Origin of the sequence: Nocardia sp. NPDC059764 (genome assembly GCF_042732555.1) — a bacterium.
GTDB lineage: Bacteria > Actinomycetota > Actinomycetes > Mycobacteriales > Mycobacteriaceae > Nocardia.
The window spans coordinates 1-49,002 of sequence record NZ_JBHWHH010000043.1; the positions used below are offsets into that span (position 1 = coordinate 1).

Below are 49,002 nucleotides of genomic sequence, written 5' to 3' on the forward strand. Positions count from 1 at the left end.
GTTCGACTCGGCACCGCCCCTTCGATATCGCGCGTACGGCGCGACGATCTACTTTCCAGCGGAGCCGCTGAAGAGCTTCTTGGTCAGCTCCGAGATGAGAGCGTCCAAGAGGAAGTTGGCGACGGAACCCATGTGTTCTTCTCCTTCAGATGTTTCCAGAATGAGCTTTCGCTCACGCCGAGAAACGTTATGTGACAGCGGAAAAGAACTGAAATCAATTGTTTCGGATTATCCACAAGCGGGAGTTGTGGATTCAGGACGACATCGCGGGCACGGCGTGATGGAGCTCCTGGAGGCGGGCGACCAGGTCCGGGTTCTCGTCGCGGACCCGGCGGGCCACCTCGACGAACGAGCGCACCAGCGGGCTCTGCTGGCCCGCGCGCCAGCACACCGCGACCTCGTTCGGGGCGGCGTCGGTCACCGGAACCACGCGCACGCCGGGCCATTTGATCCAGGCGGCGCACGGGACGGTCATGGCGATGCCCATGCCCGTCGCGACCTGATGCAGTTCCTCGAGCAGGGTCTTGACCGGGTGAACGACCGGGGCGGGGCGGCCGTCGCGGTGGGACTCCAAGCGCCAGAAGGCATTCCACACCGGATCGGCGGGGCCGGAGGCCAGGATCGGCTCGTCGAGCAGTTCCGCGGCGCTGACCGCGCTGCGGGTGGCCAGGCGGTGGCGAGCGGGCAGCATGGCCATCAGGGGCTGGTGGAACAGCGGCTCGAAGTGCAGGCCGTCATCCACGAAGGGGCGGCGCACGAACGCGACGTCCACCTCGCCGTTCGCCAGTCCGGCCGACGGGGTCTCGTAGGTGAAATGGCTCAGTTCGATGGTGACCTCGGGGTGCCGCGCCCGGAAGGCGGCCAGGATCGGCTCGGTCAGGGTGAGCGCCGCGCCTTCGAGACAGCCCAGAACCAGCCGGTCGTGTTCGCCGCGGTGCACCGCGCGGGCCTCCTCGAGTCCGGAACTCAAGGCGGTGAACACATTCCGGACATGTTTCAGGAACACGGCTCCGGCGGCCGTCAGATCCACCTGGCGAGTCGTCCGGGAGAACAGGGTGACGGCCATATCGTGTTCGAGCTGCTTGATCTGGGTGCTCAAGCCCTGCTGGGAGACGTGCAGCCGCTGGGCTGCGCGGGTGAAACTCAACTCCTCCGCGACCGCGACGAAATACTGCAACTGCCGGGTGTGGATCTCCATGCGGGCAGTCTAGGCAGGTCAGGTGACTGAAATGGGTCATTTTACCAAAGCTTTTGGGAACCTCGGCAAATTTGCAGCAGCACTGCAGTCCTCATGGACCGCCGAATCGACGGGAAACCAGGGGATGTCCCACTGAACGAGACCGGCCGGACTGTTCTCTGTCTGGTTTCCGCCGGTTCACTCCGCCCGCGTAGATCTGTCGGCGATCAACACGCGATTAGGAGTGAGTCAGTTGTCAGTTTCATGGCGTCGTACCGCCGTCGTTGTCGCGCTCAGCGGTGGGCTGCTGGTCAGCCCGCTGCTCGGAAACCTGGCCGGCGGCGAGCTGTCGGCGCTGCCGGCCGCCGTCGCCAAGCCCAGCCAGGATCAGGTCGCCGACGCCCCCCGCCTCGCCAGCGTCGACAACTTCCGCGACGTCGCCGGCACCGGCGCGGGCTACGACGCGCAGGGCAGCCACCACGTCAACAAGGGCGTCTTCTACCGCTCCAACGCGCTGACCCCCAACGACGCCGACCTGGCGACCCTCACCGGCCTGCACGTCGGCACCGCCTTCGACCTGCGCGCCAGCGGCGAGATCGCGGCCAAGCCGGACCGCCTGCCGACCGGCACCTCGTACGTCAACATCTCCATCCTGAGCGGCGACCTGTCCGGTTCCATGGGCAACCTCACCAGCCCCGAGGCCGCCCGCGAGGCCATGCGCGCCCTCAACCGCCAGTTCGTCACCGGCGCCTACGAACGCGCCCGCTTCGCCGACCTCCTGACTCAACTCGCCGACCAGCAGGGCCCGGCCGTCTTCCACTGCACCGCCGGCAAGGACCGCACCGGCTGGACGTCCTACCTGCTGCTCAGCCTCGCGGGCGTCGACCAGCAGACCATCATGAACGACTACCTGCTCACCAACGAGTACTCCGCGAAGTCCATCGCGGCCACCCTCGCGCAGATCACCGCCGCCAAGGGCGCCGGCGCGGCCGCCGTCTACCAGCCGCTGCTGGGCGTCGAGGCGAGCTTCCTGCAGGCCGGAATCGACCAGCTCACCGCCGATTACGGCTCGGTCGACAAGTATCTGAAGGACGGGCTCGGCCTGAGGGGGCAGACCATCGAGCAGCTGAAGCACAAGCTGATCCAGAAGTAGGGCTCCGGCTCCGGCGGGTCCCCCGAGGCAGCGCTGCGGGGGACCCGCTTCGGTCCTGCGATCATGTACCGATGAGTAACCGGTCACGGGACGTGCGGTTCGGGCACGCCGAGCTTCGCGCCGACGCGGAACGGCCGGGTGGGTGGCTGCTGACCGTCAACGGCATCGCCCAGTCCTACATCGACCTGGACGACCCGACCTATCTCGAACTCGAATACGTCCGCTACTTCGGATACGTGGTCGACTCCCTGGAACCTGCCGACGCGCCCCTGGACGTGGTGCACATCGGCGGAGGCGGCTGCACCTTCCCGCGCTACCTCGCGGCCGTGCGGCCCGGCTCCCGCCACCTGGTCATCGAGGCCGACGAGGCGCTGGCCGAATTCGTCGACGAATGCCTCGGCCTGCGCTCGGTACCCGGCCTCGACCTGCGGCTCGGCGACGGCCTCACCGAAATCACCACCCTGCCAACGGCTTCCGCGGACGTGGTGGTGGCCGATGCCTTCGAAGGCCTGCGGATCGCCCAGGGCATCACCGGCCCCGCCTTCACCGCCGAGGTGGCGCGAGTCCTGCGCCCGGACGGGCTCTATCTCCTGAATCTGGTCGGCACCCGCCACCACCTCGACGACATCCGCGCGGCCTTCCCGTACCGGGCCACGCTCGACGGCGACGTCTTCGCCGGATACACCGGCAACCAGGTCCTGGCGGCCAGTCGCGTCCCGCTGCCGCTCGAATCCCTCTATCGGCAAGCGGAACAAGCCTTTCCGCCGGTGCGCGTCGCGGCCGAAGCTCCCGACCCGATGCCCGGGCGGTGAGCCACCTCACAGGGTTTGCTCCGACCTTGGGGGACACAGCTTTACAGTCGGTCATCGAAACGCCATCACCGCGTCACCGCCCCGGCACCGGCGATCCCGAGACTATTCCTCGCACCCGGTGCCGGTCGTCGAGCCTCCACTTCGCCCGGTGTCCGCTCTCGACGCGACACCTCCGTTCATGCCCTCGCGTCGGCCACGGACCGCGGACACCTTCGGCGCCGGGTGCACCCCCACCGTGCGTCCGGAGGTCCCGATGTTCGAATCGTGTTGTTCCCCTCGTGAATCGGCCCACGTGCTCCGCGCCCGCTACGGCCTACCCGTCGAGCTCTACGCCGACCGGCCCCTGCTCACCCTCGGCGCGGCCGTCGAAGCCCTGACCCTCCCCGAACCACTCGGCCGCCAGGTCCTCGACCGCCTGTCCGAGCTGCCGTCCACGCCCGTGATCGCCGACCCGCGCGACCGCCACTGGACCTTCCTGGTCGCCCCGCCACTCCCGAATCACCGTGTACCCCAGCGGCTTCGCACCTTCCTCCAGGGCTACTCGGTGACGCTCCCCGCGCCCGGCGCCCGAATCATGCTGCCCACCAGTGACCAGCCCGGCGGCTGGCACTGGGCCGACGAGCCGGAACCGGGCGGACTCCGTCTGCCCCACCGCGCCGTGGTGCTGTCCGCGGTCCGCCTGGCGATTCTCGAAGGCCCGCTGTCCCGCCTCACCGGGTAGCGGTCGGCGACTTCCAGTCCGCCGGAAGGTGTCCCAGGCGGACGCGCTGCGGATGGTCGCCGACCGGCACCGAGGTGATCTTCGCGCCGGTGGCGAAGTCGATCGCGGTGACCTGGTCGGCGGCGCTCTCGGAGATGAGGCACGCCTTCCCGTCGCCGCTCACGGTGGCCCAGTACGGCTTGGCGGCGGGGATCAGCGGACCCGCCGACAGATCGGCGAGGGTGACGACGGTGGCGTAGTCGTCCATGGTTCCCGCGACACACAGCTTCTTGCCGTCCGGGTCCATCGAAAGCCCGTGGTGGCGTGAGTCGTTGACCCACGTCGTGCGGTCCGGGCCGGTGGCCGGGTTCTTCGGCAGCTCGGCGACCCGCAGGATCTTGTCGGCCGCCACGTCGTATTCGAGGAAGCCGTTGAAGAACGACACCTGGAAGTAGAGCTTCGACTCGTCGGGCAGGAACGCGACCGGCCGGATGGCATCGGACAGATCCTTGCGACCGAACGCGTCCAGCCGCTCCCGCATATCGATGGTCTTCACCACCCGATAGGTGGTGGCATCGGCCACGGTGATCTTGCGATCCCCCTTCGTCCAGTCCAGCAGCGGATCGTCGAACGGCGTGTTCACATCCCCGATCGCCATGTTCCAAATGGTCCCGTCCTTGGCGAAGACGTTCTCGTGCGGCTTGTCGCCGGTCGGGAACCGGCCGAGCTCGACCCCGGTCTCGATGTCCAGCACATGCACGACATTGCCGGTAGAAGCCGACACCGCGACCCGCCGCCCATCCGGCGACACCGCCATGTGATCAGCACGATTCCCCGACACCGCGAACCGCCACTTCACCTTTCCGGTCGCACTGTCGACGGACACCACATCGGCGAAACTGGGCCGCGACGCCACTACCGCCGACCCGTCCGGCGTCGTATACATGTCATCGACGTACTGGTCGTGCCCCTCGCCAACGGTCACCCGAATCCCGAGAAAGTAAGCCAACTTCACCGGATTCAGATAGATCTCGCGCAGCCGCTCATCCTTGTCGGGAATCAGATCGATCGACCCGATTTTCCCGAAATCCCCACGGGCCCTGATGATGTCGGCCGTCCCCTGCCAATTGCTGCCGACCAACATCACCTCCCGCAATCCAGGATCCGCGCTCGCGGGCGCGATCCCCGCGCCGACTGATGCCGCGACGACTGCCCCGGCCAGGCCGGCCGCCTTGCGCCGCGTGCGGCCGCGTCGTGAGGTGCGGGATGGAACTCGCATGGAACGCCCTTCGGTTGCGAATCTGGGTGCGGGTAAGGCTATTCGGTCCCCGACATTCCAGCCCGGGAAAGTCCGCGACGGAAGGTCTTTTCCGGTCGGGGAGGGGCGGGACCGGACAGGGGCGGACGAAAGCCACGAAGGGTTTGCTGACTGGTTGCAGTGCTGTCCGCGGAGATCGTTGGCTAACCCTGTGATTCGGGCAAAGCGGACGTCCCGGCCGGGGGTGGCCGGGGGTGCGGAATGTGTGCGCGAGGCGGGACTTGAACCCGCACGTCCTAGGACACCAGAACCTAAATCTGGCGCGTATGCCAATTTCGCCACTCGCGCTAACGGTACGACCGTCCAAACTTTACCGGGTCTAACGGGGATCGCGAAGCATCGGGGACGTGTGGCGTACTGGTCGGTAACCTCACCTGCGATTATAACGATTTGATAAATGCCAATGTGAGGGAGGCTCACGTTTCCTACATCGGCGTAACCGAGCTCACCAGCGGCTTCAAACATGAGGGAGGGTCATGTTTCTGATTATTCTGGTACGGGCGTACAGAAATACTCGGCGGTAAACCCCTGGTCGGCGGGCCAAACATGAGGAGATCCTCATGATTTTGTGCGATCCTCGGCATCTACCAGGGCCTGCGGGCCGGAGGGATATCTGCGCACCGTGAGCGCGGTCCAGTCCTGTGGAGACGGGCCGCCAGGAGAAGGAAGTCGAACGTCTTGACGATCAACGAGAGCACCGGGACCGGATCGAAGTCCAGGGCGGCGGGGAAGTCACGGGAGAGCGGGATCAGGTCGTCGCTGCTGGACCGGTTGCTGGAGGGCGCGCCGTACGCGCTCGCCTTCGGCGGCCAGGGCGCGCAGTGGCTCACCGAGCTGGAGGAGATCGGGCGCGACTCCGCGCTCGAGCCCGAACTGACCGCGCTGGTCAATGAGGCCGCCGCCGCGCTGGAACCGATTGCGGCGCAGCTGCTCGTGGTCCGGCCGGTCGGGTTCGACCCCATCGCGTGGATGCTGGAAGAAGAGATCGCCGACCCGGAGCAGGGGGAGGTCTCGGGAGCGCCGTCAGCGCAGGTGTTGCGCTCCGCCGCCGTCTCCATGCCGGGTGTGCTCCTGACCCAGATCGCCGCGCTGCGCGCGCTGCGCCTGCAGGGCCTCGACATCGTCGCGCACGTGCCCACCGCGATCATCGGCCACTCGCAGGGCCGCCTGGCCGCCACCGCAGCCGAGGCCCACGGCCGGCGTGACGCCGAACTGCTGGCCATCGCCCAGCTGGTCGGCGCCTCCGCCAGCCTCGTCGCCCGCCGCCGCGGCCTGGTGCCGCTCGGTGAGAAGTCCCCGATGGTCGCCGTCTCCAATGTCGACCCCGAGGCCCTCAAAGCTGTTGTCGCCGAGGTCATGACCGGTGTCGCGCCGGAGAAGGCCGCCGTGCTGTCCATCCGCAACGGCCGCCGTCGCGTGGTGCTCAGCGGCCCGGTCGCCCAGCTCGACCGCGTCCGTCAGCGCGCCGCCGAGATCAATGCCGAGCAGGCCGCCGAGCGCGACGCCAAGAAGCGTGGCGGCGCGGTCTTCGCCCCCGTCTTCGAGGACATCCCGGTCGAGGTGGCCTTCCACCACCCGGCGCTCGCCGAGACCGTGGACCTGGTCCGCGGCTGGGCCCAGCAGTGCGGCCTGGACGCCGACCTGGCCGCCACCCTCACCCAGGAAGTGCTGGTCGACCCGATCGACTGGGTCGGCATCGTCGACGAGACCGTCACCGCGGGCGCGCAGTGGATCCTCGACCTCGGCCCCGGCGACCTGCTGACCCGCCTCACCGCCGGTTCGCTCAAGGGCACCGGCGTCGGCGTGCTCGCCGCCTCCACCCGCCCGGGCCAGCGCAGCCTGTTCACCCCCGGCGCGGCCCCCGAGGTCGCCTCGGCCTGGAGCGAATTCGCGCCCAAGCCGATCCGCCTGCCCAACGGCCGCGTCGTGGTGGAGACCTCCTTCACCCGCCTCACCGGTCGTTCCCCGATCCTGCTCGCGGGCATGACCCCCACCACGGTCGACGCGAAAATCGTTGCGGCCGCGGCCAACGCCGGCCACTGGGCCGAGCTGGCCGGTGGCGGTCAGGTCACCGAGCAGATCTTCGCCGACCGCGTCGAGGAGCTGAAGAGCCTGCTGCAGCCGGGTCGCGCGGTGCAGTTCAACTCGCTGTTCCTGGACCCGTACCTGTGGAAGCTGCAGCTGGGCGGCAAGCGCATCGTGCAGCGCGCCCGCACCGCCGGTGCGCCGCTGGACGGCGTCATCGTCACCGCCGGCATCCCGGAACTCGAAGAGGCCGTGGGCCTGATCGAGGAACTGTCCGAGGTCGGCATCACCCACGTGGCGTTCAAGCCCGGCACCGTGGCGCAGATCCGCGCCGTGCTGCGCATCGCCGACGCGGTCCCCGGCTACCCGGTGATCATGCACATCGAGGGCGGCAAGGCCGGCGGTCACCACTCCTGGGAAGACCTCGACGACCTGCTCCTCGACACCTACGCCGAGCTGCGCGGCCGCGACAATGTCGTGGTCTGCGTCGGCGGCGGCATCGGCACGCCCGAGCGCGCCACCGAATACCTCACCGGCGCTTGGTCGCAGCAGCACGGCTACCCGGCCATGCCGCTGGACGGCGTCCTGGTCGGCACCGCCGCCATGGCGACCCTCGAGGCCACCACCGCCCCCGAGGTCAAGCAGCTGCTGGTCGACACCCCCGGCACCCCCGACTGGGTCGGCGCGGGCACCGCGGTCGGCGGCATGGCTTCCGGCCGTAGCCAATTGGGCGCGGACATCCACGAGATCGACAATGCCGCCTCCCGCACCGGCCGCCTGCTCGACGAGGTCGCCGGTGACGCCGACGCCGTGGCCGCGCGCCGCGCCGAGATCATCGAGGCGCTCGACGGCACCGCCAAGCCGTACTTCGGCGATGTCGCCACCATGACCTACCTGGAGTGGCTGGAGCGCTACGTCGAGCTGGCCGTGGGCCTGGACCGCCGCAAGGACTTCGACTGCGGCGCCGACTTCGCCGACGCCATCGCCGACGCCACCCGCTCGGTCTGGCTCGACATCACCTGGCGCGACCGGTTCGCGGAGATGGTGCGCCGCACCGAATCCCGCCTCAACCCGGCCGACCGCGGCGAGATCGCGACCCTGTTCGCCGACGACTCCGCCTTCGAGACCCCGGTGCAGGCCATCTGCACCCTGAAGGCCGAATACCCGGCCGCCGCCGACACCGTGCTGCACCCGGCCGACGTGCCGTTCTTCGTGTCGCTGTGCAAGATTCCGGGCAAGCCCGTCAACTTCGTCCCGGTCGTGGACCAGGACGTGCGCCGCTGGTGGCGTTCGGATTCGCTGTGGCAGGCCCACGATGCCCGCTACACCGCCGACCAGGTCTGCATCATCCCCGGCACCGTCGCCGTCGCGGGCATCACCCGCGTGGACGAGCCGGTCGGTGAACTCCTCGACCGCTTCGAGCAGGACACCGCCTTCACGCTGGTGCGCGCGGGCGTGGTCCCGGCCGCCGTGGACGGCCGCCGCCGCACCGAGGTCGCGGGAGGACTGCTCGACATCGTGCTGGCCGCACCCGATGTGCAGTGGGCCGGCCGCACCACCGTCAACCCCATCCACCGCCTCGGCGATCTGCGCGAGTGGGTCATGAACGGCAAGGGCGCCAAGCACCCGCCGACCGGCTCCACCCTCTCGGCCACCGATGGCCCCGAGAGTGATTGCGCCTACCTGGAATTGGCGGTCCCGCTGCTGGGCCAGGACGCCGTCCGCATCCGTATGACCGTCCCGGTCTCCGTGTACAACGGCGGCGCGCCGGTCATCACCGAGGACGACGCCGAGGCCGCCATGTCGGCGCTGCTCGCCGTCGCCGCGGGCCAGTCGCTGCCCGAGGTCAAGTCGGTCGACGGCGCGCAGGTCGCGCACGTCAACCTGGCCTGGAGCCCGGACCTGATCGCCGACCACGCCGGTGTCACCGGCGCCGGCCTGCCGGACAGCCTGTCCACCCTCGGCCGCACCGCCCCCGACGTGCTCGTGGGCGCTTGCTGGCCCGCCGTTTTCGCGGTCCTGGGCGCGACCCGCACCGCGGACTCGCACTCCGTCATCGAGGGCATGCTGGACCTGGTCCACCTCGACCATCAGATCGAGCTGCTGGGCGCGCTGCCCGCCGAGCACGCCGTGCTCGCGGTCCGCGCCGAGTCCGCCGAGGTGCTCGACACCGACCTGGGCCGCGTCGTCGAGGTCAAGGTCACCGTCGGCGTCATGCGCGACCACGGCCTGGAGACCCCGGCCGTCGCGACTCTGGTGGAGCGCTTCGCCATTCGCGGCCGCACCGGCCAGGCCGAGCTGTCCGACCCGCCGCGCGCCGCCGGTTCGCTGTCCGACGACGCCACCGACACCCCGCGTCGCCGCCGCCGCGACGTGGCCCTGGTGGCCCCGCGCGCCATGGGCGCCTTCGCGCACGTGTCGGGTGACTTCAACCCGATCCACACCTCCGAGAACGCCGCTCGCCTGGCCGGTCTGGGCACCCCGATCGTGCACGGCATGTGGCTCTCGGCCGCCGCCCAGCACGCCGTCTCGGCGATCGACCTGGGCGACAAGGTGCCGCCGCGCACCATCACCGCCTGGACCACCCGCTTCCTGGGCATGGTCCGCCTCGGCGCGCAGATCGACGTGCGCGTGGAACGCGTTGCGGTGGACCACGGTTCGGAGATCGTCGAGGTCTCCTGCCGCATCGACGGCAACCTGGTGATGACCGCCACCGGCCGCATCGCGCCGCCGAAGACGGTCTACGCCTTCCCGGGACAGGGCATTCAGGCCAAGGGGATGGGCCTGGACGCACGCACCCGGTCCAAGGCCGCCAAGGAGATCTGGGACCGCGCCGACAAGCACACCCGTGAGGCCCTGGGCTTCTCGATCCTGGCCGTGGTGCGCGACAACCCGACCTACCTCAAGGCGCGGGGCGTGGAATACCGCCACCCGCAGGGCGTGCTGCACCTGACCCAGTTCACCCAGGTGGCCATGGCCACCCTCGGTGTGGCCCAGGTCGCCGAGCTGCGCGAGGCGGGCGCCTTCATCGAGGGCGCGATGCTGGCGGGCCACTCCGTCGGTGAGTACAACGCCCTCGCCGCCGCGGCGGGCGTGCTGCCGCTGAACGCGGTGCTGGAGGTCGTGTTCCAGCGCGGTTCGGCCATGCACGAGCTGGTGCCCCGGGATGCCCAGGGCCGCAGCGATTACCGCATGGCCGCCATCCGCCCCTCGCAGATCGGCATCGCCGACGACGCGGTCATCGGCTGGGTCAAGGGCCTGGGCGAGCAGGCCGGCGAGTTCCTCGAGGTCGTGAACCTGAACCTGCGGGGCGCGCAGTACGCCATCGCGGGCACGGTGAAGGGCATGGAGGCGCTCGAGGACGAGATCGAGCGCCTGCGCGCCGAGACCGGCGGCAAGCGCGCGTTCGTGCTCATCCCGGGAATCGACGTGCCGTTCCACTCGACCGTGCTGCGCGCCGGCGTGCCGGAGTTCCGCACCAAGCTGCTCGACTTGCTGCCCGCGGACCTGCAGCCGGAGCTGCTGATCGGCCGCTACATCCCGAACCTGGTGCCCAAGCCGTTCAACCTGGAGCGTGAATTCGTCCAGGAGATCGCGGATCTGGTGCCGTCGGAGCCGCTGGCCGAGGTGCTGGCGAACTGGGCCGACTGGTCTTCCGAGGCCAAGCGCGTCGAGCTGTGCCGCGTGGTCCTGGTCGAGCTGCTGGCCTGGCAGTTCGCCAGCCCGGTCCGCTGGATCGAGACCCAGGACCTGCTGTTCACCGATGTGGAGCACGGCGGCGTGGGCGTCGAGCGGTTCGTCGAGATCGGTCTGGCCGCAACGCCGACCGTGGCGAACCTGGCCTCGAACACGCTGAAGCTGCCGCAGTTCGGCAACGCTGTCGTCGAGGTGCTCAATATCGAGCGCGAGCGCGGCATCGTCTACTCGACCGACACCGACCCGGCCCCTGTGGAGGAGCCGGAGGAGACCCCGGCCGAGACCGCTTCCGCCGCACCGGCGCCCGCCGCCGCTGCCGCCCCGGCCCCCGTGGCCGTGCCGACCGGTGGCCCGACCCCGGACGACATCGCGTTCTCCGCCGCCGACGCCACCCGCGTGCTGATCGCGCTGTGGACCAAGCTGCGGATGGACCAGATCGGCCCGGTGGACACCATCGAGGGCCTGTGCGACGGCGTGTCCTCGCGCCGCAACCAGCTGCTCGTCGACCTCGGCGCGGAGCTCTCGCTCGGTGCCATCGACGGTGCCGCCGACGCCGACATGGGCGCGCTGTCCAACACCGTCGACCGTCTGGCCCGCACCTACAAGCCGTTCGGTTCGGTGCTGTCCGACTCCATCGGCGACCACCTGCGCAAGGTGTTCGGCCCGTCCGGCAAGCGTCCGGCGGCCATCGCCGACCGGGTCAAGAAGACCTGGGGTCTGGGCGACGGCTGGGCCAGCCACGTCACCGCCGAGGTCTCCCTCGGCACCCGTGAGGGCCAGTCGGTCCGCGGTGGCGACCTGGGTGGCCTGGTGGCGGGCGGACTGTCGGACGCCGCGTCCGTGGACGCCGCGATCGACGCCGCCGTGCAGTCCGTGGCCGCGCGCCGCGGAGTCTCGGTCTCCATGCCCTCCGCCGGTGGCGGTGCGGGCGGCGCGACCGTCGACGCCGCCGCGCTGGGCGAGTTCACCGAGCAGATCACCGGCCGCGACGGCGTGCTGGCGCAGGCCGCCCGGGTGATCCTGGAGTCCCTCGGCCACGCCGAGCAGGCGTCCGCGCCGGAGGCCACCGAGGACACCCTGGTGGATCTGGTGTCGGCCGAACTGGGTTCGGACTGGCCGCGTCTGGTCGCGCCCGCGTTCGACGCCAAGAAGGCCGTCCTGATCGACGACCGGTGGGCCTCGGCCCGTGAGGATCTGGCCCGCCTGTGGTTCGGCAACGACGGCTCGCTGCCCGCCGAACCCGCCGTCGAGGGCTACCTCGGCGCCGGTGAAGCCGTTGCGGCGCAGGCCACCTGGTGGCGCAACCGCGCCATGAAGGCGGCCCGCTCGGTGCTGGCCGGCGTCTACGGCGCCATCGCCGAGGCCGCGCTCAGCTCGGCCGAGCCGGGCATCTGGTCCTCCGACATCGCCGTGATCACCGGCGCCAGCAAGGGTTCCATCGCGGCGGCGGCCACCGGCCGGCTGCTCGCGGGTGGCGCGACCGTCGTGGTCACCACCTCCAAGCTGGACGACGACCGCCTGAGCTTCTACAAGCAGCTCTACCGCGACAACGCCCGCAAGGGCGCGGCGCTGTGGGTGGTTCCGGCGAACATGGCCTCCTACACCGACATCGACGCGCTCATCGACTGGGTCGGCACCGAGCAGGTCGACAATGCCGGCGGCGCCAAGATCCTGGTCAAGGAGGCGATGACCCCCACCCTGCTGCTGCCGTTCGCCGCGCCCCGCGTGGCCGGCGACCTCTCCGACGCCGGCGCCCGCGCCGAGATGGAGATGCGGGTGCTGCTGTGGTCGGTGGAACGCCTGATCGGCGGCCTGTCCGCCATCGGCGCCGACCACGATGTGGACGCGAAACTGCATGTGGTGCTGCCGGGTTCGCCCAACCGCGGCATGTTCGGCGGGGACGGCGCCTACGGCGAGTCCAAGGCCGCCCTGGACGCCATCGTCGCCAAGTGGCGCGCGGAGACCTCCTGGTCCGAGCGGGTCACCCTGGTGCACGCGCTGATCGGCTGGGTGCGCGGCACCGGCCTGATGGGCGGCAACGACCCGCTGGTCGAGGCCGTCGAGAAGGCTGGCGTGCAGACCTGGTCCACCATCCAGATGGCCGACGAGCTGCTCAAGTGGTGCACCTCGCGGGCCCGCGTGGTGACCGCGTCCGGACCGCAGCAGATCGACCTCACCGGTGGTCTGGCCGGTGCCAAGCTGGATCTGCCCGCCCTCGCCAAGGAGGCGCGCGAGCAGGCCGAGGCCGAGGCCGCGGCCGCCGACTCCGAAGGCGTTGACGGCTCGACCATTTCCGCCCTGCCCGCTCCGCCGACCCTGAGCTCCAAGCTGGTCACCCCCGAATGGGGTTCGGTCACCGCCGATCTCGACGACATGGTCGTCATCGTCGGCGCGGGCGAGCTCGGCCCCTACGGTTCGGCGCGCACCCGCTTCGAGATGGAGGTCTCCGACCAGCTCTCCGCCGCGGGCGTGCTGGAGCTGGCCTGGACCACCGGCCTGGTCACCTGGGAGAACGACCCCAAGCCGGGCTGGTACGACACCGAATCCGGTGACTACGTCGAGGAATCCGAGCTGGCCGACCGCTACCACGACACCGTGGTGGAGCGCTGCGGCGTCCGCCGCTACGGCGACGACGGCGCCATGATCGAGAACGCGGCCCCGCTGCTCACCTCGGTGTTCCTGGACAAGGACCTGTCCTTCGTGGTCAACAGCGAGGCCGAGGCGCGCGCCTTCGTCGCCGCCAACCCGGAGCAGACGGTCGTCACCCCGGTCGCGGGCACGGGCGACTGGCAGGTGACGCGCAAGGCGGGCACCGAGATTCGCGTGCCCCGCAAGGCCAAGCTGACCCGCACCGTCGGCGGCCAGATCCCCACCGGCTGGGATCCCACCAAGTGGGGCATCTCCGCAGACATGGTGAGCTCGGTCGACCGGGTGGCGCTGTGGAACATCGTCTGCACCGTGGACGCGTTCCTGAGCTCCGGCTTCAGCCCCGCCGAACTGATGAGGTGGGTGCACCCGGCCATGGTGGCCAACACCCAGGGCACCGGTATGGGCGGCATGTCGTCGATGCGCTCGCTCTACATCGACAACCTGCTCGGTGAGCCGCACGCCAACGACATCCTGCAGGAGGCCCTGCCCAACGTCGCCCTGGCGCACGTGGTGCAGAGCTACGTCGGCTCCTACGGCGGCATGATCCACCCGGTCGCGGCCTGCGCGACCGCGGCGGTCTCCGTCGAGGAGGGTGTGGACAAGATCAAGCTCGGCAAGGCCGACCTGGTCGTGGCCGGCGGTTACGACGACCTCGGCATCGAGGGCATCGTCGGCTTCGGCGACATGTCCGCCACCGCCGACTCGGCCGTCATGTCCGCCAAGGGCATCAGCGACCGTTACTTCTCCCGCGCCAACGACCGTCGCCGCGGCGGCTTCGTGGAATCGCAGGGTGGCGGCACGGTGCTGCTGGCCCGCGGTTCGGTGGCCCTGGAGATGGGTCTGCCGGTGCTGGGCGTGGTCGCGTTCGCGCAGTCCTTCGCCGACGGCGTGCACACCTCGATCCCGGCTCCGGGCCTGGGCGCCCTGGGTGCGGGCCGCGGTGGCCCGGAGTCCAAGCTGGCCAAGGAACTCGGCAAGCTGGGCGTCGGCGCCGACGAGATCGCGGTCATCTCCAAGCACGACACCTCCACCGCCGCAAACGATCCCAACGAGTCCGAGCTGCACGAGCGGCTGGCCTCGGCGATCGGGCGCTCGGAAGGCGCTCCGCTGTTCGTCATCTCGCAGAAGGCCCTCACCGGTCACGCGAAGGGCGGCGCGGCGGCGTTCCAGATGATCGGCCTGTGCCAGGTGCTCGAGCAGGGCGTCATCCCGCCCAACCGCAGCCTCGACTGCGTGGACGAGAAGATGGCCCAGTACCCGCACCTGGTGTGGCTGCGCGAGGCGCTGACCGTGGGAGATCGCTTCCCGCTCAAGGCCGGTCTGGTCACCTCGCTCGGCTTCGGCCACGTCTCCGGCCTGGTCGCCATCGTGCACCCGCAGGCCTTCGTGGAGGCCATCGCCGACGCCGAGGCGCGAGAGGCGTACCAGCGCAAGGCCGAAGAGCGTCAGCTCGCGGGCCGTCAGCGCTTCGCCGAGGCGATGTGCGGTGGCGCTCCGATGTACGAGCGGCCCGCCGACCGCCGCCTGGGCGGCGACGGCACCCCGGCCAAGCAGTCGCGGCAGCTCGAGGCCGACATGCTGCTCTCGCAGCGGGCGCGGCTGGGCTCCGACGCCGTCTACGTGACGGCGCCGCAAGGACCGGCCTGCCGGTAAGTAGCTCACGGCAGGTTCGACACGGCGGGTTCGTGTCCTGTGCTCCGCGCGAGCACCGGACGCGGGCCCGCCGTTCCATGTCGGTGATCCGACGGTAGAGCGCGGAGCCTACGGTGCCGTAGGTCCGCTGGTATGTTCGCAGCCAATTCGACTGCACTACGAGGAATCTAGGAGTCCCGCACTGTGACGATCCTGGGTATCGGCCTGGACTTGGTCACCATCTCCGAGTTCGCCGAGCAAATGGAACGTACCGGAACCACCATGCTCCGGGAGAGTTTCACCGCTGGGGAGCGGCGCTATTGCCAAAGCAAGGGCACCGACCCGGCACGCAGCTATGCCACCCGCTGGGCCGCGAAGGAAGCGGTCATCAAGGCGTGGGCGTCATCCCGCTTCGCCCGCAGCCCGCAGATCGGCGACAACCCGTATCCGCTGATCGAGGTCGTCAACGACGCCTGGGGACGGCCCAGCATCAAATTGCACGGGCTGGCAGCGGAATTCCTGCCGCGGGTCCGAGTTCACCTGTCGCTCACCCACGATGGCGACACCGCCGCCGCCATGGTGGTGCTCGAGGATCCGGGCGAGCTCGCCGATCTGATCCGCGACTGACGCGGTTCGCGGGTGCGCGCTACTCCGGATCGAAGGTGGTGCGCTGCCCGCCGGATCGCGATTCCTTCTCCGCGATCAGCAGATACGCCACCATGAGGCGCTTGAGCTCGGCGACGGCGTCCTCGTGGGCCAGGCCGTCCTGGACCGAGAAGTTCAGCATCGAGTACACGACGTGCACCAGCACCTGCGCCATCATGGAGCGGCGGCCGCGCGGGGTGCGCGGCATCAGCGGGCGCAGCATCTGCGAAACCGCTTCGGCGAACTCCTTTTCGTGGATCGCGCCGGTGGCCCGGGTGGACGGGGTGGACTGCATGGCCAGCCACACCTCGCGCCGGGAGGGGTCGGTCATCCACAGGTCGGCCAGGTGGTCGACGAGCTGGGTCATGTGCCGCAGCCAGTCCATGGACGGGATCTCGCCGTGGAAGTCGGCCAGCTCCTGTGAAACCGCCACCAGGTCTTGGCGATTCAGCTCGCAGACGATGACGTACTTGTTGGCGAAGAACTGGTAGAGCGTGCCGATCGGCACCTCCGCGCGGGCCGCGACCTCTTCGCAGGTGAACGATTCGAAGCCGACCTCGACCAGTAATTCGCGGGAGGCCTGCAACAGGGCGTCGAACTTGCGCTTCGATCGTTCCTGCGTCGGGCGGCGACGGGGCATCAGCTCCTGTGGGTCGTCCTGCAGCTCCAACGCAGGGTCCGGTCGTCGCGCCGACCTGGTTCCCGTGCGTGCTTCCACGCTCAACAGCCTACGGGTTACGACACGCGCATGACACGCTGCGGTAGTTCGTGTGTCACCGAATCCGACCCATCCGAGCCGTCGTCGGCTCCGAAGAATCATCGCAGCTGCCTCTCAGCTGCGGTTCTCCGTTGAAAGGGGCCCGGCCTCTTTCGAACCCGGTTCGTCCTCGGTTCTCCTCTCTCGACCGCGTGATCCTCGCCTGTACGTCGACGTTGGAAGGCTGATTGTGGTTGCTTCTACCCCTGTTCGTACCGCGGTGACGCTCGGCGTCGCCACCGAGCGCGGCACGGTGCGCGCCGTGGCCCTCGCCGATACGGGCGACAAGCTGACCGAGCGCGTGGTGCTCGAGCGCGTCCTGCCGATCGGCGGAGATGCGAAGGCCGACTTGGCGGTCGCGGTGGAGACGGCGCTCGAGGACATCGCCGACAAGATCGGCGCGGATCGGGAGATCATCGGCGCGGCCGTCACCTACCGTGACGCCGCCGAGCGCCGCGCCATCGTCACCAAGCTGGCCGCCGGTCCCTGGCACGACGCCTCGCTGGTGTCCGCCAAGGCCTCGCACCTGGCGGTGGCCCGAGCCATGACCTGGGTGGACGAATTCGAGGATCTCGCCATCTGCGAGGTGGTGCCCGGCTTCCAGGCGTTCTCCCTCATCTCGCCGGACCGCGCCCGGGTGCTCGCCGCAGTGACGCTGACCGGCGGCGCGGCCACCGACGACGCCATGCGTTCCGCGGTCACCGCCGCCTGGGACCAGTTCGACGCTGCCGGGGTGAAGCCGGACGCGGTGGTGCTGATCGGCTCCGCCGCAACCGAATCCGCCGTGGTGGCGGCGCTGGAGTCCGGCTTCGGCGCGCCCGTGATCCCCTGCCAGGTGGCGGCGGCCGCCCCGGCCCTCGGCGCGGCGCTGACCGCCCTGCCCGAGGCCGAGTTCGCGGGGGAGGTGGCCGAGCGCATTCGCCGGGCCCGAGGTTCGGCGGCGCTGTTCGCGGCGGCCAGCGTACTGGCGGGTGGCCTGGTGGTGGGCGGCGTCCTCGCCTCGGGCAGCGAGTCCAAGAAGGTGCCCGAGCCCGTCCTCACCGATTCCCGGGTCACCGCCGACGGGCGCAATGGCGAGCACCGGATGGGTGACGCGGCCGTCCCCGGCCAAGACTCGGGTTCCGTCCTCGGGGCCGACGGCCTGCCGATCGGCCCGGTGGCGGGGGAGGACGACGTGGTCCCGAACGCGGACCCGCAGCCCGCGACCGAATTGCAGCCCGGCGATGTGGTGACCGTCGACCCGGCCACCCTGAACTGGGGTCCCGCGCGTTCCGGCGGCAAGCCGCGGCCGCTGATCAAGGCCGAGCCGGAGCACGCGATGGCCTCGAGCCCGGAGTCGATCATCCCCGCCCCGACCCGCACGGCGGGCTCCCCGGGCGAATCCGGCTTGTTCCCGGGCGAACTCGCGCCGCCGGCCCCGGGCACCGCGGAGTTCGCCTCCTGGTGGGACAACCACTGGCGCATGATGCTGCAGTGGGCCGCCCAGATGATGCCCAAGGTCTAGGACCCGCCCTGATATGACGAGAACCCCGGCTCCGGAATGGGCCGGGGTTCCGCGCTTTCGGTGGCCGGGGTGACAGCTGATTTCGTGCCGATCCGGGTAACTCCCCGGGGACGTCCACGATCGTTTCGGCACTTACCGCCGGTCCGGATGCGAGACGGTCGACGGCTCTCAGTTGTCCGCTGAAGTCTCGGGGAGGCCGAGATGCAGGTCGCGGCGCAGCTTGGCGACGTGGCCGGTGGCCCGCACGTTGTACTGGGCAACCTCGACCTTGCCGTTCTCGTCGATCAGGAAGGTGGACCGGATGACGCCGGTTACCTTCTTGCCGTACATCATCTTCTCGCCGAAGGCGCCGTACGCGGCCAGCGTCTCCTTCTCCGGATCCGACAGCAGCGGGAAGGTGAGCTGTTCGGCGTCGCGGAACTTGGCCAGCTTGGCCGGCTTGTCGGGGGAGACGCCGATGACGTCGATGCCCGCGCCGTCGAGATCGGCCAGGTTGTCGCGGAAATCGCAGGCCTGCTTGGTGCAGCCGGGAGTGCTGGCGGCCGGGTAGAAGTACACGATCACCTTGCGGCCGCGGTAGTCCGACAGCGAGACGTCCTTGCCGTCGGCGTCGGGCAGGGTGAAGGCGGGCGCGGTGTCCCCGGGACTGAGTCGGTGATTCTCGGTCATGCCGCCACGCTAGTCGACGGGCTCGAGCCGGTGTTGGCGATACACTCTCGGCAGGTCGGCTCGCCTGCGCGTGCGTCGCGCGAGAGCGGCCCCGATTCGACGGCGCCGCGGATTCCGCGCGGCTTTCAGACAGGAGTGTGACGTGGCGAGAGATACCGAGGCGATCGAGCGGGAGATCGAGGCCGCACGCAACCGGCTCGCGAGCACCCTCGACGAGCTGGCGGTACGCGCCGACCCCCAGCGGCTGGCGGAGAATGCGAAACAGTCCCTGGTGGCCAAGATCAACGAGCCGAAGATCAAGTACAGCCTGATCGGCGCGGGCGCCCTGATCGCGACCCTGGTCGTGGTGAAGATCTTCCGCCGCTGAGCGGCAGCGGTACCCGGGGGACAGCCCCCCGAACCCGAACATGAATGTGGCCCGGTCCAATTGGACCGGGCCACATTTTTGGGTCTCGCTCAGACCGTCGGGCAAGCCATGCCGGTGCCGTCGGGGTCCAGGTGCGGGCTGTAGCCGGGCTGGCCGCGGAACAGCGGAGCGGCGCCGGCGGCGCGGGCCTGGTCGCAGTTCTGGTACACGGGGCCGCCGGCGGAGCCGGTCTGGCTGAGACCCGCGGAGCCGGTGGCGGCCGAACCGGTGTCGATGGCGGAGGATCCGGTACCGGCGGATCCGGTGATGACATCGGCGGTGGCGGCGGTCTGGGCTGCGATGGTCGTCAGGCCCGCGACGCTGGCGGTGACGAGTAGCCGGCGAACGTTCATGTATTCCTCAATGTCGGCGCGGTTAGGTTTAGCTGGCCCGAGTGTTCTGGCGCAACGTTGCATTGTCAACCGGATGAGCTATGCATAGAGGTGAATTAGGGGATTTACCCCGAATGTCGGAACCTCTTCTGCCACTGTGTGTCTCATTCGTCCTGACCGAAATGCGCTCGGGCATTGACGATTTCCGCCAGAACTACGCAAATCGAACGGTCAGTACTGTACCGAAGGTTGCATGCCGGGGGTGGCGTGGATTCTCCGTGAACTTCCTGAGGATCATGATGGTGTCCATGTCAACTATTTCCCGATATCATGGATGCCATGACGCGCTGGCTGACCGATGAGGAACAGACGACCTGGCAGTCCTTCATCCGCATGCGGCAACGCCTGGACTCGGCGATCGCCGCCGGACTGACCCGGGACGGGCTGTCGTTCTCCGACTACGAGGTGCTGGTCGCGCTGTCCGCGGCCGGTGGCCAGCTGCGCGCCAAGGAACTGGGCGCGGAGATCTGCTGGGACAAGAGCCGCCTGTCCAAGCATCTGTCCCGGATGGCGACCCGCGGCCTGGTGGACCGCTGCCAGGCCGCCGACGACGCCCGCGGCCGCGAGATCCGGCTCACCGACGCGGGTCGCGCCGCCCTCGAGTCCGCCGCGCCGAATCACGTCGAGCTGGTGCGTCGGCTGTTCATCGATGAGATGACCGCCGAGGAGGCGAAGGCCGTGCGCTCGCTGGCCGACCGCGTGGTCGCCGAGGTCGAGCGCACGGATTCGGACGGGATCGACTGAGCCGCGACCGGCGGGGTCGCCGACCCGGCCGGACTACACCTCGGGCTCGGCCGGTTTCGACTCGCCGGCGGGCTTCTCGAATTGCGCGCGCTTCCAATCGCCGAACGGCTCGTCGCGCTCCCGCACGGCCTCGCGGAAACCGGCGGTGGCCGAGCGCAATTGGAAGGCGTAGCCCTCGCGGGTGTGCCGTGAGATCCCGTCGAACACGGTGCTGACCATGCCGGAGTTGGCCACGCCCTGGCTGAGCAGCGCGCTGTTGAGGGCCAGCTTCGCCATGACCAGCTGGTTGATCGGCACCATCGAAATGCGTTCCAGCAGTTCCTCGGTGCGCGCGTCCAGTTCGTCGGCGGGCGGGGCCTCGATGGCGAGGCCCCATTCGAGGGCCTGTGTGCCGCTGAGGCTGTCGCCGGTGAACAGCAGGCGCTTGGCCCGCTGATCGCCGACGCGGTGCGCCCACATGCCCGCGGCGGGGATGCCCCAGGTGCGGGTGGGCGGGTAGCCGAAGCGGGCGTCGTCGGCGCAGATGATCTGGTCGGCGAACAGCGCGATATCGGTGCCGCCCGCGATGGCGAAGCCGTGCACCTTGGCCACGGTCGGCTTGTTGGCGTGCAGCAGGCTGGAGAAGCCGCGGTTGAATCGCGACATCATGGCGTAGTCGACCATGGGATCCCAGGTGGCCCACGGATTGTGATTGCGCGCCTGCACGACCGGATCGAGCACGCTGCCCTCGGCGGGCTGGGCGCCCTCGGCCGGTTCGAGGCCGTTCTCGGCGAAGATCGACAGGTCGTAGCCGCCGCAGAAGCCCTTGCCGCGCCCGCTCACCACGATGACGTGCACCCGCGGATCCAGGTCGGCGCGTTCGACGGCCGCGGCCAGTTCGATCGGGGTGTCGACGGTGATGGCATTGCCGCGCTCGGGCCGGTTGAAGGTGATGCGCGCGATCCGGCCGGTCACCTCGTAGGTCAGGGTGCGCCCGGTGTACTCGTTCACCGGTTCCGGGCGGCCCGCGAACAGCGAGTCCTCGCCACCGGTCAGGTCGTCGCGCCAGGCGGCCGGGCGGGTGCCGGCGTGATTCTCATAGTCGGGGGACACTCAAGCAGTGAACCCTGGTTCATTTCTTGCTGTCAAGAGTTCACGGGCGACGGGTTTCCCGCTACTCCCAGGGCTTGACCGGCGGTTTCACCCACAGGATCTTCTCGTCCGCGTGATCGCGCACGGCCGCCGGATGCCCCGGATTCCGGGCCGCCCAGGAGTCCTTCTCCCCGAGTAGCCGGGCCACCACCTGCCAGGTCTCCTCGGTGCTGGGCGGATTGGTGTCCGCCGCCCGGGCCAGTTTCCGCCGCTGCGCCACCGGCAGCTCCAGCAGTTCGTCCCCGCTGATCCCGCGTGCCCAGACATACGCGGCCAGCCGCCGAGCCTTCTCCTCGCGGCTCCGGCTGGCGTGATCGGAATGTGCGTAGTCGGCCATCTCTTCCTCGAACTTCGCGCAACCTCGCAGGTCGCGGGCCATGACACACCGACCCTACCGGAGTTCCGGCCTCGATCGGCCGCCCGCTCGGGCCCCTACCGCCGCGACCGGCCCGCGCCGCTGTCGCTCTGTGCCGGGCTCCGCGAATCCTGCCGAGTAGCAGCGGTTTTGCGACTACCGTTGGTCGCATGCCGGAGACCGTGCGCATCGATGATCTGGTCGTTTCCCGGGCGACGCCGGGGGAGTGGGCCACCGTGGTGGAGTGGGCCGCCGCCGAGGGCTGGAATCCGGGGCGGCGGGATACCACCGCGTATTTCGCGCAGGATCCCGACGGGTTCTTCCTCGGGCGGGTGAACGGGGAGCCCGCGTCCGCGGTCTCGGTCGTCAACTATGGCGCGGACTACGCCTTCCTGGGTTTCTATCTGGTGCGGCCGGAGCTGCGCGGGCGTGGATTCGGGCTGGCCACCTGGGAAGCCGGGCTGAAGCACGCGGGAAACCGGGTGGTCGGCCTGGACGGGGTGCCCGCGCAGCAGGACAACTATCGGCGCAGTGGATTCGAACTCGCCTACAGCAGTGCGCGATTCATCGGCGTGCCACGACTGCCATTGCCCGACAACGCGGTCACGGCGCTCGCCCCGGCGGATACGGCGGAACTGCTGCCGTACGACTCCGCGTGCTATCCGGCGGATCGCCCCGCATTTCTCACCGCCTGGCTCGACGAGCCGGGACATCGGACGTTCGCGCGCATTGTCGACGGCACGCTCACCGGGTACGCCGTCCTGCGCCCGGCCCGGGACACCCTGCGGGTCGGGCCCTTGTTCGCGGACACTCCCGCCGACGCGCGTCAGCTGCTGGCCGCGCTGGCCGCGCACGCGGCGGGAATGCCGCTGGCGGTGGATGTTCCGCTGGTCAACGAGCCCGCGGTGCGCCTGATGGAGGAGGCCGGCCTGACGCCGAGCTTCGAGACCGCGCGCATGTACACCGGGCCGGTGCGGGATTTCCGGCTGGATCGGGTGTTCGGCACGACCACCCTCGAACTGGGCTGAGTGCCACGCGGATCGGTCACCAGGCCGAGGGGCGCACGCGGCCCGGCGTGACCACGCGCGCGAGGGCGTTGCGCAGCCCCACCGTCGCTTCGAGCCCGAGTGTCGCCGCCCACCGCTCGGTGAATCGGGCCGCGGCGGCGTCGGCGGCGCGGGTGCAGGCCCAGCCGCGTTCGGTGAGCGTGACGAGCTTGGCGCGGGCGTCCGTGGGATGCGGATTGCGCTGCGCGTAGTCCTTTTTGACGAGTTCGTCGACCAGCTGGCTGGCCGCCTGCTTGGTGACGCCCAGGTGTTCGGCGATCTCGCCGACCGTCGCCCCGGACGGCGCCATGCGCACGAAGGCGAAGCCGTGGGTGGGCCGGATGTCGGTGAACCCGGCCGCCACGCAGCCGTCGTTGATGGCGTCGGTCACCTCGGCGGCGGCTGCAAGCAGCAGCAGCGGCAGGTCCTGTGCGGGTCCGGGCATGTCTGAGATCTTGGCACTTGACAAATAAGTCAACAAGCTTGACTATATAGTCAAGCAGCTTGACCAAAGGAGAGTGTCCATGCCCGTCGTCCACGCCGTCGATATCCAGTCTCACGAGATGCACGGTTCCCGCTTCACCCCTTTGATTCGCCCCAGCGTCGGCAGCAGTGAGCTGTGCGTGTGGCGCCTCGAGATCGCGCCCGGCACCCAGGGTGTCGCGCACCGCATCCACCGCGAAGAGGGCTTCGTGGTGCTGGCGGGCTCGATCACGCTGACCATTCAGGGGGAGTCGGCACGACTCGCCGCCGGTGACGCGGGCGTGGCGCCCGCGGATTCGGTCATCCGCCTCGACAATCCCTCCGACCGGCCCGCCGAGGTGCTGGTCACCGCCCCGGTCGGCTTCACCGGCGAGCTGCTCGACGGCACCGTGGTGAACCCGCCCTGGGTGAACTGACCCCGCCCGCTGCCCGCTGATCGGGACGCGCGCCTTCCCTCGCGTTTCTGACACGTGTTCTAATTTGGAAGATCATCACCAGGTAGGGGAGGCATCATGACCGCGTTCTTCACTCGGGAGGACGGTCGCTACACGGCGACCCGCATGGCGGTCAGCGCCTGGTCTTCCAGCCAGCTCGCGGGCACCGCCGTCTGCGGGCTGCTGGCCCACGAGCTCGAAACCCACAGCCCCGGCCCGGAGTTCGTGCCCGCCCGTTTCACGGTCGACATGTTCAGCCCCGTCCTGAACGAGCCGATCGAACTGCACAGCTCGATCGCGCGCGACGGCAACCGCATTCGCGTGGTCGACGCCTCGATCGTCCAGCAGGACCAGGTCCGGGCCCGCGCGACCGTCCAATTCCTGATCGCCGCGGCCGAGCCGCCCGGCGAGATCTGGCAGCCCACCCGGGACCTGCCGGTCCCCGACCAGCGGCTCGACCGTCCCGAGGGCGCGCCGCCGCTGTTCAAGTCCGGATCCGCCGACTGGACCCACGATTTCGCCTCCGGTGTGAATCCGCACCGCAAGGCCGCCTGGAACAATGTCCCGCCCCTGATCGCGGGCGAGCCCATCACCCCGTTCGAGCGCGCGGCCTTCGCCGCCGACACCACCAACCTGGTGTGCAACTGGGGCACCGCGGGCGTCGGCTACATCAACACCGATGTGACCATGACCCTCTCGCGCCTGCCGGAGGGCCCGGAGATCGGCGTGCACGCCCGGGATCACGTGTCCGCGAACGGTATCGCGGTCTCCACCGCCACCCTCTACGACCGCACGGGCGCGCTGGGCGTGTGCACCATCACCGCGCTGTCCAATGCCCGCCGCATGGTCGACATGGCGGCGTTCGCCGAAGCGCAGTCCCTGCCCGTCGTCACGAGCTGAGTCGCCCATCGGCCGGTCGCGCACCCTCGGGCCGGATCCGGTGGTAGTCACTGGACATGGGCACTGTGGTCGAGGCGGGTGGCTGGGGGCTGCTCGCGGGAGCGGCATTGGTGATGGGCGCGGGTCTGGGCTACCTGGTCCAGGTTCCCGCCAAGCTGGTGGCGACCATCATGGCGTTCGGCAGCGGGGTACTGCTGTCGGCGGTCTCGTTCGAATTGATCGACGAGGCGCACGCGCGCGGCGGCCTGGCTCCCACGGCTGTCGGCGCGCTGGCCGGGGCCGTGGTGTACACCGGCGCGAACAGCGCGCTGGCTCGCCGTGGCGCTCGGCATCGCAAACGGTCCGGTGATCAACAGCCTTCGGAGGCGGATCAGGAAGGGTCGGGCACCGCGATCGCGTTGGGCGCGCTGCTCGACGGCATCCCGGAATCGATGATCATCGGTGTGGGCATCGCCTCCGGCGGCGCGGTCAGCGTCGCGACCGTCGCCGCGGTGTTCATCAGCAATATCCCCGAGGGGCTGTCCAGCGCGACCGGCATGCGCCGCGCGGGCCGCACTCCCGGCTACATCTTCGGCCTGTGGGGCGGCATCGCCGTGCTCAGCGCGGCGGCGGCCATGTTCGGTTTCACCCTGTCCGACGTGCTGTCCGCGTCCGTCCTGGCCGCGATCATCGCGCTGGCGGCGGGCGCGATCCTGACCATGATCGCCGACACGATGATTCCCGAGGCCTTCGAAAACGCCCACCTGGTCACGGGTTTGGTCACCGTCGCCGGATTCCTCACCGCCTTCGCCCTCTCGACCCTGTGAGCGGCGGGGTCAGACCCGGGTCGGTTCCCCCAGCAGCTGGCGGCTCAGCAGCGTGGCCCCGGCGACGGCTCCGGGCATGAGGAACACGGCCACCACCGGGATGAGGAACGCCGCGGCGAGCGGTGCGCCGAAGCCCCAGGCGACGGTCTTGCGGGACCGCAGCATGGCCATCTGCTGGTTCAGGTGCGCCCCGCGCCGTTGCAGCGCAACCGAAGTCAGTTCCTGGGTCAGGAAGAACCCGGTGACGAACACCGCCAGGACAGGAATCACTGTCTGCCCGATGACGGGCACGAACCCGAGCACGAACAGCAGCACCGCCCACAGCATGGCTCGCACCAGGATTCGAGCGCTGTCCCGCACGGATATCCACAGCTCGACCCACCAGGCCAGCCCTGATTCCGGGGCGCTTCCGTCCGGCGAGACCGACCGGTCGACCCGCTCGGAGATCACGTCGTAGAACGGCGATCCGATCAGCAGGGTCACCGCGGTGAAGGTCAATGCCGCCACCAGCACCGCCAGCGCGATCAACGCCACCATCAGCGCCCCGCGGAACAACCCCAGCCAGGGACTCGGCCACCCGTCCGCGAACGGCGTCAGCGTCTCCGTCACGTCCCCGCCCCAGGTGATCACCCCGACCAGCGCCGCCCCGTAGATCACCAGCGTGATCAGCGCGGGCACCAGCCCCAGCCCGTACTCCCGGCGATGCCGAGCCACCCACCGCTGCCCCGCCAAGAACTGGGCAAATCCCATCCCGAAATCGCGCATGCCGGAACGATACTGGCTGCTTGACGCTGCCCGCCGCCGCGATCTAGGTTCGGCGAATGGCCGTCGATCAAGATCGCAGCGGATACCGCTGGAACGACGTGCCCGCGGATCGGTTGCGGGCAGCGGTCGCCGAGGCGATGGACGCGTTTCCCCGCCGGACCGTCGACCCGGAGGACCGCAAGCCCGCGGCGGTCCTGATCGCGATCGTCGATCGCGGTGCGGAGCAGGGCATTTGGCTGACCGAGCGGGCGCCGAGCCTGCGCGCCCACGCCGGCCAGCTGGCCCTCCCCGGCGGCAGACTCGACCCGGGTGAGGACCCGCAGGCCGCCGCCTTGCGCGAGCTCCACGAGGAACTGGGCATCGCCCTGCCCCGATCGGCCGTCCTCGGCCTCCTCGACGACTACCCGACCCGCTCCGGCTACATCATGACCCCCGTCGTGGCCTGGGTCGCCGATCCGCCGGCTCTCGCCCCGAACCCCGCCGAAGTGGCTTCCGTGCACTGGATCCCACTCGTCGAACTCGACGTGGACCCACGCTTCGCCACCGTCCCCGGTTCCGACCGCCCCACCATCCAGCTCCCGCTGCTCGGCGGCCACCTGCACGCCCCCACCGCCGCGATCCTGCACCAGTTCCGCGAAGTGGCCCTGCACGGCCGCGCGACCCGCGTCGACCACTTCGACCAGCCCCGTTTCGCCTGGGAGTAGGCCTAGTCGCCGCGTAGATCGGTGAGGACCTGGGCGAGGGCGCGGATGGGCTCGGTTTCCGCGTCGGCGCGCCAGCAGAGGTGGTAGGTGATGGGCGGGATGTCGGGGATGGGGATGAAGCGGACGTGCGACATCTTCCAGAATTCGGTGACGTGGGCCGGGAAGGAATGGATGATGTCGCCGTTGATGACCCATTCGATGAGGTCGTCGACATTGGTGACCGGGCGGAGGCGGTTGATCGGGCGTCCGGACGGCGTGGTGAAGGGGAGGTAGGTCTCCTCCCATTCGCGGGCGTTGCCCGGCGGCATCGAGTGCAGGTAGTCGGGGTAGTCCTCGATCGACACCGTGTCGCGATCGGCCAGTGCGTGGTCGCAGCTGACGGCCATCACCTGGCTGTCGCTGAAAAGGGCTGGGCCGACGGTGATGTCGTCGGGGGCTGGGCCCCAGACGGCGATCACGTCGTAGTCGCCGTTGCGCAGGGACCCGAAGACGTCGGTGTAGGGGAGTCGGTGGACCTGGAGCTCCCACTGCGGGTGGCGGGCGCGGAATTCGTTCCAATAGCGATGGAACTCGGGGATGTTGAACGGCAGCAGGGCCAGTTTCAGGACCGCGGTGTGCCCGCGGGCGGCTTGCTTGGCGCGCCGCACACTGCGTTCCAATCCCTCGAACAAGGGGCGCAGGTCGTCGCGTAGTTGCTCGCCGACCGAAGTGAGTCGCACCGTGCGATTGGTGCGTTCGAACAGCAGCGCGCCGATCTGCCGCTCCTGCTTCTTGATCGCCTGCGTGATGCGCGCCGGAGTGACATTGAGTCGCTCGGCGGTCCGGCCGAAGTGCAGTTCCTCGGCCAGCGTCAAGAAGATCTCGATCTCGCGCAGCTCCACGGAATCCCCGTCTCGTTAACTCCGCGGTTAATGCGGCATTGCTGGTTCTGTCGTTGTTCGGCGGTGGCCGGGCGACCACTCTAGTACGTGAGCCCCTGACGTCCGGTGTGAGCAGGGGTTCCGTCTCGGCGACCGGTTCGGTCGCGATCCCCTTGTGAGGAGTTGTTGAATGACGTCCGTTGTCGGTTCTCCGACATCCGATTCGGTGGCGGAACGGGTTCCGCTGCACCGGTGGCTCGGGGTCGGGGCGGTGGCGCTCGGGACCTTCGCCATGGTGACTTCCGAGCAGTTGCCGGTGGGTCTGCTGACCTCGGTCAGCGATGCGCTGGGTGTTTCCGAGGGCACCGCGGGGCTCATGGTGACCGTGCCCGGCCTGGTGGCGGCGGCCACGGCGCCGGTACTGCCGGTGGCGATCGGGCGGCTGGATCGGCACGTCGTGCTGCTCGGCCTGATCAGCCTGATGGTGGGTGCGAACGTGTTGTCCGCGTTCGCGCCGAGTTTCGGGTTGCTGCTGGCGTCGCGCTTCGTGATCGGCATCGCCATCGGCGGCTTCTGGGCGCTGGCCGCGGGAATCGCGGTGCGCATGGTGCCCGGCGAGTACGTGCCGCGCGCCACCGCCATCGCCTTCGGTGGGGCGACGGCCGCCAATGTGCTGGGTGTCCCGGCGGGCACGCTGCTCGGTGAATTGACCGACTGGCGGATCGCTTTCGGGGTGCTCGGCGGGCTCGGGCTGCTGGTGGTCGTGGCGCTGCTCGCGCTGCTGCCGCCTTTGCCCGCGACCGAGCCGGTGCGGTTGCGCACGTTGGCCGAGCAGTTCCGCAATCCGGTGGTGCGGGCCGGGGTACTGGTCACGTTCCTGCTGGTGAGTGGGCATTTCGCGGCGTTCACGTTCGTGAGCCCGATCCTGCGGGACGTGGCCGGGGTGGATCCGGCGGTGGTGGGTCCGGCATTGCTGGGGTTCGGAATCGCCGGGATCGTCGGCAATTTCGTCACCGGAGCCGCGGCGGGGCGCAGTATCCGCGTGGCGCTGATCATCATCAGCGTGGCGTTGGCGAGCGTGCTGGTGCTGGTCGCGCTGGTCGGCCACTCCACGGTCACCGGGTTGGGTCTGCTGCTGGTGTGGGGTCTGACCTTCGGCGGTATCCCGGTGGGTGTGCAAACCTGGATTCTGCGTGCCGCACCGGATTCCACCGAGGCGGCCAGTGCGTTGAACACCGCCATGTTCAATCTGGCGATCGCGTTGGGCGCGTTGTTCGGTGGCCTCATCGCCGACAGTCTGGCTCTCACGGCGGTGCTGTGGTTCGGTGCCGTGCTGAGCGGTCTTGCCGCGCTGACGGTTTCGCTGACCCGGTCGCCGCGGGATGTCTGACCCAGCGGATCGGCTGTTGGACCGCCGGCCCCGCTCGGCGCTGCCGGAGTTGAACATGCGTCAGCTCGAATCGTTCCAGGCGGTCGCGGAGGAGGGCAGCATCACGCGGGCGGCGGCCCGGCTGCACACCACCCAGCAGACGTTGTCCGCGCAGATCAAACAGCTGGAGCGGGCGCTGGGAGTGATTCTCCTGGTGCGAGACTCTCGAGGGGTGAGTCTCACCGCGGCCGGTGAGATCTTCGCGGATGGCGCGAAAACCATGGTGGCAGGGTTGATGGAGTTGTCCGCGCGCATGAATACCGTTGCGGAGCAGTCGATCAACCAGCTGCGGGTGGTGTGCTGCCCCCGTTCGACCGCGTCGTTCCTGATCCGGATCGCCGACCGGCTGGAGGCGGCCGATCCCGGGCTGCGGGTGGTGCTGGTGAGTGTCCGGTCGATGCCGGAGAGCCTGCGTGAACTCGAGTCGGGCGGGGCGGACGCGGGCCTGATGTGGCTACCGATCGACGGAAACCGCCTGCGTTACAGCGTGATCGGGCAGGACTCGTGGGTGGCGGTGCTCGCGCGCGAGCACCGGCTCGCCGGGCGGGAGCGGCTGCCGCTGGCCGACCTGGCCGCGGAGACCCTGGTGCTCCCGGCCATCTTCCTGTCCGATCCGGCCGAACGGTATTGGGCCGCCGCCCTGCGACCCGCCGCCGGGCGTCCGGAGCCGACGGTCCTCGACACCGCGGACGGGCCGATCGTCACCGCCCGGCGGCAAGGCGTCTGGCTCGCGCCGGAGTCCCTGGGCCGCCGCTACGCCGACCCCGCCACCAGCGTGGTCCCGATCACCGACGCGCCGCCCATCGACGCGGCGGTGGTCTGGACCGCGCGGGCGTCGGAACCCCTGGTAACCGAATTGATCCGCGCCGTGCGCGCGGCCGTGGAAGAGAGCTCATGACCTGGCGTTCCAAATCCTGTTTGTACCAGGTACCCGAAACCTCGGAACCGGTCGTCGATGAGGACCCTGTCCTGGACCCGACACGGCCCGCCTCGAACGGCTACAGCAAGACCGCGGGCGAAGTCCCGCTCGCCACCGACTGATACGAAAGGCACTGAACGACAATGGGTGTGGAAACCGACGTCGTCATCGTGGGAGCGGGCCCGACCGGCCTGATGCTGGCCGGTGAACTCCGCCTCGCGGGCGTCCGGGCCGTGGTCCTGGAACGCCACCCGCGACCCCGGCAGACCCCGAAGGCCAGTGGCCTAGGCGGCCGGATCCTGGATGTCCTGCACTATCGAGGTCTGCTGGAGCGATTGGAAGCGGCCGCCGAGGGCGGCTACCCGCCGCCGCGATTCCCGTTCGGCGGTGTCCATCTGGACCTGACCGGCCTCGCCGATCCGCCGATGCGGGCGTTGTCCATCGCCCAGCACGCCATCGAGCGCGTCCTGGGCGAGCATGCCGATGAACTCGGCGCGGAGATCCGCCGCGGCCATGAGGTGACCGGGCTGAGTCAGGACGACTCGACCGTCACCGCCGACGTGCGCGGCCCGGACGGCGATTACCGGGTGACCGCCCGCTACCTGGTGGGCTGCGACGGCGGCCGCAGCCCGATCCGCACGATGGCCGGAATCGACTTCCCCGGCACCACCTTCTCGGAGGTCAACCGGCTGGCCCAGGTCACCGTCCCCGAATCGGTGACGGTCCTGCCCAACGGTGACCTCGAGATCCCCGGAACCGCCACGGTCCGTTCCGGTTTCACCCGCACCGAGCACGGCATATTCGCCGTGGCAGCCCACGGCGGCGTCCTCTATCTCCAGTCCACCGAGGACGACCCTGCCGACTACGACAGCGACGACCCGCTGACGATGCCCGAACTGAGCGCCAGCATCCGCCGCGTCCTCGGTTTCGACCTGCCGCTGGGCGAGCCGACCCGTCTGTCCCGCTATGTCTTCCAGGACCGCCAAGCCGAAAACTACCGCGCCGGACGAGTCTTCCTGGCGGGCGACGCTGCCCACCTCTTCCCAGCCACGGGCACCGCGCTCAACTGCGGCCTCTCCGACACCGTCAATCTGGCCTGGAAACTCGCCGCGGCAGTACAGGGTTGGGCCCCCGGCCCGCTGCTCGACACCTACCACACCGAACGCCACTACGCGGGTGCCCGAGCCCGCCTCCAAACCCGCGCCCAGGTGGCCCTGCGCCGAGGCGGCGACCCCGCCGCCGAAGCCCTCCGCGACGTCCTCGCCGAACTCCTCACCGACGCCCCCGCGGCCCACCGCCTGGGCGCCCTCGTCGGCGGCACCGACCTCCGCTACCCGACCCCCGAAACCGACGCACTGACCGGTACTTTCGCCCCGAACCTCACCCTCCACACCGGCCCCGACGCCATCACCGTCGCCGAACTCATGCACACCCCCCGCCCGGTCCTCCTGGACCTGGCCGACCGCCCCGAACTCCGAGAAATCGCCGAACGCTGGCCCCTCCGAGTCGACATCATCACCGCCAAAACCGACAACCCACCCGCCGACGCCCTCCTGATCCGCCCCGACGCCTACATCGCCTGGGCAGCGGATTTCGCCCAACCCGCCGAATCCGCCACCTCCGCCCTCCACCGGGCCCTGTCGACCTGGTTCGGCGCCCCGATGACCCACTGAAACGCGTCATGCCCCGGCAAATGATTGCCGGGGCATGACGAGGGCTCGGTCAATAGTTCCAGGGGCCGGGTCGACCCGGACCGGGGGAGGGCGGCGTGCTCTCCGGGGCGGAGCGGAAGTAGGTGCTCGATTGTGTACCCCACCAAAGGATTACGATCGCCAGATCGATCACCCAGCTAAGGGAGTTGATGACGATCGTGGGCACGGTGCTGCTGTCCGACGTTATCGAGAACAGAATGCTGAGCGTGTCCACGCCGAACAGGACCGTTCCGGTGATCCGCGCCCAGTTCTTCCCGGCACGGCTCGCGAACGCAATCCAGATCCACAGCACAACGGTGATCACCGAGATCGCAAACCCGATACCGATGCCGATGGTGACGATGGTCTCGAGCGTGCTGCCGGTCAGACTGCCAGCTTCCATTTCCCGCGCTTCCCGGCGAATCTCCGGTAGCAGGGTCGCGCCGTACACCATCCCGACGACCGTCAGTACGGCATTGGTCAGCATCAGGTAGTACGCATACATCACGGTCCGAGGTGGTTCGGCCGATTGGAATGGCCCACCCCTGAACGGATCGTAAGTCTCCGGGTTCGGATGGGACTGAAACTGCTCGCTGGTCACGTCGACTCACTCTCGAACTCCCGGACCCACCGGGGCGATCCACCCCCGATGAACCGCGAGTGGATCGTACCGACCCAGCCCGCGTCCCGCCGGGCGGCGAGGGGATCGCTTCCGCCGCCTGATTACTCGGCGCGGCGGCTGGTGAAGTCGAAGGAGGCGCCGTCGATGCCCCAGGAGATGATGCGTTCGGGGTGGATGCGGATGATGGCGCGTTCCTGGACCGGGAACGGGGGATCGATGTCTTCGATCGTCTCGGCCGTGCCGCGTACCTCGATGCCGCGAATTTCGTACGGGTCCAGCGAAACCTGTTCGTCGACAACGAACGACACGCGGCTGCCGGCCTGGATATTGCGGTACTTTCGAGTGGCAACCATTCGCATGCCGCCGATATCGATGGTGCCGTCGGCGTTGACCCGGTAGCTGGTCGGGTTGTTCTGCACGACCCCGTCGGGCGACACCGTGGCCAGTCGGCCGAGCCCGGCCTCAGCGAGGAACTTCTGTTCATTGATGGTGAAGCTCATGGCGATTACTCCTCGTCGGTTACCTTGAATCTAGCAGCGCTAGATTATGAAGCAAAGGTAGCATCGATCTCATGGCCTGTCTAGCGTTGCTAGATCTTCGGATCACTACCGCGGGCGGGGAGTACCGGTTCGTGGGCTCGGGCCCGAGAGGGTTATCGGGCGACGGAGGTCGAAGGCCCCCGAGGTCTGGAATGTGTGGTCCCGCACCAGGATCGGCCCGAGGTCCGGTGTGCCGATCGATACGGTCGCGGTGCAGTCACCGGGGCCGAGTTCGACCAGTCTGCCGCCGCGGACGGTCGCCTCGAGCGGCAGCACGCGCAACGAGATGTCGACCGTGATCTCGAATCGGCTGACCTGCTGGTCGTCCACGTAGACCTCGAGGGCCGGGTGATAGGTGTGCGAGATTTCGTGTTCGAGCAGCGGGACCTTCTCGGAAACACCGCCGCGGCGGGTGCGATCCGCGGCGCGGAGCAACCTGTCGTAGCGGCACCAGCCCTCCACCGCGACCTGGGCCAGGCTGATATTGAGCAAGCCGTCGATCGCCTGGGCGATCTCGGCGAGGGCCGCCGTGCGCAGCGGCTCGGTGATCGCGATCGCTCCGCGCAGCGCGATGCGGTCGATTCCGCTGGAACGCAGGTAGTTCGCGAGGTCGTCGGCGGCGGGCGCCGAGTAGCCGAGCGCCACCGTCCGGGCCGAGATCAACGGGGTGGTCATCGTGACAGCTCCCTCACGAATACGTCGGGTGTGCCGAGGTGCATGCGGACGTGGACGGTGAGCGGACGTGTCGGACGGCCGATCTCGCGAATGCCCGTCTGCGGGTTCATATCCGGTGAGACGGACACCCGGACCGCCGGCTGACGGGCCGGCGCCCGATGCGGTGGCTGCCGGTAGAGCTGTTGCGGGGCGGCGGGTCGGCGGCGCCGGACAATCACGGAGGTCAGGGCGATTCCGGCCACGGCGACGACGCCGATCACGGCTGCCGGCACGACCGGTGGGGTGGATTCCGGCGCGTCCGCGTCGGTCGAGGTTGGCGGAGTCGCTATTTCGACGTGCGGTGTCGTTCCGACATGGTTGCCGCCCGTGGGCCCGTTCGACACGGGTGGATCCACGGGCGCCGCTTGGATGGTGATGGGCGCGCTGCGGGTGATGGTGTCCGAGCAGCAGGGCGCCGCATACCCGGGTGCCGTTGTTCGCACATTCATGTAGGTGCAGGTGGCGGTGACTGTCTGCGGCCCGAGTGGCACTTGATCGGAAACGGCGAGGCGGGTGGTGAAGGAGTAGTTCGTCACCTTCGTGGTGATGCTGCTCGACCAACTCGTGGTCAGTGTGAGATCGCTGGTGCAGACCCAGTTGTCGCCGGAAACGGAGATCGTGGTTCCACGCCGCGCGGTCGCCGGGACGATGAGCGACGGGCCCGGTCCGTCGTGGGTGCCGCCGCCCTGGGGTGGCACCGAAGGAGAGCTGGGAGTCGTTGTCGGAGCCGCGATCGCGACCGAGCCGGTGCCCACGCACAGCAGGACCGCGACGACGGCGAGCAGCAGCCGGGCACCGTCGAGGCATCGGTGGCGGCGGTGCGAGTTCGCCTGTGGCATCGAGGGTCCTCCCTGGCCGGTTCACGGCCATGACCCATGGTGGGCCGGTCCCTGTTCGGATACGGGGGTAGTGCGCTACCTCATTTCCGGTGCCTGCCGGTCGGCACGGATCGGTTCGGGCTGGAGTAGTCGCCGTCCCGAAATCGAGTAGTCCGCTACCTCCGCCGCCGTCGGTGATCGGGGGCATGGTCGACGAAGAGGCGCGCCGAGTGGCGCGGGAAGGCGACTCGGGCATGAGGCCGTGGCGGCGGTGGTGTGATGCGTAGCGAATCTCGTTTCGGGGTGACCCAGGCCGGTGTCAGCGCCCGCCGGGTGTTCCCGTTCTACATCGTGTGCGACGTCTCGCGGTCGATGTGGGATCCGGATTTCAATCCGGGACAGCCGATCACGCCCTTGGACACCATCGAGCAGTCGTTGCCCGACATGCTGGGTGTGCTCGCGGACGACCCGACCACCTACGACACCGCGCATCTGAGCGTGATCGCGTTCGGTGATTCCCCGGTCCCGGTGCTCCCGTTGACCCCACTGCGGTCCGATCCGGCGCTACCGCGCCTGCCCAGGCAGGGCTCGACCGATTACGCCCAGGTGTTCTCGTTCCTGAACCGGATGCTCCGCGATGATCAGCAGCGTTTCGCCCGCGCGGGACTGCAGTCCTACACGCCGGTCGTGTTCTTCCTGACCGATGGGAATCCACAGGTCAACGGCCAGTTGCAGCGGGACGAGGTGTGGTTGCCGGTCCGGCACGCGCTGGAGGCGCCGGGTCATCCGTTCCGGCCGGTGGTGGTGGCCCTGGGCATCGGTGAGGTCACCGAGGGCACGGTGCGGCAGCTGCGGTCGATCGACCCGGTCGGTGCGGCCTGTGTGGCGACGGGCGGCGTGGCGCCGGGAGATCTGTTGCGCGCCATCATCAACAGCATCAAGTTCTCGATCAGCAGCAGCGTGGGACAGGGAGCGTTCCTGTTCCGCACGCCCGCGGGAATGCGGCGGCTGGAGTGAGGAATTCGATGACTCGGCCGAGGCGTCCCGGTCTGCGGCGGCGATTCGCGCGGGTGCACACAACGTCGCTGGTGGTGCTGGTCGCGACGATCGGCTTCTTCCTGGTGGCGCTGATCGTCCAGTGGCTCGGTGATTCCTCGCCGAAACCGGTGGACCAGAGCGCCGTATCCGCGGCGGCGAGTCGCCCGCCGGTCAGCGGTTGCCCGGCCGGCTCGGTGCCGCCCGCGGGGTCCCCCGAGAGCAATCCGAACGGCCAGCCTTCGACGACCACAGCGGCGGGCGAGATTCAGGGGCTTCCCGGCGGCGTTGTGGGACTGCTCTTTCCGAATCCGAACAGGGCGGATAGACCGCCCAACGGCCGTGATGTGCCGTGCGTGACACTCGGAATCAGCTCTACGCAGAAGAACCCGGCCGCGTATCTGAGCCGAACGGGCAACAACGGAGACGTGATGCTCGTGCTGGCGGACCCGCCGCGCACCGCGGACCGAGGGCTGCTCCCGGCGGCGCTGGTGGCCGCCGCGGCCGCCCTGATGACAGGAGGGGCGGTAGCGGTGTTGTCCGCCATCGGTGAACGGAGACCGGCTCCGGCCGCCGGTCCCCTGCCGGGGGAGACCCCGCGGCCTTCCACGGCCGAAACGCCACCGGTCGCCAAGGCCGCCCGGCCGGTCGAGTTGGCGGCGGTCACCACCTCCGGTGTCAGCGGACTGACCGTGGATCGCGGTCGAAGCGGAAGTTTCGAGGTCTATGCCGCGACCCAGGTCGGATTGCAGCACGCCCGAACCGGGCACACCCGCGAGGACGCCTACGCCATCGGCGGTGCACCGGAACACAATTGGGTCTTCCTGGCGGTCGCGGACGGCCTCGGTTCCGCGGAGAATTCGCATGTCGCGGCGCAGAGGGCGTGTCGCGTCGCTATCGAAGCCCTGCACAAGCGCGTGCCCGGGTACCGCCCCGGAGATGTGACCGCGCAGTGGTCCGCGCTGGCGCGCGACGTCGCCGTCGAGGTCGCGCGCAATCTGGGCGCCGAGGACCTCACCCGGTTGGCGGCCGAGATCGGCTATCGCGATCCGCACGGCACCGCCGAGGGCAAGCGAACCTCGATTCCGGCCTGCACCTTGACCTTCGCCGCGCTGGGTCCGGTGGGTCCCGGCGGCTATCCGATGCTGTGGGCGGCCGTCGGCGACTGCGACGCGCTCACCGTCGACCTCGGTACCGGGGCGATGAGCTGGCTCACCCGCAACGACACCAAGTCCGGCGGCCGGGTCAGCAATGTCACCGCGTCGCTGCCGCGCAATGCCGACTGCATGGTCACCGGCACCGAAGTGTTGTCCGGCCGGCGCATGGTGGTGCTGGCGAGCGACGGTATGGCGGACGCGATTCGACTGGTGCCGCAGCAGTTTTCGTCGATCCTCCCGGAGCTCGCGGGCCCCGCGCCGGCCGAGCACGTCTTCGCCGAGATCGTCGGTTTCCAGCTGCCGGGCCTGCACGACGACCGGACGATCGTCGCGGCCTGGCCGGTCGGCCGATAGCCGGGGTGTCGATGACTGCGGCCGAATCCACCGATGGCCAGGCGTGGTACCGACTGCGCAGCCTGCGCCTGGATCCCGGTGGGCCGCTGGGGGAGGGCGGCGCGGCGGAGATCTGGCGGTGCACGGTGCCGGATCGGGACCACCTGGTATTCAAGCGATTCCGGGATGAGGCCCGCGCCGACCTGGACGGCGACCGGTTGCGGCAATTGGTGGCCTGGCCGCGGCGGCTGGCCCCCGAGGACCGCGAACGACTGCTGGCCCGGTGCGCGTGGCCGAGCGCCGTCGTCACCGACGGCGCGGAGATCGTCGGCGTGGTGCTGCCCGAGGCCCCGGCCATGTACTTCCACGATCCCGGAAACGGCTGGAAGCCGAGGCATTTCACCCGGTTGGCGGTGCCGGAGCAGGTGGCGACGCGGCGCGGATTCGAGTACTACGACTTCCCGCACAAGCTGGCCAGGCTCGGGCGACTGCTCGGTGATCTGGACTTCCTGCACGACAACGGGATCGTGATCGGCGATCTGCAGCCGAACAATATTCTCGTCACCGGCGCCGCGCCCGCCGGGCAGTCGGTCATGACCGAGAACTACTTCCTGGACTGCGACTCGTTCCTGATCGACGGCCACTCCGCGATGCCGAATCTGGATCCGCTGCCCTGGCGGCCGCAGTACGCGAACGGGGACGGCTTCACGCCGACCACCGACCTGTTCAAGTTCGCGCTGCTCACGATCCGGTGCCTCGCGGAGGATCTGGCGGCCGACCGGATCGACTACGGGCGCTTCGGCCAGCTGCTGCCGATGTCGGATTTCGAAGCCATCGATGCCCTGCTGACCTCGCCGGCACCGGCGCTGACCTCGGCCGACCTGCGCTCGCTGGCGCGGGCCTGGCAGTCGGTGGTGCGTCCGGACGGGGGGACGTTCCGGCGCACCGACACGGTGCTGCTCGAACGCTGGTCGCCCGCCATGCGCGTCGCGCATCTCGCGGAGATGACCACGGTGGCGGAACCTGTTGCCGCAGCCCAGGATCTGCCGGTCGAGGCTTCCGACCGGGCGTCGAAGCTGGTGCCGGTTCTGCTGGCGGCGGCGCTGGCCGCCCTGATCATCCTCGTGGTGCTCGGGATCGCGATGCACGGCTGACGACCCGTCGCGACGCCGGAACGGCCGATTCAGTGGCCGGTGAGCAGCCGGAGCGCCACCACGACGCTCAGTACCCCGACGAGCAGCCCGGCCACGCCCACCAGGGTCGCGAGCCGGATTCGCTGCGGCGGTTCGGCATACGCCCGGCGGGCGTACACCCGCGCTCGGGTCGCCTGGATCAGCGCCGCTGGTCCGAACAGCAGGCCGAGCGGCGGGATCAGCGAAATCCAGGCCAGGGGAAGGTAGGTCGGCACCCGGCTGCGGCGTGCCCGCTGCCGTGATGCCGAGCCCGAACGGTCGGTGGCGTGTGAGGGCCGCAGCCGCTGGGACGGAATCGGCTGGGACGGATCGTCATCGGTGACGACGGTGGTCGGCACGGTCGCCGCGGGATCGGGTGCGGGTGGTCGCGGGTCGCCGTGCACCACGGTGGGGTCGGTGTGGACGACGGTGGGATCGGTGCGGCGAGCCGGATTCAGGAGGGTGGTGTGGGGGAGCGGAACCGGGACCGTGTCCGGTAGATCGGCGGGAGCGAGGTAGGTGAGCCACGGGTCGGCCGGCTCGGTCGGTTCGGAATCCCGTGGTCCGGAATCGATCACGACATGATCGGGCGGCGTGGCGGGCATCGGGCGGCGTGGCGAACTCGGCCGCGCGAAGGCCGTCACCAGATCCTCGGCGGTCGGCCGCAGTTCCGGATCCTTGCTCAGGCTGACCGCCAGCATTCTCTGGTACTTGCCGGACAGCCCGTCCAGATCCGGTGTGCCGCGCACGATCCGGACCATCACGGACGAGACGTTCTCGCCGTTGAACGGAATCCGGCCGGTCGCGGCGAAGGCGACGCACGTACCCCACGCGAAGATGTCGACCGGTGGCCCCGCGTCCCCGGCCCCGAACTGCTCCGGGGCCATCCACGCGATCGTGCCGATCACCACGCCGGGCGCGGTGATCCGAGTGCTGTCCGGTGTGAAGGCCAGCCCGAAGTCGATGATCTTCGGCCCGTCGAGGGTGAGCAGGATGTTGCCGGGCTTGAGATCCCGGTGCACCACGCCGGCCCGATGCACGGACGCGATCGCCTGTGCCAGTCCGGAGGTGAACTCGTCGAGTGCGCTGCCGGTGAGCGGCCCGCGGCGGGCCACCACGTCCTGCAGGGGTTCCCCGCCGACGAACGCGCTCGCCATCCAGGGCCGGGGCGCGTCGACGTCGGCGTTCACGACCTCGGCCACGAAGTCGCCGTGCACTCGGCGGGCGGCGGCCACCTCGTGCCGGAAGCGGGCGCGGAATTCGCGATCGTGCGCGAGTTCGGGCTTGGGCACCTTGATCGCGACGACGGTGCCGTCGGGCCCGAAACCCTGGTACACCACGCCCATCCCGCCGGCGCCGAGCCGTCCGTGCAGTACGAACGGCCCGATCCGGCCCGGATCGCCGGGCAGCAGCGGTCCTAGCACACCGCCTCGCTTTCGCCTCGTCCTGTGGCCCTCGGACGGGACCGACCTCATCCTGCGTGCCCGCGCAGTCGCGGGCTGGCGTAGTGCGCTACTCCAATTCCCAGGCCGTCTCCGTCGATCCGTCCGGTTGGAGCGCACACGTGAGTTTCGCCTCCGCGATATCCAGCAGCGGGACGAGTGCCTCGGGTTCGATGCCGAGGTATTCACAGATCAGGTCCGGTTCCACCCCGGCCTCGCGGAGCCGGAGCGCCAGCGAGTACGCGGTGGGCAACCGCCGGAGCGCGGCCTCGCGTGGGTCGACCGAATCGTTCACCGTTCGATGGTGCGCCCGGTCCGGCGGCACGCCTGGGGTAGTCCACTACGCCAATCCCGGCGTGGCGCCGACACTTCCGGTCTGGCGGCGGGCGGCGCGGTAGCGGTGCCCCTCCACCGTGCGGACCGAGACGTTCAGCTGGGCCGCGATCTCGCGGTTGGTGAGGCCTTCACCGACCAGCGCGATGATCTCCCGCTGCCGGTCCGTGCGGGTTGACCGGTCGTCGGCCGCGTTCAGAGCCGGTGTGGCGAAGGCGCATTCGTCGGCGAGCCGGTGTGCGCGCTCCAAGGCCGACATCGCCGATCCGCGCAGGCCACGGCGGCGGAAGACCGCCGCGGCCTGGGCTGCCACGTCGATCGCGGTGGCCCGGTCGCCGCCCGCCTCCGCGTCGGCCGCGCTGGCCAGCAGTCCTTCGCCGTCCCCGGCGGCCCAGGCCCGGGCGTGCGCGGCGGCGGTCCCGGCCCGGGGCCCGCCGACCAGGGTCGCGAGTTCGGTCAGGCGCGCGGCCGCGCCATGGTCGCCGAATCGGGTGGCGACCTGCAGGCAGACCACTTCCTGTGCGGGAGTGTGTAATTCGGCCGCGCGCCCGGCGGCGGCCCGAGCGGTGTCGACGGCTACGGTTCTGGCCCCCTGTGCGGCCGCGGTCCACGCCCGCGCCAGCAGCAGGGGCGGGTCGAGGATCGGGAACGGGTTCGGTTCGGCGGTCAGCTCGGTGAGTACTGCGTCGGCCTCGTCGGCGCGCCCCGACATGGCCAGCCCGGTGGCGAGGTCGATCCGAGAGTCGATGAGCCCGAACGCGTTCGAACCGTCGCGGGCGTACACGTCCACCGCCCGGCGTAGCGCGGGGACGGCGGTGCCGAGGCGGCCCGCGGCCAGATCGGCGTGGCCGCGGAGCTGCACGGCGAATCGGCCGAACAGCGCGGGGAGCCCCACGGTGCGGATCGCGATCTGCTCGGCGATCCGGTCGGCGGCCGCGAGCCGCCCGGCGAGCAGCAGCGCGCGCAGATGATGCCAGGTCAGGAAGAACACCAGCGGGGCCGCGGCGGCGGACCGGTTCAGCAGTTGCGCGCCGCGTTGGGCGACGGCGTCCGCCGCCGCGACGTCGCCGGTCGACGCGTGGATCGTCAACAGCGCGCACAGTCCGGTCAGACGAGCGAAGTCCGGGAGCTCCGGATGGTCCGGCAGACCGGCCACCGTATCCGCGGGGAGTCGGCCCGCCATGGCGTCGACTCCGGCCGCGAACGCGTCGAGCACGGGTGCGCAGGCGGCGGGGAGCTCGGCTCGGGCGGCGGCGAGAATCTCGGCGGCTCGGGCGGGTTCGCCGGCGCCGTAGGCCAGGTTGGCGGCCCGGCGCACGACCAGGTCGGCGGTTTCCCAGGGCCCGATGCCGATCTCGTCCGGATCCAGGTCGGCGACCAGGCTTTCCACCTTCTCCGGGGAGCCGATCAACTGGGTGGCCGACAGTTCGAGCAGGATCGCGTCGTAGCCGCCGCCCGCCACCCGCGCGGCTCCGGCGAGCCGGGCCGCGCCGGCACCGTCCAGCAGCTGCATCGCGGCGCCGGCGCCCGCGGTGAACAATCCGGAATCCGGTGGCAGATCGGAGTCCAGCGCCATGAGCGCCTGCCGGACCAGTGCGGTGGGCCCGTCGGCCGCGACCGTGCCGCCGGCCGAGGCGATCCGGCCGCGCAGGCGTCGCAGCCGAGCCGGGCTGGTGCGGTCCCGGCGAATCTCCCCGTAGAGGGGATGGCCCAGGAGCACCAGTTCGCGGCGGCCGGTGTGGTCGATGCGAACCAGTCCGCGGGCGAGCGCGAGATCCAACGCCAGTTCGTCGACGACGTCGACGAGGACGGTGGCGTCGACCGGTTCGCTGACCGCGACGCTGTCGACGACCAGCGCCAATTCCGGTGACAGCGAGCCCATCTGCGCGTCGATCAGTTCGCCGAGGGTGCCGGAGATCACCGGATTGCCGGTCCACACCGCTGATCCGGGCCGAGTCAGCAGCCGTCCGGCCTCCCGCTCCTGCTCGACCAGATGACGCAGGAACAACACATTGCCGCGCGTCAGCTGCCACAGCCGGTGTGCGGTGGGCGGATCCGGCGGCTGGCCGAGCACCCGGGCGACCAGCCGGTCGGATTCCTCGCGGGCCAGTGGCAGCACCTCGAGCCGCTCCACCCGTTCGTTCTTCCACAGGCCGACGACGGCGTCGGGGGCGGGTTGCCCGGAACGGACGGTGAGGACCAGGCGGGCGGCTCGGCGATCGACGAGCTGTTGCAGAACCAGCGCCGACAGATCATCGACCAGGTGGGCGTCGTCGACGCCGACGATCACCGGCCGATTCTCCGGGCTCGCGGACAGCGCGTTCACCACGGCGTGGACCTGTCGGATCGGGTCGGTGCCGGCGGTGGCGGGTACCCATTCGGCGAAGACGCCCAGCGGCAGTGACCGGGCCGAGGCGGTGGCGGCGGCCCAGCGCACCTCGTAGCGGCCGGAGAGCGTTTCGAGTAATTCCCTGGAGAGCCGGCTCTTGCCGACCCCGGACGCGCCCGCGAGCACGACCCCGGCTCGCGGGCCGCGTACCGCCGTTTGGGCGCGGCGCAGTTCCTCGGTCCGCCCGATCAGTGGCCAAACGGACTGCACCAGAGCGTTATCGGTCGTCATGGACACCGCGACCTCCCCCCGGATTCTCAGGTGTGGCGCACCGGCTTCCGTCGCCGCCGGTGGATCGGCGGTGAATTGCGCTGCGCAGCACGAGTATCGGCCGCACCGGGCGGCAGCGCACCACACCGTGTCATTCAGTGACTCGGGTAGCAGTGGGCAAGACGGGCCAGGTGTATCCGACCCCGGATCGGAGTCGTAGATAGGACGGCAGCGCCGTGGCGGGGTCCGGGACTCGTCCGACGACCTGGCGGATATCGCGTTCGAGACCGTCGGCTGATTTCGACAGCGCGGTTCGCAGGTCGGCGGCGGTCACCGAGTTCGTGCAGCCGGTGACACCCACCACGCCGGTGAGCCGACCCGCGTCGTCGCGCAATGCGGCCGCGGCGCACCGGTATCCGAGCGCGACCTGCTCCTGTTCCTCGGCGTATCCGGTGTCGTAGGCCTGTTTCAGCAGGTCGGTCATGGTGTGCCGATCGGTCACGGACTGCGGCGTCATCGGACTCCACCCGGTGGCCAGCACCCGGTCCGCGCGGTCCGGCGCGTGCGCGAACTGCAGCCGCCCCGAGGCGAAGAGCACCGCGCTGTTGCCGAACATCTCGAGATTGGGCCACCACCCGCGCTGCATGGCGGCCGCGTACCGCGGCCCGAAAGCGGCGCCGACCGTCACCAGGCTGCCATCGTGCACCGTCGCGTACCAGGCGATCTCGCCGCGTGAAACATAGTGCAGCTCTTGCAGATACGGCTGCACGGTCATCGGCATCCGCTGCTGGTAGGCGGACAGTAGACCCTGGTTCATCAGCCGTGACCCGGCCCAGTAGCCGTCCTCGGTGCGCACCAGCATGCCCCGCGCGACCAGGTCGTTGGCGATCCGCCGCACGGTGGGTTTCGGTATCCCGGTCCGCCGGGTCAGCTCGCGCAGCGGCAACGGTGCCGACGCGTCGGCGACCGCGTCCAGAATCGCGACCACCCGGCCGACCACCGTGTGATCATCGGTCATCTGCCGACTCCTCCCAGGTACGGACGACCATCGATCCGACTGTCGCACACACCGCCCCTGTTCTCAGGAAAACACAATCCAGCGGTGAGAGTTCCCGGCGCGGCGCGGGACGCAGCGGTTCGAGGCTCCGCGATGATCTTGGTGTAGGAAATGGGAGCGGCCATCGGAGCTGGAACAATGGGAGAACCACCATGAAGTTTCGAGCCATCGTCGAGCCACCAGAGCCCATGCGAGGCTTGGAAGTTCCATTCGAAGTGGTGGAAGCCCTCGACGCCGCCCCCCTCGCCCGCGCCGCCTACGACAACCTCTCCCACAGCCGCAAACGCGAACACGTCCACGTCATCGAAAGCGCCAAGAAGCCCGAAACCCGCCAACGCCGCATCGAGAAAGCCATCGCCACGTTGCGAGGCTGATCCGAAACGCGAATCAGCCAGCCGTGCAGAATCGTTCGGTGCGGAGTTGCCCTGCCCGCCAATGGGCGGATGGTTGGCCGTTCTCGGCATCTTCCGAGTGTTCGATCACCCAGAAGAGGTCGGGCATGTTGAAGCACAGGCTTTTCAATTCGTACGCGCAGGGCCTCGCGACGCGGTTACCGTCGGAGCGGCACTCAGGTGCCGGCAACGACACTCCAACGGGAAAGTACAGATGAAGCACATGAGTTGGGCCGCCGTCACGGCGGCCATGCTGGCTATACCGGTCGTCGCGGCGGCATCGGCGTCGGCCACGGTCGACAATGTGAATCTGACACAGGTCGACACCGGCATCGGAGGATGTGAAGGGGCAGGCAATACCTGCACGATCTTCGTGTCCACCAGCGGCGCGGACGCCTTGGCGCCGGTCACGGTCACCTTGGGCGGGCAGAATGTCGGCACGTTCACCCCGCAAGCCGGATCCACGGCCGGCACCGGGACCATCCAGTACGTCTATCGCTCGAAGCTGCCCGAAGGCGTCTACAGCCTCACCGCCACACAGGGTTCGTCGACCAAGTCCATGACCGTGCAGAACTGCGGCAGCCAGCCGACCGGCAGCTCCAGCGCCTCGGCCCAGTGCACCGGAAACGACATTCTCGGTGTTCTGATGATGCCGCTGATCATCCTCACCGGCTCCGGGCACACGCAACTCTGACCGCCGTTACACAGCAATGGTTTTCGTCCTGTCGGCGAGGTGGATCGAACCAGTGACCCTGTGACGGAGGTCTGAGCTGGCCTTCTGCTCCACTTTCGGTGCCTCTGAGTCAGGAAGCTGCTTGAAACCACTCGAGAATGGAGCAATAGGCCAGTCCGCCAGACAGCTCCACGAACACGAACCCACTCAGCCGTCCGCTGGCCTGTGACCTGCGGGTTCGGGGGGAAGTTGGGATCGGTAGGGGGTGGGGGCGGCTTTTACTTACGGCATGACATTTTCTCAGCCTTCCGCAAACCAGCCGCAGTCCACCGGGTTGGACAAGAAGACCAGTGCGATTCTGTCCTACGCGCTGGGGTGGGTCACCGGGGTCATCTTCCTGTTCGTGGGGAAGAAGGATCCGGATGTGAAATTCCATGCGTCGCAGTCGATCGTGTTCTTCGGGGCGGTGTCGGTGGTCAACTTCGTTCTGAGCATCGTCGGATCGCTGCTCGGGGCGCTGGGGATCATCTTCAGCCTCGCCGGGCTCGTGGTCGGACTCCTGGCGTTCGTCGTGTGGATCATGGCGATGGTTCAGGCCAACAACACCGGCGGTGTGCGTGCGCCGCTACCGATTGTCGGAAAGTTCATTGCCCCGTATGCCGATCAGCTGGCCAACTCGGTCAAGTAGCGGCGAAGATCAACGGCCCGAGGGGATCTCGGGCCGTTCGGCATTTTTCGGGGAAGGTTCGGGCGGGTGGCGCTCGAATTCGCCGGTGTCGTCGTCGAGTCCAGATGCCTACCTGGCAGGCGATTCGATCGTCGAGGTCGATCATCCGGCGGTGCGCGGGCTCGGGCGCGAGCTTCGAGCCGGCGACGACGAGGTCGAGTTTGCTCGGAGGGCGTTCGAGTGGGTGCGGGACAATGTCGCGCACCCCTACGATGCCCGCGATTCCCGGGTGACGTTGAGGGCGTCGGAGGTGCTCGAACAGCGGGTCGGGCTTTGTTATGCGAAGTCGCATCTGCTCGCGGCGGTGCTCCGCGGGGAGGGGATTCCCACCGCGCTGTGCTACCAGCGCCTGACGCGTGGTGACGGTCACGTGCTTCACGGTCTGGTCGCGGTGTACCTCGACGATGCTTGGCATCGGCAGGATCCGCGCGGCAACCGGGTCGATATCTCGGCCGAGTTCTCGCTGGGTGAGGAACGGCTGGCGTTTCCTGTGGACCCCCGGCTCGGCGAAGTCGACTATCCGGGGCTGTACCGCCGCCCAGCCCGATCCATCGTCGACGCACTGTCGAAGGCGACCGACATACTGGCCGTCTACGACGGGGGACTGCCGTCGGGTCTCATGGACGCAAGGGCGATCCGACCGTCTGATTGCGGCCTCCGTGGGCACCCGTATTCGAGTACGGTTGACTGACTCCGAATGTTGCTGGGGCACAGAACCGCTGGGAGCAGTCATGTCTTCGCTGGGACGACCGGGCTGGGTTCTCGGCGGCCGCTACCGGTTGATCGAGAAGCTGGGCAGTGGCGGATTCGGGACCGTCTGGAAGGCACGCGACGAGCGGTTACGTGTGGATGTCGCGGTGAAAGAAGTGCTGCTCCCGCAGGCCGAATCCAGCGCGCAGCACGCGGAGCGGGTCGCGCGGGCGGAACGTGAGGCCCGCAATGCCGGTCGGCTGCGCGATCATCCGAATATCGTCGGTGTCCTCGACGTCGTCACCGACAGCGGGACGCCCTGGATCGTCATGCGCCTGGTGTCCGGCCGATCATTGAAGCAGCGAATCGACAGCGACGGGCCGGTCGACGTCGCGGAAGCCGCCGCCGTCGCCGCCGCCTTGCTGGAGGCCCTGCGGGCCGCCCATGACGCCGGTGTGGTCCACCGCGATGTCAAACCGGGCAATATCCTGCTCGCCACCGGTGGCGAGGTGCTGCTCACCGATTTCGGAACCGCCCGCCATCACTCCGACCACACGCTGACCGCCAAGGAGGCGCTCATCGGTTCGTTCGAGTACATGGCACCCGAACGCGTCGACGGTGACGACACACCCGCCGGTGACCTGTACGCCCTCGGCGTCACGCTCTACCACGCGGTGGAAGGGGTTTCGCCGTTCCGTCGCGACACCATCCACGGAACCATGAAAGCGGTCATGTTCGGTGCGGTTCCGTCGCCGGTGCACGCCGGGCAACTCGGTCAGCTCATTACCCGGCTGATGGACAAACGGCCGGAGTCACGGCCGTCCATCCCGCACGCACTGGCCATGCTCACGGCCCCGGCACCGCCGGACCTCGCGCCGAAATCGGAAGTTCCCAAAGAAAATCCACGATCGGCGGGCTCCGGTCGGAGGCGTGGCGAGATCAGCCAGTTGCTGGCCCGGGCTCGTGATCATCAGAGGCGCGGCGACATCGGCGAAGCCGAACGGCTACTCCGCCGGGCGGCGGCCATGAACGACGCCCTCTCCATGTCCTTCCTGGCGCGACTCCTCGAAAACCGGGGCGCCCGAGCGGAAGCCGAACGCTGGTACCGGCGGGCCGCCGAGTGCGGCGAAACACTCTCGATGCTGACCCTGGGCCATATGTGCATGAAGACCGGTGACCTCAGCCAGGCCGCCTACTGGTACCGCCGCTACATCGACAATGGCCACATTCTCGGAAAGGTGCACCTGGCAACGGTTCATGAGGCCCGAGGCGAGGGCGACCGAGCCGAACTCCTGTACCGCGAGGTGGAACACGACGGCGACATGGTCGCGCTGAAAGCCCTGGGTGACCAATGGAAATCCCTCGGGCGCACCGACGCCGCGAAACGCGTATACCTCAAGTCCGCTCGAGCCGGCTACGCCCCGGCCCAGGACGCCCTCGGCGGTCTGACCTCGCGTTAGGTATTTCTGGTGCGCCATCAGGGACTCGAACCCCGAACCCGCTGATTAAGAGTCAGCTGCTCTGCCAATTGAGCTAATGGCGCTTGCTACTTCGTTGCGGGAAGGAACTTTAGCAGGGTGGGGCTGGAAGTGGAAACGGGTTTCGTGGGGAGGGGAGACGGCCCCGGCTGGGTGCCGGGGCCGTGCCCGGGGTTAGTTGATCTCGGCCAGGACGGTGCCCTGGGTGATGGCCGCGCCGGCCTCCACCGCGAGACCCGTGATGACACCGGCCTTGTGGGCGGTGACCGGGTTCTCCATCTTCATGGCCTCGAGCACCACGACCAGGTCGCCCGCCTCGACGGACTGGCCCTCTTCGACGGCCACCTTCACGACGGTGCCCTGCATCGGAGCGGTCACGGCGTCACCGGAGGCGGCACCCGCGCCCGCGCCACCGCGCTTGCGCGCCTTGGGCTTCTTGCGGACGACGCCCGCGCCGTTCGCGGACGCGGCGGCGCCGACCGAGAACTGACCCGGCAGCGACACCTCGAGGCGACGGCCACCGACCTCGACGACGACCTTCTGGCGCGGGGCCTGTTCGTCCTCTTCGATGGCGACAGCGCCGGTGTAGGGCTCGATCGGGTTGTCCCACTCGTTCTCGATCCACTTGGTGTAGACGTCGAACTTGGTGCCGTCGCCGATGAAGGCCGGGTTCTCGACGATGTGGCGGTGGAACGGGATGACGGTCGCGAGACCCTCGATCTGGAACTCGGCCAGCGCGCGAGCGGCACGCTGCAGCGCCTGCTCACGGTTCTCGCCGGTCACGATCAGCTTGGCCAGCATGGAGTCGAACTGACCGCCGATGACCGAACCCTCGACCACACCGGAGTCGACGCGCACACCGGGACCGGTCGGTTCGCGGTAGACGACGACCGGGCCGGGCGCGGGGAGGAAGCCGCGACCCGCGTCCTCACCGTTGATGCGAAACTCGAACGAGTGCCCGCGCGGGGTCGGGTCCTCGGTGATCGACAGCTCGTGGCCCTCGGCGATGCGGAACTGCTGACGCACCAGGTCGATTCCGGCGGTCTCCTCGGTGACCGGGTGCTCGACCTGCAGGCGGGTGTTCACCTCGAGGAAGGACACGGTCTCGCCCTGCACCAGGTACTCCACGGTGCCGGCGCCGTAGTAGCCGGCTTCCTTGCAGATCCGCTTGGCGGACTCGTGGATCTTGCCGCGCACCTCGTCCGACAGGAACGGGGCCGGGGCTTCCTCGACGAGCTTCTGGAAGCGGCGCTGCAGCGAGCAGTCACGAGTACCCGCGACGACCACGTTGCCGTGCTGGTCGGCGATGACCTGAGCCTCGACGTGGCGGGCCTTGTCCAGGTACTGCTCCACGAAGCACTCACCACGACCGAACGCCGCGATCGCCTCACGAGTCGCGGACTCGAACAGCTCCGGGAT

The 49,002-nt window shown here is 69.3% G+C and carries 45 protein-coding genes and 2 tRNA genes; 26 read left to right on the plus strand and 21 right to left on the minus strand.

What is annotated here, in order from left to right; all coding sequences use genetic code 11:
• The coding region (locus ACFV4K_RS12400; RefSeq protein WP_379274382.1) for a hypothetical protein at positions 1–195 on the plus strand (195 nt) is incomplete at its 5' end.
• Between the two features lie 58 nt (positions 196–253).
• Here ACFV4K_RS12400 and ACFV4K_RS12405 read toward each other — a convergent pair.
• Positions 254–1,198: a LysR family transcriptional regulator gene (locus ACFV4K_RS12405; protein WP_379274384.1), complete on the minus strand. Its 945-nt coding sequence runs from the start codon at positions 1,196–1,198 to the stop codon at positions 254–256.
• Positions 1,199–1,430: 232 nt separating this feature from the next.
• Here ACFV4K_RS12405 and ACFV4K_RS12410 point away from each other — a divergent pair, with 232 nt between their 5' ends.
• From ACFV4K_RS12410 to ACFV4K_RS12420, 3 genes are all read left to right on the plus strand, one after another.
• Positions 1,431–2,330, plus strand: coding sequence for a tyrosine-protein phosphatase (locus tag ACFV4K_RS12410; RefSeq protein ID WP_379274386.1), 900 nt, complete (start codon positions 1,431–1,433; stop codon positions 2,328–2,330).
• Positions 2,331–2,401: 71 nt separating this feature from the next.
• Positions 2,402–3,142, plus strand: a complete 741-nt coding sequence (locus ACFV4K_RS12415; RefSeq protein WP_379274388.1) for a spermidine synthase — start codon at positions 2,402–2,404, stop codon at positions 3,140–3,142.
• A 148-nt stretch (positions 3,143–3,290) separates the two neighbouring features.
• Positions 3,291–3,863 carry a hypothetical protein gene (locus ACFV4K_RS12420; RefSeq protein WP_379274390.1) on the plus strand — a complete coding sequence of 191 codons (573 nt, stop codon included), beginning with the start codon at positions 3,291–3,293 and terminating at the stop codon, positions 3,861–3,863.
• Here the strand turns inward: ACFV4K_RS12420 and ACFV4K_RS12425 are convergent.
• Together ACFV4K_RS12425 and ACFV4K_RS12430 are read right to left on the minus strand one after the other, a co-directional pair.
• Positions 3,853–5,121: a YncE family protein gene (locus ACFV4K_RS12425; RefSeq protein WP_379274391.1), complete on the minus strand. Its 1,269-nt coding sequence runs from the start codon at positions 5,119–5,121 to the stop codon at positions 3,853–3,855. The genes ACFV4K_RS12420 and ACFV4K_RS12425 overlap by 11 nt on opposite strands.
• Positions 5,122–5,366: 245 nt before the next feature.
• Positions 5,367–5,448, minus strand: a tRNA-Leu gene (locus ACFV4K_RS12430).
• 390 nt (positions 5,449–5,838) lie between these two features.
• Here ACFV4K_RS12430 and ACFV4K_RS12435 point away from each other — a divergent pair.
• Complete coding sequence (locus ACFV4K_RS12435) at positions 5,839–15,183, plus strand: fatty acid synthase subunit beta domain-containing protein (RefSeq protein WP_379274393.1); 9,345 nt, start codon at positions 5,839–5,841, stop codon at positions 15,181–15,183.
• Between the two features lie 183 nt (positions 15,184–15,366).
• A complete protein-coding gene (locus tag ACFV4K_RS12440) occupies positions 15,367–15,789 on the plus strand; it encodes a holo-ACP synthase (RefSeq protein WP_326311540.1) in 423 nt (140 codons plus the stop codon).
• A 19-nt stretch (positions 15,790–15,808) separates the two neighbouring features.
• On the opposite strand, the gene ACFV4K_RS12445 is transcribed toward ACFV4K_RS12440, so the two are convergent.
• Positions 15,809–16,447, minus strand: a complete 639-nt coding sequence (locus tag ACFV4K_RS12445; RefSeq protein WP_357284577.1) for a TetR/AcrR family transcriptional regulator — start codon at positions 16,445–16,447, stop codon at positions 15,809–15,811.
• Between the two features lie 337 nt (positions 16,448–16,784).
• Here ACFV4K_RS12445 and ACFV4K_RS12450 point away from each other — a divergent pair, with 337 nt between their 5' ends.
• Positions 16,785–18,068: a hypothetical protein gene (locus ACFV4K_RS12450; RefSeq protein ID WP_379274395.1), complete on the plus strand. Its 1,284-nt coding sequence runs from the start codon at positions 16,785–16,787 to the stop codon at positions 18,066–18,068.
• A 168-nt stretch (positions 18,069–18,236) separates the two neighbouring features.
• On the opposite strand, the gene bcp is transcribed toward ACFV4K_RS12450, so the two are convergent.
• Positions 18,237–18,737, minus strand: a complete 501-nt coding sequence (bcp, locus tag ACFV4K_RS12455; protein WP_379274397.1) for a thioredoxin-dependent thiol peroxidase — start codon at positions 18,735–18,737, stop codon at positions 18,237–18,239.
• 142 nt (positions 18,738–18,879) lie between these two features.
• Here bcp and ACFV4K_RS12460 point away from each other — a divergent pair, with 142 nt between their 5' ends.
• Complete coding sequence (locus tag ACFV4K_RS12460; RefSeq protein WP_357090596.1) at positions 18,880–19,104, plus strand: DUF3618 domain-containing protein; 225 nt, start codon at positions 18,880–18,882, stop codon at positions 19,102–19,104.
• 89 nt (positions 19,105–19,193) lie between these two features.
• On the opposite strand, the gene ACFV4K_RS12465 is transcribed toward ACFV4K_RS12460, so the two are convergent.
• Positions 19,194–19,496, minus strand: a complete 303-nt coding sequence (locus ACFV4K_RS12465; protein WP_379274399.1) for an excalibur calcium-binding domain-containing protein — start codon at positions 19,494–19,496, stop codon at positions 19,194–19,196.
• Between the two features lie 318 nt (positions 19,497–19,814).
• Here ACFV4K_RS12465 and ACFV4K_RS12470 point away from each other — a divergent pair, with 318 nt between their 5' ends.
• Positions 19,815–20,279, plus strand: a complete 465-nt coding sequence (locus ACFV4K_RS12470) for a MarR family winged helix-turn-helix transcriptional regulator (RefSeq protein WP_379274400.1) — start codon at positions 19,815–19,817, stop codon at positions 20,277–20,279.
• 33 nt (positions 20,280–20,312) lie between these two features.
• Here ACFV4K_RS12470 and ACFV4K_RS12475 read toward each other — a convergent pair whose 3' ends face one another.
• Together ACFV4K_RS12475 and ACFV4K_RS12480 are read right to left on the minus strand one after the other, a co-directional pair.
• Complete coding sequence (locus ACFV4K_RS12475) at positions 20,313–21,371, minus strand: crotonase/enoyl-CoA hydratase family protein (protein ID WP_379274401.1); 1,059 nt, start codon at positions 21,369–21,371, stop codon at positions 20,313–20,315.
• A gap of 61 nt (positions 21,372–21,432) precedes the next feature.
• The gene (locus tag ACFV4K_RS12480; RefSeq protein WP_379274439.1) at positions 21,433–21,747 is read right to left on the minus strand and encodes a hypothetical protein; all 315 of its coding nucleotides are present in this window, start codon (positions 21,745–21,747) and stop codon (positions 21,433–21,435) included.
• A gap of 188 nt (positions 21,748–21,935) precedes the next feature.
• Here ACFV4K_RS12480 and ACFV4K_RS12485 point away from each other — a divergent pair, with 188 nt between their 5' ends.
• Positions 21,936–22,793: a GNAT family N-acetyltransferase gene (locus ACFV4K_RS12485; protein ID WP_379274402.1), complete on the plus strand. Its 858-nt coding sequence runs from the start codon at positions 21,936–21,938 to the stop codon at positions 22,791–22,793.
• A gap of 16 nt (positions 22,794–22,809) precedes the next feature.
• On the opposite strand, the gene ACFV4K_RS12490 is transcribed toward ACFV4K_RS12485, so the two are convergent.
• Positions 22,810–23,256 carry a MarR family winged helix-turn-helix transcriptional regulator gene (locus ACFV4K_RS12490; protein WP_379274403.1) on the minus strand — a complete coding sequence of 149 codons (447 nt, stop codon included), beginning with the start codon at positions 23,254–23,256 and terminating at the stop codon, positions 22,810–22,812.
• A gap of 79 nt (positions 23,257–23,335) precedes the next feature.
• On the opposite strand from ACFV4K_RS12490, the gene ACFV4K_RS12495 reads away from it, so the two are divergent.
• The 3 genes from ACFV4K_RS12495 to ACFV4K_RS12505 all read left to right on the plus strand — a co-directional run bounded on the left by ACFV4K_RS12495 (position 23,336) and on the right by ACFV4K_RS12505 (position 25,434).
• Positions 23,336–23,710, plus strand: coding sequence for a cupin domain-containing protein (locus ACFV4K_RS12495; RefSeq protein WP_379274404.1), 375 nt, complete (start codon positions 23,336–23,338; stop codon positions 23,708–23,710).
• 96 nt (positions 23,711–23,806) lie between these two features.
• Positions 23,807–24,628 (plus strand): thioesterase family protein, encoded by an 822-nt coding sequence (locus tag ACFV4K_RS12500; RefSeq protein ID WP_379274405.1) that lies wholly within the window; start codon positions 23,807–23,809, stop codon positions 24,626–24,628.
• A gap of 56 nt (positions 24,629–24,684) precedes the next feature.
• A complete protein-coding gene (locus ACFV4K_RS12505) occupies positions 24,685–25,434 on the plus strand; it encodes a ZIP family metal transporter (protein ID WP_379274406.1) in 750 nt (249 codons plus the stop codon).
• Positions 25,435–25,443: 9 nt separating this feature from the next.
• Here ACFV4K_RS12505 and ACFV4K_RS12510 read toward each other — a convergent pair whose 3' ends face one another.
• Complete coding sequence (locus tag ACFV4K_RS12510) at positions 25,444–26,199, minus strand: EI24 domain-containing protein (protein WP_379274407.1); 756 nt, start codon at positions 26,197–26,199, stop codon at positions 25,444–25,446.
• A 56-nt stretch (positions 26,200–26,255) separates the two neighbouring features.
• Between ACFV4K_RS12510 and ACFV4K_RS12515 the strand changes: the two genes are divergently transcribed.
• A complete protein-coding gene (locus ACFV4K_RS12515) occupies positions 26,256–26,903 on the plus strand; it encodes an NUDIX hydrolase (RefSeq protein ID WP_379274408.1) in 648 nt (215 codons plus the stop codon).
• Between the two features lie 2 nt (positions 26,904–26,905).
• Here the strand turns inward: ACFV4K_RS12515 and ACFV4K_RS12520 are convergent, their stop codons facing one another.
• Positions 26,906–27,784, minus strand: coding sequence for a LysR substrate-binding domain-containing protein (locus ACFV4K_RS12520; RefSeq protein ID WP_379274409.1), 879 nt, complete (start codon positions 27,782–27,784; stop codon positions 26,906–26,908).
• Between the two features lie 169 nt (positions 27,785–27,953).
• Between ACFV4K_RS12520 and ACFV4K_RS12525 the strand changes: the two genes are divergently transcribed.
• From ACFV4K_RS12525 to ACFV4K_RS12540, 4 genes are read left to right on the plus strand one after another with little or no spacing between them, the layout of a single operon-like run.
• Complete coding sequence (locus ACFV4K_RS12525) at positions 27,954–29,153, plus strand: MFS transporter (RefSeq protein ID WP_379274410.1); 1,200 nt, start codon at positions 27,954–27,956, stop codon at positions 29,151–29,153.
• A 16-nt stretch (positions 29,154–29,169) separates the two neighbouring features.
• Positions 29,170–30,090: a LysR family transcriptional regulator gene (locus tag ACFV4K_RS12530; protein ID WP_379274411.1), complete on the plus strand. Its 921-nt coding sequence runs from the start codon at positions 29,170–29,172 to the stop codon at positions 30,088–30,090.
• Positions 30,087–30,233: a hypothetical protein gene (locus ACFV4K_RS12535; RefSeq protein WP_379274412.1), complete on the plus strand. Its 147-nt coding sequence runs from the start codon at positions 30,087–30,089 to the stop codon at positions 30,231–30,233. The genes ACFV4K_RS12530 and ACFV4K_RS12535 overlap by 4 nt, the downstream gene beginning before the upstream one ends.
• 21 nt (positions 30,234–30,254) lie before the next feature.
• Positions 30,255–31,784 (plus strand): FAD-dependent monooxygenase, encoded by a 1,530-nt coding sequence (locus tag ACFV4K_RS12540; RefSeq protein ID WP_379274413.1) that lies wholly within the window; start codon positions 30,255–30,257, stop codon positions 31,782–31,784.
• 49 nt (positions 31,785–31,833) lie between these two features.
• Here the strand turns inward: ACFV4K_RS12540 and ACFV4K_RS12545 are convergent, their stop codons facing one another.
• The 4 genes from ACFV4K_RS12545 to ACFV4K_RS12560 all read right to left on the minus strand — a co-directional run bounded on the left by ACFV4K_RS12545 (position 31,834) and on the right by ACFV4K_RS12560 (position 34,516).
• Positions 31,834–32,403, minus strand: a complete 570-nt coding sequence (locus tag ACFV4K_RS12545; RefSeq protein ID WP_379274414.1) for a hypothetical protein — start codon at positions 32,401–32,403, stop codon at positions 31,834–31,836.
• A 122-nt stretch (positions 32,404–32,525) separates the two neighbouring features.
• A complete protein-coding gene (locus tag ACFV4K_RS12550; RefSeq protein WP_379274415.1) occupies positions 32,526–32,924 on the minus strand; it encodes a PPOX class F420-dependent oxidoreductase in 399 nt (132 codons plus the stop codon).
• Positions 32,925–33,029: 105 nt separating this feature from the next.
• Positions 33,030–33,638: a hypothetical protein gene (locus ACFV4K_RS12555; RefSeq protein WP_379274416.1), complete on the minus strand. Its 609-nt coding sequence runs from the start codon at positions 33,636–33,638 to the stop codon at positions 33,030–33,032.
• Positions 33,635–34,516 carry a hypothetical protein gene (locus ACFV4K_RS12560; RefSeq protein ID WP_379274417.1) on the minus strand — a complete coding sequence of 294 codons (882 nt, stop codon included), beginning with the start codon at positions 34,514–34,516 and terminating at the stop codon, positions 33,635–33,637. Before ACFV4K_RS12560 ends, ACFV4K_RS12555 begins: the two co-directional genes overlap by 4 nt.
• Before the next feature lie 258 nt (positions 34,517–34,774).
• Between ACFV4K_RS12560 and ACFV4K_RS12565 the strand changes: the two genes are divergently transcribed.
• Genes ACFV4K_RS12565 through ACFV4K_RS12575 form a run of 3 tightly spaced genes read left to right on the plus strand, consistent with a single transcriptional unit; the run spans position 34,775 to position 38,174 of the window.
• A complete protein-coding gene (locus ACFV4K_RS12565; RefSeq protein WP_357090559.1) occupies positions 34,775–35,512 on the plus strand; it encodes a VWA domain-containing protein in 738 nt (245 codons plus the stop codon).
• A gap of 8 nt (positions 35,513–35,520) precedes the next feature.
• The gene (locus ACFV4K_RS12570) at positions 35,521–37,041 is read left to right on the plus strand and encodes a protein phosphatase 2C domain-containing protein (protein ID WP_379274418.1); all 1,521 of its coding nucleotides are present in this window, start codon (positions 35,521–35,523) and stop codon (positions 37,039–37,041) included.
• 11 nt (positions 37,042–37,052) lie between these two features.
• Positions 37,053–38,174 carry a hypothetical protein gene (locus ACFV4K_RS12575; protein WP_379274420.1) on the plus strand — a complete coding sequence of 374 codons (1,122 nt, stop codon included), beginning with the start codon at positions 37,053–37,055 and terminating at the stop codon, positions 38,172–38,174.
• Between the two features lie 29 nt (positions 38,175–38,203).
• Here ACFV4K_RS12575 and ACFV4K_RS12580 read toward each other — a convergent pair whose 3' ends face one another.
• The 4 genes from ACFV4K_RS12580 to ACFV4K_RS12595 form a co-directional block, all read right to left on the minus strand.
• Entirely contained in the window at positions 38,204–39,616 is a 1,413-nt protein-coding gene (locus ACFV4K_RS12580) for a serine/threonine-protein kinase (RefSeq protein WP_379274422.1), read from the minus strand.
• A gap of 88 nt (positions 39,617–39,704) precedes the next feature.
• Positions 39,705–39,929 carry a hypothetical protein gene (locus ACFV4K_RS12585; protein ID WP_379274423.1) on the minus strand — a complete coding sequence of 75 codons (225 nt, stop codon included), beginning with the start codon at positions 39,927–39,929 and terminating at the stop codon, positions 39,705–39,707.
• A gap of 45 nt (positions 39,930–39,974) precedes the next feature.
• A complete protein-coding gene (locus ACFV4K_RS12590) occupies positions 39,975–42,587 on the minus strand; it encodes an AAA family ATPase (RefSeq protein ID WP_379274425.1) in 2,613 nt (870 codons plus the stop codon).
• A gap of 130 nt (positions 42,588–42,717) precedes the next feature.
• On the minus strand, positions 42,718–43,584 hold the full coding sequence (locus tag ACFV4K_RS12595; protein ID WP_379274427.1) for an IclR family transcriptional regulator: 867 nt from the start codon (positions 43,582–43,584) through the stop codon (positions 42,718–42,720).
• Between the two features lie 191 nt (positions 43,585–43,775).
• Between ACFV4K_RS12595 and ACFV4K_RS12600 the strand changes: the two genes are divergently transcribed.
• The 5 genes from ACFV4K_RS12600 to ACFV4K_RS12620 all read left to right on the plus strand — a co-directional run bounded on the left by ACFV4K_RS12600 (position 43,776) and on the right by ACFV4K_RS12620 (position 47,565).
• Positions 43,776–43,997 carry a YdeI/OmpD-associated family protein gene (locus ACFV4K_RS12600; protein WP_379274429.1) on the plus strand — a complete coding sequence of 74 codons (222 nt, stop codon included), beginning with the start codon at positions 43,776–43,778 and terminating at the stop codon, positions 43,995–43,997.
• Positions 43,998–44,229: 232 nt separating this feature from the next.
• A complete protein-coding gene (locus ACFV4K_RS12605) occupies positions 44,230–44,709 on the plus strand; it encodes a hypothetical protein (protein WP_379274431.1) in 480 nt (159 codons plus the stop codon).
• Positions 44,710–44,953: 244 nt separating this feature from the next.
• Positions 44,954–45,376 (plus strand): DUF4870 domain-containing protein, encoded by a 423-nt coding sequence (locus tag ACFV4K_RS12610; protein ID WP_379274432.1) that lies wholly within the window; start codon positions 44,954–44,956, stop codon positions 45,374–45,376.
• 85 nt (positions 45,377–45,461) lie between these two features.
• Positions 45,462–46,106, plus strand: coding sequence for a transglutaminase family protein (locus ACFV4K_RS12615; RefSeq protein WP_379274434.1), 645 nt, complete (start codon positions 45,462–45,464; stop codon positions 46,104–46,106).
• A 40-nt stretch (positions 46,107–46,146) separates the two neighbouring features.
• Positions 46,147–47,565, plus strand: coding sequence for a serine/threonine-protein kinase (locus ACFV4K_RS12620; RefSeq protein WP_379274436.1), 1,419 nt, complete (start codon positions 46,147–46,149; stop codon positions 47,563–47,565).
• Positions 47,566–47,572: 7 nt separating this feature from the next.
• On the opposite strand, the gene ACFV4K_RS12625 is transcribed toward ACFV4K_RS12620, so the two are convergent.
• Together ACFV4K_RS12625 and ACFV4K_RS12630 are read right to left on the minus strand one after the other, a co-directional pair.
• Positions 47,573–47,648: transfer RNA gene (locus ACFV4K_RS12625), tRNA-Lys, on the minus strand.
• 109 nt (positions 47,649–47,757) lie between these two features.
• Positions 47,758–49,002 (minus strand): biotin/lipoyl-containing protein (locus ACFV4K_RS12630; protein ID WP_379274437.1); only part of this gene is annotated, 1,245 nt, incomplete at its 5' end.

What these genes read in the sequence shown, in the direction of transcription:
- ACFV4K_RS12535 (WP_379274412.1), top strand. Translation starts at nt 30,087, where the DNA reads ATGACCTGGCGTTCCAAATCCTGTTTGTACCAGGTACCCGAAACCTCG.
- ACFV4K_RS12515 (WP_379274408.1), top strand. Translation starts at nt 26,256, where the DNA reads ATGGCCGTCGATCAAGATCGCAGCGGATACCGCTGGAACGACGTGCCC.
- ACFV4K_RS12590 (WP_379274425.1), bottom strand. Translation starts at nt 42,587, where the DNA reads ATGACGACCGATAACGCTCTGGTGCAGTCCGTTTGGCCACTGATCGGG.
- ACFV4K_RS12500 (WP_379274405.1), top strand. Translation starts at nt 23,807, where the DNA reads ATGACCGCGTTCTTCACTCGGGAGGACGGTCGCTACACGGCGACCCGC.
- ACFV4K_RS12510 (WP_379274407.1), bottom strand. Translation starts at nt 26,199, where the DNA reads ATGCGCGATTTCGGGATGGGATTTGCCCAGTTCTTGGCGGGGCAGCGG.
- ACFV4K_RS12465 (WP_379274399.1), bottom strand. Translation starts at nt 19,496, where the DNA reads ATGAACGTTCGCCGGCTACTCGTCACCGCCAGCGTCGCGGGCCTGACG.
- ACFV4K_RS12595 (WP_379274427.1), bottom strand. Translation starts at nt 43,584, where the DNA reads ATGACCGATGATCACACGGTGGTCGGCCGGGTGGTCGCGATTCTGGAC.
- ACFV4K_RS12480 (WP_379274439.1), bottom strand. Translation starts at nt 21,747, where the DNA reads ATGGCCGACTACGCACATTCCGATCACGCCAGCCGGAGCCGCGAGGAG.
- ACFV4K_RS12505 (WP_379274406.1), top strand. Translation starts at nt 24,685, where the DNA reads ATGGGCACTGTGGTCGAGGCGGGTGGCTGGGGGCTGCTCGCGGGAGCG.
- ACFV4K_RS12525 (WP_379274410.1), top strand. Translation starts at nt 27,954, where the DNA reads ATGACGTCCGTTGTCGGTTCTCCGACATCCGATTCGGTGGCGGAACGG.
- ACFV4K_RS12445 (WP_357284577.1), bottom strand. Translation starts at nt 16,447, where the DNA reads ATGCCCCGTCGCCGCCCGACGCAGGAACGATCGAAGCGCAAGTTCGAC.
- ACFV4K_RS12470 (WP_379274400.1), top strand. Translation starts at nt 19,815, where the DNA reads ATGACGCGCTGGCTGACCGATGAGGAACAGACGACCTGGCAGTCCTTC.
- ACFV4K_RS12550 (WP_379274415.1), bottom strand. Translation starts at nt 32,924, where the DNA reads ATGAGCTTCACCATCAATGAACAGAAGTTCCTCGCTGAGGCCGGGCTC.
- ACFV4K_RS12600 (WP_379274429.1), top strand. Translation starts at nt 43,776, where the DNA reads ATGAAGTTTCGAGCCATCGTCGAGCCACCAGAGCCCATGCGAGGCTTG.
- ACFV4K_RS12555 (WP_379274416.1), bottom strand. Translation starts at nt 33,638, where the DNA reads ATGACCACCCCGTTGATCTCGGCCCGGACGGTGGCGCTCGGCTACTCG.
- ACFV4K_RS12425 (WP_379274391.1), bottom strand. Translation starts at nt 5,121, where the DNA reads ATGCGAGTTCCATCCCGCACCTCACGACGCGGCCGCACGCGGCGCAAG.
- bcp (WP_379274397.1), bottom strand. Translation starts at nt 18,737, where the DNA reads ATGACCGAGAATCACCGACTCAGTCCCGGGGACACCGCGCCCGCCTTC.
- ACFV4K_RS12540 (WP_379274413.1), top strand. Translation starts at nt 30,255, where the DNA reads ATGGGTGTGGAAACCGACGTCGTCATCGTGGGAGCGGGCCCGACCGGC.
- ACFV4K_RS12565 (WP_357090559.1), top strand. Translation starts at nt 34,775, where the DNA reads ATGCGTAGCGAATCTCGTTTCGGGGTGACCCAGGCCGGTGTCAGCGCC.
- ACFV4K_RS12495 (WP_379274404.1), top strand. Translation starts at nt 23,336, where the DNA reads ATGCCCGTCGTCCACGCCGTCGATATCCAGTCTCACGAGATGCACGGT.
- ACFV4K_RS12570 (WP_379274418.1), top strand. Translation starts at nt 35,521, where the DNA reads ATGACTCGGCCGAGGCGTCCCGGTCTGCGGCGGCGATTCGCGCGGGTG.
- ACFV4K_RS12415 (WP_379274388.1), top strand. Translation starts at nt 2,402, where the DNA reads ATGAGTAACCGGTCACGGGACGTGCGGTTCGGGCACGCCGAGCTTCGC.
- ACFV4K_RS12620 (WP_379274436.1), top strand. Translation starts at nt 46,147, where the DNA reads ATGTCTTCGCTGGGACGACCGGGCTGGGTTCTCGGCGGCCGCTACCGG.
- ACFV4K_RS12405 (WP_379274384.1), bottom strand. Translation starts at nt 1,198, where the DNA reads ATGGAGATCCACACCCGGCAGTTGCAGTATTTCGTCGCGGTCGCGGAG.
- ACFV4K_RS12575 (WP_379274420.1), top strand. Translation starts at nt 37,053, where the DNA reads ATGACTGCGGCCGAATCCACCGATGGCCAGGCGTGGTACCGACTGCGC.
- ACFV4K_RS12490 (WP_379274403.1), bottom strand. Translation starts at nt 23,256, where the DNA reads ATGCCCGGACCCGCACAGGACCTGCCGCTGCTGCTGCTTGCAGCCGCC.
- ACFV4K_RS12605 (WP_379274431.1), top strand. Translation starts at nt 44,230, where the DNA reads ATGAAGCACATGAGTTGGGCCGCCGTCACGGCGGCCATGCTGGCTATA.
- ACFV4K_RS12560 (WP_379274417.1), bottom strand. Translation starts at nt 34,516, where the DNA reads ATGCCACAGGCGAACTCGCACCGCCGCCACCGATGCCTCGACGGTGCC.
- ACFV4K_RS12485 (WP_379274402.1), top strand. Translation starts at nt 21,936, where the DNA reads ATGCCGGAGACCGTGCGCATCGATGATCTGGTCGTTTCCCGGGCGACG.